This window comes from Thioalkalivibrio sp. ALE25, from assembly GCF_000377285.1.
GTDB lineage: Bacteria > Pseudomonadota > Gammaproteobacteria > Ectothiorhodospirales > Ectothiorhodospiraceae > Thioalkalivibrio.
Map to the genome: position 1 here is coordinate 1 of NZ_KB897932.1, position 56,737 is coordinate 56,737.

Consider the following 56,737-nt stretch of genomic DNA (forward strand, 5'->3'; position numbering starts at 1 on the left):
GGGCAGGGCTCCTCCAGGCGCCGCGACGCGAACTCCGCCAGGCGGCCGTCCAGCCCCCGGTTGATGGTCGAGATCGCCGAGGCCGAGAACCCGTGACCGCACAACTCCTCGGTGATGGCCTTGACCTTGCGCGTCGACACGCCCTGGACATACATCTCCATCAGGGCCGAGACCAGCGCCTTCTCCGAGCGCTGATAGCGCTCGAACAGGCTGGTGGAGAACTGGCCGTTGCGGTCCCGGGGGACCCTCAACTCCAGCTTGCCCACGCGCGTGATCAGGGTGCGCGGGTAGTACCCGGCCCGGTAACCCAGGCGGCCCTCGGTGCGCTCGCCCGGTGCCGCCTGGAGCTGGTCGCTCATCTCGGCTTCCAGAACCTGCTGGACCGCCTCGCGCACCAGCGTGCGCATCAGTTCCTCGTCTGTCCCCAATAACGCTCGCAGTGACGTGCGATCCGCAGTAGCCTGGCTCTTGTGAGTGGTCATGGTCTCGCCCTCCTTGAGGGGTTCCGGTGGTCGCTAACCAACCCGAATACCATGGCCGCTCACCTCCTGCCAGCTTCTGCACATAACTCAGCACACTACTCAATCTCCAGAATCTGGCACCCATCCACCACTCGAACCTGCAACGAGCTTCCCCCCTCCCTCATCCCGGCAACGGCGCAGCGGTTATCCGGGATCTCCACCGCCGAAGGTGGCACAGCCGTCGGGGGCATTCCGGCGCCGGAGATCCCGGCTCTCCACTTCGATACGGCCGGGATGACGCCAAAGGGGCCGCGGCACGAATGACAGCAAAGGTGCCAGCGGACCGTGGATCTGCGGCTGGCTGATGCGGGCACAACGAAAAAAGCCGGACCCGCTGCCGGGCCCGGCTTAACTCAACATCACGCTTGCAGGTCTACGAAGCCCTCAGGCCTTGTCCGCCAGCCCCGTCCCGCCGAGCTCCTGCTCGGTCTGGAACTGCTCCACCAGGGCCAGAACGGCCTCCGGCGGGATCTGGCGGATCACCTCTTCGCGTTCTCCGTCCATCACCGTGATCACCGTTCGGCCACTACTGTCGTCCACACTGAACTCCAGCGCCCGCTTGGTGGATTGCAGGTAGGAATTGATCGACTCGACCACCTGATTGACCTCGTCCATATCCATGGCCTCGATCGCCGGTCCGGTGGAGCCACGAGCCGAAGATTCCGTGCTAATGCCCGTACGCGCAACGGCCTCCGGCCGCCCCTCGCCACGAACAAAACCCGCACCGGGACCCGGGACCTTGGCCCCCTCCCCCCCGCGCGGGTTCACTGCAACCAACGGTGATGTGATATTGCCAATTCCATCACTCATATCGCTGTCCTCTTCAGAAGGGGTGGATGGCGCTCGCGCCATCCACCCTCAACCAGAAGCCCGAGTGATCGAGCTTACTGCAGCAGGGCCAGCACGTTCTGCGGAACGGCGTTGGCCTGCGACAGCACCGAGGTACCCGCCTGCTGCAGCACCTGGGCGCGGGTCAGCTCCGCCGTCTCGGATGCAAAGTCGGCATCCATAATGCGCGAACGGGCGGCCGAGAGGTTCTCCGAGGAGATCTCAAGGTTGGCGATGGTGTTCTCGAATCGGATTTGCACCGCACCCAGCTCCGAACGCAGACCGCTAATCTGCTGGAGGGCCGCGTCAATCGTACCGATCGTTTCGGTGGCATCTTCGCGGCTCGCCACGCTGACACCATCGAGGGTATTCACATTCACGTCGCCATCCAGAGCCAAGACTTCCGCATTAGTGCCACCAACATCGATACCGTCCGCCGGAGAAGCACTCAATTCAATTGCACGAAGATAAGTTTCCTCTCCGTCATTGCCGAGATCTCCAAAGCTGAAGTCAGTCCCACCGTCCACATCAACCGCGATATCATCACCACTCCCGGTAAGGACCAATTCGCCGTCGCCATCAAACGATGCCGTAACGTTGGTTTGTGCGCTTTCGGCATTAATCGCATCCAGTATTTCCTCGTCAGTAGCGCCATCAGCGATCGTAATATCAACTTCATTGATCGTTACAGTCGCGCCACCGGTGGAATCGATTGCGCCAATCGTCTGTACAACTTCCTCGGCGCGTGCTGCGGATACGCCAGTATCATCAGTCGCAGCATTGATCGCCGTAACGACATCATCAAGGTCTTCCGCTGAACCAAGATTGATGGTGCGTTCATTAATGACAATATCGGTTAGATCCAAGTCCCCGTCGTCGTCTGGCAGGTCAGACAGAAGGAGACTCTCCCCACCAAGGCTAGCAGTACCCAACTGGGAGCCGCGCGCATCTACACCGTCGACCGAAATGGTCTGGTTCTGGTTGGCGCCCACCTGGAAGACCAAGTCTTCCAGCTCGCCATTAAGGATGTTTTCCCCGTTGAACTCAGTGGAGTTCGCAACCCGGTTAATTTCCTCTACCAGTTGCTGAACCTCGTTATTCAGTGCCTGACGATCGGAAGAGGAATTGGTGTCGTTAGCGGCCTGCACAGCAAGCTCGCGGATTCGCTGCATTGCATCCCCAATCGTACCCAGCGCACCTTCTGCAGACTGGGCGAAGGAAATCCCGTCATTCGCGTTGCGCGCGGCCTGATTCAGGCCGCGGATCTGGGAGGTGAAACGCTCGGAAATGGCCAGGCCGGCCGCGTCGTCCTTGGCGCTGTTGATACGCAGGCCCGAGGACAGACGCTCCAGGCTCTGAGCCAGCGCGCCCTGGGAGTTGCCCAGATTGCGCTGCGCGTTCAGGGAAAGAACGTTGGTGTTGATTACTTGGGACATGATCGCTCTCCTGTAGAGTCGTTCGTCACCGCCTCGGGCGGTTCTGGTGAACGGGCCAATCCCCGCTCTCAGGACCCTTAACGACCTGCCCTACAGAACCTTTAGCCCATCGTTGAAATTTTTTTCACCGCGGGTGGCAAATCGTTGCCGCCCGCACCGCATGCGCCCTCCAACCCGCCACAGCCACGCCATCATCCACACCAAACACCCCGCCGTCACCCCGGCCACAGCGCAGCGGAGAGCCGGGACCTCCAGACGCCGGACCAGACTCCAACCGACGGGCAGCCCGCACTGCAGAGATCCCAGATAACCGCTGCGCGGTTTCCGGGGTGACGGTTCTGTGGAAGAAAGTTACGGAAACGGGGACCACGGGCCGGCCACCCCAGGGTAGCGACCACATCCCGTCATTGCGAGGAGCCGCAGGCGACGTGGCAATCGGCTGCATGTGGCAAGCCGTTTGATTCCCGCACACTTGCTCATTCCGAGCGATTGCTTCGTCGCTGCGCTCCTCGCAATGACAGGGGTGTGGTGGATTCGCGGCGGGTTCGCAGGATGACGGTGGTGGTTGGAGGCGAGACGGTTCGGGTATGTGACCCAGGGCCTTGATATACTTGAGCGATGCGCCTGAGCGACGAACAACAGACGGTTATCCGCGAGGAAGTGGCCCGTGCATTCGGGCCGGATGCAAACGTGAAGCTATTCGGCTCGCGCGTGGACGCTACCGCACGCGGTGGCGACATTGACCTCTACATCGAGGCGGACGGCACCCCGGATGAACTGCTGGACCGGCAACTTCGACTGTACGTCGCACTGCAACGCCGTCTGGGCGAACGCCGCGTGGACAACGTGGTGCATCCTCGAGGCACCGCGCGCCGCCCCATCGATACGCATGCCGACTGCACGGGTGTCGCCCTGTGACCGTCACGGCGCCACCGCAGCGGCTCGCGCGGCTGTTTGATCTGGTGGATCGTGAGGACGAGCACCTGCTCGGCGTTTCAGAGGCTTTGTACACAGGCCCCGGAACTCAACCTTGGCTCCGCACCACCCACGCAACGCGATAGCCCCCACCGCCGGTCCCGCTCCTGTAGGAGCCCAGCCCCCTGGGCGATTTCCTTAATCAATGCCAGATGTCCGACCCGATCGCCCAGAGGGCTGGCCTCCTACAAGTGTTGCCCCGACAACGGGGGCTCAGATCAGCCAGGTGGTGCCGATGCGGTGCTCGGGTGTGGCGCCGGGGATCAGGTCCATCAGGGCCCAGCCGAAGATGAGGGTGATGAAGGCGCCGCAGAAGACGGTGGCCACGAACAGGCCGATGCGGTTGCCGCGGCGCAGCCCGAGGATGCCACGCAGCGACCAGTACAGCAGCCACAGCGAATACAGGATCAGCAGCAGGCTGATGCCGTTGCCCCACGGCCAGGGAAAGGCGGCGGCGACCTTGGCGACCCAGGCCGGGAGCAGGCCGATACTGACCGCCAGCATGGCCCGGTCCGGGTCCCCGCGCCCCTGGAAGAGTTCGGCCAGGTAGTGCGCGGACCACGCCAGGCCCAGCACACCGATACTCATGGCAAGCACGCTGTAGACGCCAAACCCCCACACCCCGGGCATCGCCTCGGGCGGCAGACCGGTGGGAATGATCTGGTACAGGACCTGACTGATCACCACGCTGAGCAGCAGGACCGGTAAGACAAGTCGCAGGAAGGTCTGCCACCAGGGCGGCGCCTGCTCGATCGCCTGCGCGTCACGCACCGCGCCCAGAGGGTTGATGAGCGCACGCGACGTCCAGCGCAGTGGGTTGAATTGGCCGCTCACGGTCATTTCGAGAGTATGTGGCAAAAACATGACCATCACATGACACACCGACACACTCATCGCTGGTGGCATAAATGATACCATTTCGACATGAAGGTGGTCTTCGATACCAACGTCTTCGTCGGCGCCTGTATGGGCATCGGCCCGGCGAATCAAGCCATCCGTGCTTGTATCGAAGGGCGCGTGACGCCCGTTATGGGCACTGCCTTGTTCCGGGAGTACGAGGATGTGCTGGGTCGCTCGGAGCTTTTTGAAGGGAGCCTGCTGGAGACCGCCGAACGGGAACGGTTGCTGGATATTTTCGCCGCGCGGTGCATGTGGTCACGAATCTACTTTGGATGGCGACCCAACCTCCGTGATGAAGGCGATAATCACCTGATTGAACTCGCGGTAGCGGCCGGCTGCCAGATGATTGTGACGCGCAACCAACGCGATTTTGTCCAGATGGACCTGCAGTTTCCGGAGATTCGTATCCTCGATCCCGCCGAACTGCTGAAGGAGATCCGCACATGACGGCTTTAACCGTACGTTTGCCTGATGAGAAGTACGAACGGCTGAAGGCGCTGGCGCGCGAACGCGGGACCAGCGTGAACCGCCTTGTGGACGAGATGGCCACGTTGATGATTGCTGAACACGATGCGGAAACTCGTTTCCGAGTGCGCGCCCAGCGTGGTCAGGGCCGGGAACAGGAAGGTCTGGCACTGCTGGACAAGGCGATGGGAGGGCCCTCGCCGGATTGAGGGCTAGTAAAGCCCGAGCGCCAGCACGAGGATGACCAGCACGGAGGTCTCCACCAGCTCCAGCGTGGCACCGGCGGTGTCGCCGGTGAAGCCGCCCAGCCAGTGTTTCAGGAGGCGGGTGGCACCCCACATCAACGCTCCGGCGGCGAGGAGGGCCACGATCACGCCCCACAGTCCGGACACCAGCCCCAGCACCAGTACCAGCAGGGCCGCGACACCAACGGTGCCCTTCGCGGCCCGGTGTGGCAGGTGCTGCGCCATCTCCGCGCCCAGCCCCACCGGGTTCACGTAGGGAGTGGTCAGAAACAGCACCGGCGGCACCAGGCGCGCCAGCACGATGGCGAGCAGGACGGCAATCCACGCACCGGCTTCCACCACGGCCACCAGTGCCGTGCCCTTCAGCGCCAGTATCAGGATCAGCGCGGCGACAGCCATGGGACCGCAGGCCGGGTCCTTCATGATCCCGCGGGCGCGCTCCGGATGGCGTTGCCCCCCGACCCAGGCATCCACCGTGTCCGCCAGACCGTCCAGGTGCAGTGCGCCCGTCAGGGCCACCCAGAATGTCAGCACCAATGCCGCGACAAGGAGCGTCGGCGCGCCGGGAATGGCGGACAGCCCGATGCCGACGATCACCACGATCAACCCCAGGATGAGCCCGACCAGTGGATAGGTCAGTACCGAACGCCCCAGATCCTCGGGGCGCGGCTCCAGCGCGGGGGTCGGCAGGCGTGTGAGGAACTGGATGGCCAGCCAGAGGGGCGTCATCACGGGGTTCATGCAACCCCTCCGTCATTCCTGCCGGTAGGAGGCCAGCCCTCTGGCCGATGGGGCGGCATTTTCCCGATCGGCCAGAAGCGAGCCAATACCGAGTTCATACGGCCCCCTCCGTCACCCCTAGCTGTAGGAGGCCAGCCCCCTGGCCGATGGGGCGCTGGCATAGTTCCGATCGGCCAGGGGGCTGGCCTCCTACGGGGATCCTGCCCGTTCGCGCGGGCAGCGAAGCCCCTGCCAGAGTCGGGCGCGGGCCGGGGCTTCGCGTGCAAGCACGCTCCCACAGAACCGCACGCAAGTGCCCGGGCGCGGGTTGGCTCGGGCTCCTGTTGCAGTGCGGGATGGGTAATCATCAGTAGACCTGCCATGGCTCGACAATATGCAGGGACGCGAGCGGGACGTCGATAGTCAGGAGTTTTTCCAGCGGCCAGCCCTCGTGCAGGGCGCGGATCAGGCGGATGACACCCCCGTGGGCGATCACGAGGACCTGCTCCCCTTCGTTGGGCGCCAGATCATTCCAGCCGGCGACCACACGCTCGCGAAACGCTCGAAGCGACTCGCCATTGGGCGGCGCATGATTCAGCGGGTCTTCCCAGAAACGGCCCAGGGCATTGGCCTGCGTCTCCATCAGCGCTGCCGCCGTTCGGCCTTCCCAGTCGCCGAAGTCGAGTTCGGCCAGGCGTTCGTCCACGGCGAGTGGCACGCCTGCCTGCTCGGCGAACGCCTCGGCAGGCCCGAGGCATCGCATCAACGGCGAGCAGACGACGCGATCCCAGTCGGCGTCACGCGCGAGTGTCTCGCGCATTGCGTGCCAGCCTGCTGCCGTCAGCGGGACATCGCTGCCACGCCCACAAAACCCCTGGCCCGTCGTCTCGCCGTGCCGCAGCAGGCCGATACGTGTCGCGTCCGTGCTCAACTGCCCTCCCCGCTCACACCCGCCTCGGCGAAAGTCGCCATCCCCGAATGCAGCTCGCAGGCCAGGCGCAGCAGGGGCACGGCGGTGGCCGCCCCGCTCCCCTCGCCCAGGCGCATGCCGAGATCGAGCAGTGGCTCGGCCGCCAGCGCCTGCAGCAGTCGCTGGTGGCCCGGCTCCGCCGAACTGTGGGCGTAAAAGAACCACTCCGCGGTGCCCGGGCACAGGCGTTCCGCCACCAGCGCCGCCGAGGTGCTGATGAAGCCGTCCACCAGTACCGGCAACCCGATCTGTGCCGCGGCGATATAGGCGCCGGCCAGGCCCGCGATCTCGAAGCCACCCAGACAACGCAGGCTGCCCAGCGCATCGCCGCGCACATCGACGTGAGTGCTCAATGCCTGCTCGATCACCTCGGCCTTGTGGCGCACGCCATTGGCATCCAGACCCGTGCCGGGCCCGGCCAGATCGGCCGGCGGCAGGTCCAGCAATGAACAGGCAAGTGCGGCGGCCGCCGTGGTATTGCCGATGCCCATCTCGCCACCGATGAACAGTTGCGCCCCGCCCCTTCGGGCGCGCTCGGCGCACTGGCGGCCGGCGTTCAGCGCGCGCTCCAGCTGCGCCGGCATCATCGCCGGTTCGCGGGCCAGGTTGGCGGTGCCGGGACCCAGATTGAGTTGCTGCACGCCGCTGACGGCCGGTGGCTGAGCCACGGTACCCAGATTGATCACCTCGATGGACGCGCCCAGGTGCCGTGCCAGCACCGAGATTGCCGCGCCGCCGTTCGCGAAGTTCGCGACCATCTGCGCGGTCACCGCCTGGGGGAATCGCGAGATCCCTTCGGCGACCACGCCGTGGTCACCGGCGAACACCGCGATGTGCACCTGCTCCAGCGTCGGTTGGCCCACGCCCTGCATGGCGGCCAGGCGTTCGGCGATCGCCTCCAGCTGGCCCAGTGAGCCGGGCGGCTTGGTCAGCTGGGCCTGCCGCTCGGCCGCTGCGCGGCGCGCCTCGGCACTCAGGGGCGCCGGCGGCACCTGCAGCCAGTCACAGTCTTCGGTCACATGTTCTCCCTATTCGATCCGTCTTCGCGGGCAAGCCCGCTCCCACAAACAAACTCGCTCCCACAAAGGCATGTGCGACAGCCCTGTGGGAGCGGGCTTGCCCGCGAACCCTCGTCACCCTGGCTACAGCAAAGCCCGCCCTGGATCACAGCAGGTCACCCTTGAGCACATGCGGGAGACCGGCGACAGTGAGGACCACGCGGTCCATCTCGGGGGCCAGGCGCTGGTGCAGCCAGCCGGCCTCGTCAGCGAAGCGGCGGGACAGCGCATCCATGGGGGTAATGCCCATCCCCGTCTCGTTGGAGACGAACACCAGCGTGCCCGGCAAGCCCGGGATCGTCTCGATCAGGGCCTCGCGCTCGCGTTCGATCCGGGCCTCGTCATCGGTGCACAGGAGCTGGGTCAGCCACAGGGTGAGGCAATCGACCAGCAGGCACTGGCCCGGGCCAGCGGCCTGTTCCAGTGCCCGCGCCAGTCCCGTGTCCGCCTCGACCAGGCCCCAGTCGCCGGGGCGGTCGGCACGATGACGCTCGATCCGGCGCGCCATCTCGGCATCGTCGGCCCGTGCCGTGGCGACATAGGTGACCGGCCGGCCGGATTCCGCCGCCAGGCGTTCGGCCAGCCGGCTCTTCCCGGAACGCACGCCGCCCAGGACCAGGGTCTTCATGCCACCGGCTCTCCCGATTCCGCCCGCAGCAGGGTCAGTACACGCTTCATGTCCAGGTGTTCCTCCAGCGTATCCGCCAGGCGTGCAAGACCGCGTTCGCGCGCCGCGGCCAGGTCTTCTCCCTGTCCCAAACCGGCCCGCATACCCGCCCAGTGCAGCAAGGCATCGGCGGCCTCCGAACGGTCGAATACGCCATGCACGTAGGTACCGGCCACCGTACCGTCCTCGCTGCACGCGCCATCCGGCCCGTGCGCCAGATGCAGCAGCGGCTGCTCCAGTCCGGGCCCGGTCGTGATGCCCGCATGAATCTCGTAGCCTTCCACGCCTGCCTCCCGGCCCAGCACACGATCCCCGTGAACACGCTCCAGACGCTTCTCGGGGGCCAGGCGGGTCTCGATATCGAGCCAGCCAAGCCCCGGCGTGGAACCGGTCCGGCCCTCGACGCCGTCGGGGTCGTGCACGGCGCGCCCCAGCATCTGAAAGCCCCCACAGATGCCCAGCACCTTGCCACCGTAGCGCACATGCCGTTGCAGCGCGGCCTCCCAGCCCTGATCGCGCAGCCAGACGAGGTCGTCGGGCACCGACTTGGAGCCCGGCAGGATCACCAGATCCGCCGGCTGCAACGACTCGCCGGGCCCGACAAACCGCAGATCCACCGCCGGGTGCAGGCGCAGCGGGTCGAAATCGGTGTGGTTGGAGATGCGCGGCAGGGCCGGCACGACCACCTTCAGCGCATCCGTAGCCTTCTCCGGCACCGCCTCGCGCGGCAGGGCGTCCTCGGCATCCAGATAAAGCCCGTGCAGGTACGGAATCACGCCGAGCACCGGCTTGCCGGTCTCCTGTTCCAGCCAGTCCAGCCCCGGCTGCAGCAGGCTGATATCGCCGCGAAAACGATTAATGACGAAGCCCTGAACCCGCGCACGCTCGGTCTCGCTCAGAAGCGCCAACGTGCCCACCAGATGCGCGAAAACCCCGCCCCGGTCGATATCCGCGACCAGGATCACCGGGCAGTCCACCGCCTCGGCGAAGCCCATGTTGGCGATATCGCCCGCGCGCAGGTTGATTTCCGCCGGCGAGCCCGCGCCTTCCACCAGCACGTGGTCGTACTGATCGGTCAGGCGCCCGTGCGACGCCAGCACCGCCTCGCGGGCCACCGGCTTGTAGTCGTGATAGGCCCGCGCATCCAGTTCCGCCGCGGGCCGCCCGTGGATGATCACCTGCGCACCCTCGTCCGAGCTGGGCTTGAGCAGTACGGGATTCATGTCCGTATGCGGTTCCAGGCCGCAGGCGGCGGCCTGCAGGGCCTGGGCCCGGCCAATCTCGCCGCCATCGGCGGTGACGGCGCTGTTCAGCGCCATGTTCTGCGGCTTGAACGGCACCACCGACAGTCCGTGGCGATAAAGCACCCGCGCGAGCCCCGCCACCAGCACGCTCTTGCCAGCATCCGAGGTCGTCCCCTGCACCATCAGCGTCGTGCCCGTCATGCCCGCTGCAGCCCCGCTTCGAGACGCTGCCACTCGGCCGCGTCACCCGGCAGGCCAAACCGAAGACTCCCGGGCGCATCGAATCGACGCACCAGGATGCCCTGCCGGCCCAGATGGTCCTGCCAGCCCGCGGGATCCTCCACCCGGCACCACTGAAACAGCGCGGTGCCGCCGGTGGGCGCCAGCCCGTGCGCACGCAGCCGTTCCGCCAGGCGCTGGCCGCGCGCCTGCAGGAGGCTACGTGTCTCGGCCTGCCAGGCACGGTCGGTCAGCGCCCGAGTAGCAACCCAGCGCGAAGGTCCGGCGAGGCCCCATGGACCCAGTCGGGCGGCCAGCTGCGCGCGCATCGCGTCGTCGGCGATCACGAACCCGACCCGCGCGCCCGCCAGCCCGAAGAACTTGCCGAGAGAACGCAGCACCACCAGGCCTTCGCGCGGAGCGTCCTGCGCGAGACTGGCCCTCGGCGTCACATCCACGAAGGCCTCGTCCAGGATCAGCCAGCCACCACGCGCCGCCAGTTCCGCATGCCAGGCCAGCAGGTCCGCACGCTCGAAGCACTGCCCGGTCGGGTTATTCGGGTTGACCAGCACCAGCACGTCCAGCTCGGGCAGCGCGGCGGCGATCGCCTCGCCACTCAGCGGGCGTACCGTGTGTCCGGCCTCCCGCCAGGCCCGGGCGTGCTCGTTGTAGCTGGGTTCGAGGATGCCGACGCGCGCCGTATCCGGGCGCAGCGCCGGCAACAACTGGATCGCCGCCTGCGAGCCGGCGACGGGCAAAAGGGCCGCGGTGCCGTAATAGTCGGCGGCCGCGGCCTCGAGCCCGTCATCCGGTTCCGGCAGCCGCGCCCAGACCCGCTGCGGGACCTCGCCCACGGGATAGCCATGCGGGTTGATGCCGGTGGAGAGATCCAGCCACTCGGTTGCCGGAATGCCGTAGCGCGCAGCTGCCTGGCGCACGCCACCCCCGTGCACCTGCACGAGCGCCCGGGATTCGGGCATGGGAGCCTTCTGCGGATCAGAACAGGACAACGACAATCACCCCCACCACGATGAATGCCATCCAGATCGCCAGCGCCCGGTCCACCAGCGCCACCGCCTGGCGAATGCCCGCGGCATCGGCCAGACGGCCCATGCCCAGGCGCGGGCGCCACTCGCGCTGGCCGCCATAGGGCGCCGGGCCGCCCAGCACCACCCCGAGCGCACCGGCCCCAGCGGCCATCACCGGCCCGGCATTCGGGCTCTTCCATCCGGCGGCCTGTTCACGCCAGCACTGCAAGGCGTCCCGCCCGCGCCCCGCCAGGGCATAGGCCAGGGCCGTCAGACGCGCCGGGATCAGGTTCATGGCGTCATCCAGCCGCGCGGCCGCCCAGCCGAACGTGGAATACCGCTCGTTTCGGTACCCCCACATCGCATCCAGGGTGTTGACCAGCCGGTAGGCCACCACGCCCGGTGCCCCGGCGACCAGGAACCAGAAGATCGTGGCAAACAGCGCATCGTTGCCGTTCTCCAGGACCGACTCGATGGTCGCCCCGCTCACCCCGCGCACGTCCAGGGCCTCCGTGTCCCGACTGACCAGCATCCCCACGCCCGTGCGGGCACCGTGCAAATCATCCGTCTCCAGGGCCCGCGCGACCACCTCGGCGTGTTCGTCCAGGCTGCGCCAGCCGATCGCCAAGGTCAGGATCGCCAGCGACAGCAACCAGCCCCAGGCCAGCGACACCCCCAGAGCGGCCAGCGCCACCCATGGCAGGACCAGCGCCGCGAGCAGCAACGCCCCGCGCAGGCGACTGGGCGCATGCCAGCGGGACTCGGCCCAGGCCGCCAGCCGACCGAACCCGGCCAGCGGGTGGAACCGCCGCGGATCGCCGAACAAGCGATCCAGGATCAGGGCGCCCATCAGGATCAGGAAGGCGCTCATGCGCTGTCGGATCCGGTCCGTTCGTCCGCCCCGTGTCCGGTGCCTGCCGCATCCTGGTCGGCTGCCAGCTCGCCGCGCACGCCCCAGCGATCCTGAAAGACCAGTTCTTCCAGGGGCCGCCGGCGATCCCAGCCCGCGGTCTCCAGCATCGGCCGGTCGTAGAAACGCTCCACATGGCCGAGGCACAGCACCGCGATCGGATAGCCGCCCTCCGGCATGTCCAGCTGCCGCGCCAGCCAGTCCGGATCGAACAGCGAGACCCAGCCCATGCCCAGCCCCTCCGCGCGGGCGGCCAGCCACAGGTTCTGGATCGCGCAGGCCGCCGAGCACAGGTCCATCTCCGGTAGCGTACGGCGCCCCAGCACATAGCGTTCGCGGTCGTCGGTCAGGGCCACGACCAGCAACTCCCCCGCCTCGCGGATCCCTTCCAGCTTCAGGCGGTGCACCTCCGCCGCGCGCTCCCCGCAGGCCTCGGCGGTGCGGGCCTGCTCGTCCGCGGCGTGGGCATGCAGGGCCTCGCGCAGCGCCGGGTCGGTTACCCGCAGGAAGCGCCAGGGCTGCATGTACCCGACGCTGGGGGCGCGGTGGGCGGCCTCCAGCAGCCGGCGCAGCGTAGCGCGATCCACCGGATCCGGGCGGAAATGGCGCATGTCGCGGCGTTCCCCGATCACGCGATAAACCGCCTCGCGCTCGGCCGAGGCGAACGCGTTCGGATGCCCTTCTGTCGGTTTGGGATCTGGGTTCGTCATGCGTTTCCGTCGGGGCGACGGCACGGCGAAACCACGAAGGAACGGGCACCGCAGATAGTGCCCGTGCCCTCGATCGTTGCCCGCCGCACGATCGCAGGATGCGTCATCACCAGGCCGGTCTCCGGGCTTGCGAGCGTCGGCGGGTGCCGATGCCGCAGACGCCTTCCCGTGACCCGTGGGGACACAGTGGCCAAGCCTGCGGTGTGGTTCGCCGCTCACTTACCGTTGCGGGGGCAGCGCCGGATTGGCACCGGCTTCCCGTTTCACCTGCGCATTGCAGGCACCTGATACTAGCCGCCGTATGATACGCGTTCGGCGCGCCCCCGACCAATTTGGGCACCAAACCATCTTGTGCATGCTGCTATGATGAAACGCTTTTGCGGCTTGCGCGCACTACCGCAGACGTCCTCCATTCGACCTCGCAACAGCGCCACAACCACCGGATTTTTATGAATTTCAAGACCCTCGGACACTCCTCCGCCCTGCTCGTCGCGACGTTGCTTTGCACCGCGCCGGCACTGGCCGACCCGGTCTCGGTGACCGACGATGACGGTCACGAGATCCGGCTGGAACAACCCGCCGAGCGCATCGTCAGCCTCGCCCCGCATATCACCGAGGTGCTGTTCGCCGTCGGGGCCGGCGACAAGCTGGTGGGCGCGACCCAGCACAGTGACTTCCCGCCGGAGGCGGAGATGCTCCCCCGCGTGGGCGGCTACAGCCGCATCGACATGGAGCGCGTCGTGCAACTGGATCCGGACCTGGTCGTCGCCTGGCGCAGCGGAAACTCGCAATCCCAGATCGAACACCTGCGCGAGCTCGGCTTCCACGTCTACGTGTCGGAGCCCCGCAGCTTCGACGGTGTGTCCGCCAGCATGCGCCGCATGGCACAGCTCGCCGGCACCGAGACGCAGGGCGACGAGGCGGTGCGAAGCTTCGAGGAGGCGATCGACACCCTGCGCCAGGACTACGCCGAGCGCGACCCGGTACGCCTGTTCTATCAGGTGTGGGAACAACCCCTGATGACGGTGAACGACGACCACCTGATCAGCGAGGCGATCCGCCTGTGCGGCGGGGTGAACGTATTCGGCCACCTGGATCGCCTGGTCCCGCGCATGGATCGCGAGGCGGTCATCGAGGCCGACCCGGAGGTCATCATTGGCGGCGGCATGGGCGAGGATCGCCCCGACTGGGTCATCGCCTGGACGCAATGGGAGGACATGACCGCGGTCCAGCGCGACAACCTGTTCTTCATCCCGCCGTCCCTGCTGCAGCGCCATACCCCGCGCATCGCCGAGGGCACCCGCCTGATGTGCGAGGAGCTCGAGCGGGCCCGACTCCGCCGGGTGGACTGACCCCTCGTGACCCGCGCCTTCCTCCTTGCCGCCGCGGTCCTGCTGCCGGCGTCGCTGCTGGCGGTGCTGATCGCGCTGGCCTTCGGCAGTGTCGCGATCGCGCCCGGCGACCTGCTGGCGGTGATGCTCGGCGAGGGCAGCCGCCTGCACGACACGCTGGTGCTGGAGCTGCGCCTGCCGCGCGCCTTGGCGGCCTTCGCCGCAGGCGGGTTGCTGGGTCTGGCCGGCGCGCTGATGCAGGTGCTGCTGCGCAACCCGCTGGCCGACCCCTACGTGCTGGGCCTCTCCGGCGGCGCCTCCGTCGGCGCCCTGCTGGCGATGCTCGCGGGCCTGTCGATGTTCTCCGTCTCGCTGGCCGCGTTCGCCGGTGCCCTCCTGTCCACGGTGATCGTGTTCGGCCTGGCGCACGGTACCGGCAGCTGGACCCCCACGCGCCTGCTTCTGACGGGCGTGGTGGTCGCGGCGGGCTGGGGCGCCATGATCAGTTTCCTGCTCGCAGTCAGCCCGACGGCCGAGCTGCCCGGGATGCTCTACTGGCTGATGGGCGATGTGTCCCACGCGCGCAACCCCTATCCCGCCTGGATCCTGCTGGTGCTGGTCGTGTTCCTCGCCCTGCCGCTGGGCCGCACGCTGAACGTGCTCGCGCGCGGCCCGATGCAGGCCGCGGCACTCGGGGTGGCGGTGCGCCCGGTGGAATGGAGCATCTATGTCGCCGCCGCGCTGATCACCGCGACCGCAGTCATGCAGGTCGGCGCGGTCGGCTTTGTCGGGCTGATCGTGCCGCACATGCTGCGCCTGGTCTTCGGCAACGACCAGCGCGTGATCCTGCCGGCCTCCGCGCTGGGCGGCGGCATCCTGCTGACGCTGGCCGACACCCTCGCCCGCACCATGATCGCCCCGGAGCAGTTGCCGGTCGGCGTAATCACCGCGATGCTGGGGGTCCCCGTGTTCCTGTTCCTGCTGTACCGGAGCCGCTGATGGCACCCCGTCCACCCATCGCCCCCGCCCACAGCCGGCCGCATGAAGCCCCGGGCCTGGGCGCGCGCAGCGTCCACCAGAAGCCGGGCCCGGATACGCTGCTTGCCACCCACGACCTGGTGATCGACATCCCGGGGCGCGCACCCGGCGCCCCGCTGGAACTGACCGTCGACCCCGGGCAGTGCTGGGGCATCCTGGGCCCCAACGGCGCGGGCAAGAGCACGCTGCTGCAAACGCTCGCCGGCCTGCGGACCGCACGCGCCGGCACCATCGAGGTCCGTGGCCAGGCAATCACCCGCCTGCCCCGCGCGGAACTGGCGCGGCGCATCGGCCTGGTCTTCCAGACCCACCACGACGGCTTCCCCGCGACGGTGCTGGAGACCTCGCTGATCGGTCGGCACCCCTACCTGCGCCCCTGGGACATCGAGACCTCCGAGGATTACGCCCGCGCCCGGGCCGCCCTGGCGGAGATGGACCTCTCCGACCTGGAGCACCGCATGGTGGACACGCTCTCCGGGGGCGAGCGGCAGCGCCTGGCCATCGCCACCGTGCTGACCCAGGACCCCAGCCTGCTCCTGCTGGACGAGCCCACCAGTCAGCTGGACCTGCATCACCAGGTCGCCGTGCTGAACCGCGTGCAGGGCATCGTTGCCCAGGCGCACCGGGCCGCCGTACTGGTCCTGCACGACGTCAACCTGGCCGCGCGCTACTGCGACCATCTGCTCCTGCTGTTCCCCGACGGCCAGGCATGCTGGGGCCCGACCGCCACCATGCTCGTGCCCAGTGCCCTGGAACGCCTCTACAACCAGCGCCTGAGCGTAGGCGAGGTCGACGGCCTGCCCGTGTTCCTGCCGCGCAACGAGTGACCGCCATGGAATTCTTCCGCAATCTGCCCGCGACCCTGGATGCCGAAACCTTGCAGCGGCGGCTGAACGTCCCCGCCCTGCCCGCTCACAGTGATGCCATCGACACGCTGATCCAGGACAACGGTCCCGATGCCGGCGTGGTCTACTGCCTGTGGGGCGAGTTCCGGGTGCACCGCGAGGTCATCAACGGTGGCGTGCGCCTGTCCCTGCCCGACTGCCCCAACGGCCTGGCCTGGACGCTGACCACCGGGCACCCGCCCGACCCGCAGGCCGTCGTCCTGCACCTGACCATCAACCGTCAGGAACACGATCCCGATTTCATCGAGAGCCTGGAGGCGTTTGCCGATTCCTGGGATCTGTCCACCGCCTGACAAAAGGCCCCATGACGGGAAACGATGCAATTTTCTTTTCGTTTCATGGTCGGTATGGTGCAGACCTGTTGCGAAGGAGAACGCCATGAACCCGACACCGCCGGACAGCGTGAAGACCTCCCATCCCACCCAGGACGGGGCCGGGGTGAAGATTCGGCGCATCCATGACTTTCGTGGCGGGCTGGACCCCTTCCTGATGCTGGACGAGCTCAAGGCAAGCGCGCGCGAGGACTACATCGGCGGCTTTCCCGCCCACCCGCATCGCGGCTTCGAGACCCTGACCTACCTGGTCCATGGCGGCCTGACCCACGAGGACTCCATGGGCAACCAGGGCCGCGTGGAGGCCGGCGAGGCCCAGTGGATGAGCGCCGGCCGCGGTGTGATCCACTCCGAGATGCCCCTGCTCGACAGCGAGGGCCTGCACGGTTTCCAGTTGTGGGTGAACCTGCCCGCCCGGCGCAAGATGGACCCGCCGCGTTATCGCGACGTGCACGCCGACGCAATGCGCCACCTGCCGGAAGACGACGATCCGCTGCGCTTCAAGGCCATTGCCGGATCCTGGCAGACCAGTGCCGGGGATACCGAGGGCCCGCTGGCGCAGATTGGCGAAGGCGCCGCGATGGCCGACCTGACGCTGCCCGCCGGCTATCGCCTGTCACTCGCCGTGCAGCTCGAGGACCGCGTGCTGGCCTACGTGTTCGACGGCGAGCTCATCGGCCTGCAGACCGGCCAGATGGGTGTGTGGAGCGGCCAGACCCAGATCCACCTGATCGCCCAGCAGGATGCCCGCGTGCTGCTGTTCAAGGGGCGGCCGCTGGGCGAACCGATCGCGCATTACGGCCCCTTCGTGATGAACACCTCCGACGAGATCGAACAGGCCATCAGCGACTACCAGTCCGGCCAGCTCGCCGCCGAACCGGCCAGCATGGACTGAGCCCCGGGCCCAATCCGGGCCTGGCAGGGGCTTCGCGGGCAAGCCCGCTCCCACATTGATCTGGGCCGGGCTGCCTGTCGAAGCCATCGCTCTACCTGCAGCCCCCTGTGGGAGCCGACTTGGCGGCGAAGCCCCCGCCCGCGTCGGCAAGGCCCCAGACCATCACCCGCTACGGCGTCGAGTCGCTGTCGTCCTCGCGCGCCCAGCCCATCGTGCGCTTTACGGCCTTCTTCCAGCCGCGGTAGTACTGCTCCCGCGTGGCCGCGTCCATCTGCGGCTCGAACACCCGGTCCAGCCCACCCTTCTGCGCCAACTCGTCACGGGTCCAGAAGCCGACCCCCAGCCCCGCGAGCCAGGCGGCCCCCAGCGCGGTGGACTCGGTCACCGCCGGGCGCTCGACCCGCACCCCGAGCATGTCGGCCTGGAACTGCATCATCACGTTGTTGGCCACGGCCCCGCCGTCGACCCGCAGGGCCTTCAGCCCGATCCCGGCATCCTGCGCCATGGCATCGATCACATCGCGTGTCTGATAGGCCAGTGCATCCAGCGTGGCGCGGGTGATGTGCTCCTTGCGTGTTCCACGGGTCAGGCCGAAGATGGCGCCGCGCGCGTACATGTCCCAGTAGGGGGCCCCCAGCCCGGCGAACGCGGGCACCACGTAGACCCCGTCGGCGTCCGCCACCTTGCCCGCGTAGTACTCGGAATCCTCGGCCGCGTCGATCAGGTGGAGCTCGTCGCGCAGCCACTGGATCGCGGCCCCGGCGATAAAGATCGAACCCTCCAGCGCGTATTCCACCCGGCCGTCCAGCGACCACGCGAGGGTGGTGAGCAAGCCGGATCGGGACTCCACCGGCGTATCGCCCGTGTTCATCAGCAGAAAACAGCCAGTCCCGTAGGTGTTCTTGGCCATGCCGGGCTCGAAACAGCCCTGACCGAACAGGGCCGCATGCTGGTCCCCCGCCACGCCGGCGATCGGGACCTCCGCGCCGCCGAACATCTCGGCGCCGGTCACGCCCAGCACGCCACTGGAGTCCACCACCTCGGGCAGCATCGCGCGCGGGATCCCGAACCGCTCCAGCAGCTCGGAATCCCATTCCAGGGTGTGAATGTTGAACAGCTGGGTGCGCGCGGCGTTCGTCACATCGGTCACGTGACGTTCCCCGCGGGTGAGGTTCCAGATCAGCCAGCTGTCCACGGTGCCAAAGGCGAGTTCGCCCCGTTCCGCGCGCTCGCGCGCCCCGTCCACGTGATCCAGGAGCCAGCGCAGCTTGCTGGCCGAGAAATAGGCATCCACGACCAGACCGGTACGCTCGCGCAGCAGGCCCTCGAGGCCCTGCGCCTTCAGTCCGTCGCAGAACGCGGCGGTACGCCGGTCCTGCCACACGATCGCATTGGCGATCGGCTCCCCCGTGGCGCGGTCCCATACCACCGTGGTCTCGCGCTGATTGGTGATGCCGATCGCCGCCAGTCGGGAGGGCTTGATGCCGCGCGTCTCCAGTACTTCGCGCGCCACGCCGATCTGGGTACCCCAGATCTCCATCGGGTCGTGTTCCACCCAGCCGGGCTGCGGATAGATCTGGGCGAAATCCTTCTGCGCCACGCCGACGATCGTACCCGCGCGGTCGAACAGGATGGCCCGGCAACTGGTCGTGCCCTGGTCCAGGGCGAGGATGTAGCGCGCGTCGCTCATGAGGGGACTCTCTCTGGCCGATTCAGGCACCGTCCTCGATCAGCTCGATGGCGTTGCCGTCGGGATCCCGTACGAATGCCGCGGGGCGGCCGGAGCGACTGCGTTCCACCGCAAACCCCGCGGCCTCCAGCCGCGCGGCGAAGGTCTCCAGCTCATCCACGCGCAGCGCCAGGTGGCGGTCCTGCCCACACCGTACCGCACGCTCGGTCGGGTCCGGGTTCGGCACCCGCAGCAGGTGCAGGGCCTGGCCGTTGCCGAGGTCGTACCACAGCCCCGGAAATCCGAGTTCGGGCCGCTCCAGCGGCGCCAGCCCAAGGTGGTGCCCGTAGAACTCGCGCGCGGCCTGAACGTCCGCAATGACCAGGCTGGCGTGATGCAGGCCGAGGACTCCCGCATTCCCGCGCCCGGCCCCGGTCATACCCGCAGCATCCCCGAGGCCGGTTCCAGCAGCACGATTGCCTGCGCCGCCACGCCCTCCTTGCGCCCGGTGAACCCGAGATGTTCGGTCGTCGTGGCCTTCACGCTGACGGCCTCGGGCACCAGGCCGGTATCCGCGGCGATATGATCGCGCATGGCGGGGACGTGCGGCGCCAGCTTTGGCGCCTGCGCGATCACGGTGGAGTCGATGTTGACCGGGCGCCAGCCGGCCGCCGCAACACGCTGGAGGACCTCCCGCAGCAGGACGCGGCTGTCCGCGCCGCGAAATGCGGGATCGGTATCCGGAAAGTGTCGTCCAATGTCACCCAGGGCGGCGGCGCCGAGCAGGGCATCGCAGACCGCATGCAGCAGCACGTCGCCGTCCGAATGCGCGACGAAGCCACGCTCGAACGGGATATGCACGCCGCCGAGGACCAGATGATCCCCTTCACCGAAGGCGTGCACGTCGAAGCCCTGGCCGATGCGCAACCCGCTCATGCGCTGAACCGTCCTTCCAGCCGGCCCTGCTGCATCAGGTAGAGACGGGCCAGCTCCAGATCTTCCGCCCGCGTGATCTTGATATTCATCGCCGAACCCTCGATCAGCCGCGGGGCCTGCCCCAGAAACTCGATCGCGCTGGCCTCGTCAGTCACCGCATGACCCGCATCGCGTGCGCGCGCATTCGCTTCTCGCAGCATCCCCAGCCGGAACATCTGTGGGGTCAGGGCGCGCCAGACCCGCTCCCGGTCCAGCGTCCGCTCCACGCGGCCGCCGCCATCGCTCCACTTGATGGTGTCGGTACTGGGGCTGGCCAGCAACCCGCCCACCGCGTCATCCCGCAACTCACGCAGCAGGCGGTCCACATCCGCCTGCGGCAGACAGGGACGGGCTGCATCATGGACCAGCACCCAGTCGTCCTCGTGCGCCCGGTCGGCCAGGAAATCCAAGCCGTTCTGCACGGAATCCACCCGCTCCGCTCCGCCGGCGGCACGGAACAGCCGCCCGCCCGCCAGCGGCAGATCCAGGGCGTCGGGATCCACGTCGGGTCCCAGCACCAGCACCACGCCGCGAATGCGCGGATGCTCGAGGAAGATCGAGAGGGTATGCGACAGGATCGTCCGCGAACCCAGCGTCAGGTACTGCTTGGGACGGTCGGACCCCATGCGCCGGCCAATGCCGGCCGCCGGGATCAGTGCCCAGAAGGCCGGTTCGCGCGCCGCTGCGCCCCCGGTGTCAGCCATCAAAGGGATCCTCCGGTGGCAGGGTGTCGGTGGCCGGCTCGGCCTCCTCGGGCACCCGTGAGTCGGGACCGGGCTCGGTCTGCCCGGCCGATCCGGGGAGCGGCTCGATGTCCAGCGTGGCGGGTTCGTCCTCGCCCACCACGAAGAAGAAGACCTCGTCCTCGCGGATCATCCCCAGGTCGCGCCGGGCCCGTTCTTCCACCGCCTCGGTTCCGCCGCGCAGGTCCCGCACCTCCGCCTCCAGGGCCTGATTGCGCTGCTCGAGTTCGGCGTTCGAGGCCCGCTGGCGCTCGACCTGCTCGCGCAGGTCGCGCACGTCGCGCCAGCTCCCCTCGCCCAGCCACAGGGGCCATTGCAGTGCCAGCAGCACAAGCGCCAGCCCGATCAGCAGGCCGCGCATCACCCGCACTCCATCGACTTGAACCCAAAGAAAAGCCCTCGCCCGCGCACCGCGCCGAGCGCGGGTACAACGGAACGAGGGCTTTTACGAGTGGCCGGCATGCCCGGCATTCTACGAGGCCCGGACGCCCCGGGACAGGAACCGCGCCGCAGGCTGCGGACTGCATCCTCGACACGGCCGCCCCGCAACCGCCTCAGCGCCCGAAGGTGAACGCCGACATACCCGGGTAGCTGGCCCGGCTCCCCAGGTGTTCCTCGATCCGGATCAGCTGGTTGTACTTGGCCACCCGGTCGGAACGCGACAGCGAACCGGTCTTGATCTGGCCGGCTCGAGTGGCGACCGCCAGGTCCGCGATGGTGACGTCCTCGGTCTCGCCCGAGCGGTGCGAGATCACCGCTGTGTAGTTGGCCTTGCGCGCCAGTTCGATCGCTTCCAGCGTCTCGGTGACGGTGCCGATCTGGTTGAGCTTGATCAGGATGGAGTTCGCGATGTCCTTGTCGATGCCTTCCTGCAGGATGCGCGTATTGGTGACGAACAGGTCGTCGCCCACCAGCTGCACGCGCTTGCCCAGGCGCTCGGTCAGGGTCTTCCAGCCATCCCAGTCATCCTCGGCCATCCCGTCCTCGATGGTCAGGATCGGGTACTGGTCCACCCAGTGCGCGAGATAGTCGGAGAATTCGTCCGCCGAGAAGGCCTTGCCCTCGGAGTCCAGGTGGTAGCGGCCGTCGCGGTAGAACTCGGAGCTGGCGCAGTCGAGGCCGATCCAGATGTCCTCGCCCGCCTTGAAGCCGGCATTGTGGATGGCCTCCAGGATCACCTCGATCGCCGCGGAATTGGACGGCAGATCGGGGGCGAAGCCACCCTCGTCGCCCACCGCCGTGGCCAGGCCGCGCTTGGCCAGGACCTTCTTCAGCGCATGGAAGACCTCGGCGCCGTAGCGCACCGCCTCGCGCACCGAGTCCGCGCCCACCGGCAGGATCATGAACTCCTGCATATCCACGCTGTTGTCCGCGTGGGCCCCGCCATTGATGATGTTCATCATCGGCACCGGCAGCAGCGTGGCGTCTTCCCCGCCCAGCGTCTCGAACAGGGGCTGCTCGCGATCGGCCGCGAGGGCATGCGAGGTCGCCATGGAGACGGCCAGCAGGGCGTTCGCCCCCAGGCGCGACTTGTTCTCGGTGCCGTCCAGTTCCAGCATGCGGCGATCCACCGCGGTCTGGTCGAGCTCCATGCCGCGGAGTGCGTCGCGGATCTCGCCGTTCACGTGGCTCACCGCCTTCAGTACGCCCTTGCCCCCGTAGCGCTTCTCGTCATCGCGCAGCTCCAGGGCCTCGCGGGCCCCCGTGGAGGCACCGGACGGGACCGCCGCGCGCCCCATGGCGCCGGAATCCAGGACAACATCGGCCTCGACCGTCGGGTTGCCCCTGGAGTCGATGATCTCGCGGGCGTGAATCTCCGCAATCTGGGACATGCTCTCTCCTTGAAAAGTACCCGCCCGGACGGAGCCGCCCGGGACGCATTATCGAAAAATCGGGGGTTAGCCGAGGCCGTATTCCGCCTCCGCGAACGGCTGCGCCTTGGTCGCGGCGTCCAGCGCCTTCAGCGTCTGCAGCAGTTCGGCCATCTTTGGCAGCGGCCACGCATTGGGGCCATCCGACAGGGCCTTCTCGGGGTCCGGATGGGTCTCCATGAACAGCCCGGAGACCCCGGCCGCCACCGCGGCGCGCGCGAGCACCGGTACGAACTCGCGCTGGCCACCGGAGGACGCGCCCTGCCCACCCGGCTGCTGCACCGAATGGGTCGCGTCGAAGACTACCGGGCACCCGGTCTGGCGCATCTGGGCCAGGCCGCGCATGTCGGAGATCAGGGTGTTGTAGCCGAACGAAACCCCGCGCTCGCAGACCATGATCTGGTCATTGCCCGCCTCGCGCGCCTTGTCGACGACATTGCCCATGTCCCAGGGTGCGAGGAACTGGCCCTTCTTGATATTCACCGGACGCCCCTGGCGCGCCACATTCTGGATGAAGTTGGTCTGACGGCAGAGGAACGCCGGCGTCTGCAATACATCCACTACGCTGGCGACCTCGTCCAGCGCCGTGTCCTCGTGCACGTCAGTCAGTACCGGCACGCCGATCTCCGATTTCACCTTGTCGAGGATGCGCAGGCCCTCTGCCATGCCCAGGCCGCGGAAGCTCCGGGTGGACGACCGGTTGGCCTTGTCGAACGACGACTTGTAGATGAACGGGATGCCCAGGTCATCCGCCATCGCCTTCAGGGCCCCGGCCGTCTCCAGCGCCATGGCCTCGGACTCGATGACGCAGGGTCCGGCAATCAGGAAAAAGGGCCGGTCGAGGCCGACTTCAAAACCACAAAGCTGCATGTCCTGTCCTGTACGGCGGCCGCCACCCTCCGGGCGCGGCCGCGAAAAATCGTGTATCGGCGCCCTATTCCGTCAACGCCGTGGTGGTTTCGGGTTCGCGCGCTTCCTGGTAGTCCCGGGCGGCGCGCACGAAACCGGTGAACAGCGGGTGGCCGTCACGCGGCGTGGAGGTGAACTCCGGGTGGAACTGGCAGCCGACAAACCACGGGTGCCCCGGGAGTTCCACGGCCTCCACCAGTTCGCCGGACTCCGACACGCCCGAGATGCGCAGTCCGGCCGCCTCCAGCCGTTCGCGGTAGGCGTTGTTGAATTCGAAGCGATGGCGGTGGCGTTCTTCCACCTTTTCACGGCCGTAGGCCTCGGCAATGCGCGAACCGGGCGACAGCCGCGCACTCTGAGCCCCCAGGCGCATGGTGCCGCCCAGGTCGCTATCGGCATCGCGCCGCTCGATTCGGCCTTCCTGATCCTGCCACTCGGTAATGAGCGCGATCACTGGATGCGGGGTGTCCGGCGCGAATTCGGTGCTGTGCGCGCCTTCCAGGCCCGCAACATCGCGCGCGAACTCGATCACCGCGACCTGCATGCCGAGGCAGATCCCGAGATAGGGCACGTCGTGTTCGCGTGCGTAGCGCACCGCGGCGATCTTGCCCTCCACGCCGCGCTCGCCAAAGCCACCCGGAACCAGGATGGCATCCAGGCCCTCGAGTTCCCGTGCGGCCTCGTTCTCGGCGCCTTCCAGTTTCTCCGAGTCGAGATAGCGGATCCGGACCCGAGTCCCGACCTGTACCCCGGCGTGGGTCAGGGCCTCGTTCACGGACTTGTAGGATTCGGTCAGGTCCACGTACTTGCCGATCATGCCGACGGTGATCTCCGACTCCGGGAACTCCATGGCATTGACCACGTGTTTCCAGTCCGAGAGGTCCGCCTGCGGCGCGTCGATATGCAGCTTGCGCAGCACGATCTCGTCGAGCTTCTGCGAATGCAGCCAGAGCGGGATCTTGTAGATGTTGTCCACGTCCACCGCCGAGATGACCGCCTTCTCCTCGACGTTCGTGAACAGCGCGATCTTGCGCCGCTCGCCGTCCGGGATCGCCTGGGTCGAGCGGCACAGCAGGATATCCGGCTGGATCCCGATGGAACGCAGTTCCTTGACCGAGTGCTGGGTCGGCTTGGTCTTGATCTCGCCCGCGGCCTCGATATACGGGACCAGCGTCAGGTGCATGAACAGGGCGTTCTCGTGCCCGAGTTCCACGCCCATCTGACGAATGGCCTCGAGAAACGGCAGGGACTCGATGTCGCCCACGGTGCCGCCAATCTCGATCAGCGCGATGTCGGCATCGCCCGCCCCTTCGTGGATCGAGCGCTTGATCTCGTCGGTGATATGCGGGATCACCTGCACGGTGCCACCGAGGTAGTCCCCGCGGCGTTCCTTGCGGATCACGTTCTCGTAGATCTGGCCGGTGGTGAAGTTGTTGCGCCGCGAGGTACGGATACGCACGAAGCGCTCGTAATGCCCCAGGTCGAGGTCGGTCTCGGCGCCGTCGTCGGTGACGAATACCTCGCCGTGCTGAAACGGGCTCATCGTGCCCGGATCGACGTTGATGTACGGATCCAGCTTGAGCAGGGTCACCTTGAGCCCGCGGGCCTCGAGGATCGCCCCCAGCGAGGCGGATGCAATACCTTTGCCCAGAGACGAGACCACGCCTCCGGTGATGAAAACAAAACGCGTCATGCGGGAAACCTGGCTGGGAGCTGACAAGCGCCCCGTCCCGGCGCGAACCTGGCACGCGGGGTGGGCGGAAAACGCCTGAAAGAGTACCAGAGCACCCGCCCCTGCTCAATCGGAAGGCGGGGGCAACTCCTCGTTCCGGGAACCCCGTGCCAGCGGGCGGAAGGCCACCAGGGTCATGTCGTCACGCCGGGGTTCTCCGTCGCGATAATCCTCCAGCACCCGCACGACCGCGTCGATCTTGGCGGACAGATCGCGGTCACTCTTCTCGGCCAGGACCTGGCGCAGCCGACGGCGCCCGAACAAGCGTGGCGGCTCGCCCCCGACATGATCATGCGCACCGTCCGTGATCAGGAAGAATTCGGTTCCCGGCTCCACTGGCACCTCGTGGTCGACCGGCTGCGCGGGCTCCAGGCTGCGGTAGCCGAGCCCCCCGCGCACGCCGCGAATTTCCTCGATCTCGCCGCCGCGTTCGATCATCAGAGGCAGCCCGACCCCGGCGAAGGCCAGCATGCGGTCTTCCGGCCGATAGACGCATACCGCGGCCTCCAGCCCATCATCCGAATCCGAATCCTGGCCGTCCTGCCGCAGCCGCGAACGCACCAGACGGTCCATCTCGCGCAGGATCGCGGAGGGTTCCAGCAGACGGTGTTCGTGCAGGATGCGGTCCAGCGCCGACGCCACCACCAGCGTGATGAACGCCCCTGGGACGCCATGCCCGGTACAGTCCGCCACCACCAGGATGCTGTGGCCGTCGATGGCCTCGACCCAGAAATAGTCCCCGCCGACCAGGTGCAGCGGCTCCCAGTAGATCTGAACCTCGTCCAGATGTCCGTCCAGGGCGTGCTTGTCCGGCAGCATCGCGGTCTGGATGCGCCGGGCATAACGAATGCTCTCCACCACCAGACGGTTACTGCGTTCCAGTTCCCGGTTGGCCTCGTCCACCTGAGCCATCGCCCGTTCCGTCTCGGCCTTTTCGTCTTCCAGCTGCCGGGTGCGCTCCTCCACGCGGCGCTCCAGATCGGCGTTCAGCGCCTTCAGCTCTCCGCGGGCCCCGTCGCGCGCATCCAGCCCCTCCTGGAAGGCGCGCAGCAAACGGTCCAGCGAGCGCCCCAGGGCCCCCAGCTCGTCATTCTCGTGATGCCCCAGGCGGGGCATGGGCCAATGGGCTGGCTGGTCCGGGTCGGTATCCGCCACGGCGCGGGAGATCTTCAGCATCGGACGCAGCATGAGGAAGTAGAACAGCACCACGACCACCAGCGAGACGATCACCGCCTGGGTCACACTGGTCACGACCCCGGTCTGCAGGCGCGCCACGAAGATCCGCCCCAAGACACCGGGGTCCAGCTCCATGTGCAACTGCCCCACGCCCTGAACGTTGCCCCGGGTCCCCGGATGCGTGAGTTCAAGCTCGTGTGCCCGCAGGTCGCCAAAAAGCCACTGCGCCCAGTCCCCGGACGCGGCCTCCGCCGCCCGTTCGTCCTCGGCCAGGGTATTGCCAAAATCGTCGAGGATCTCCACCCGCCGGATCTCGTCGAAGACGAGCAGGCCCTGGACCAGCGAGTCGGCCTGATCGGCGCTCAGTTGGAAGGCGGCCTCCGCCGCGGGCGGCTCGACCAGGCGCTGCAGCCGATCGACCTGGGCCTGGGTCTCGGCCCGGAAGGCATTCCAGTCGGAGGCAATGACGTAGGCACTGCTGAGGAGGCTGAGCGCAAGCGCGGCCAGCAGCGTGGCGACCGCCAGCTTGGCAACGAGGCTCCGGTTGCGGCGCCGGGTCTCCGGCATCATCCGTGGTCGCCGTGCGTCTGCACGATGACACGGTTGCGCCCCTCGTTCTTGGCGCGATACAGCAGGTCGTCGGCGAGCGCGACCAGTTCGCCGGCATCCGGCCAGGGATTCGTGGTCACCACCAGACCGATCGACACCGCCAGGGACAGCGGCTCGTCCTTCCAGTGCAGGCGGGCGTTCTCCACCGCCGAGCGGATCCGTTCCGCCAGGGCCAGGGCGGCCTCGACGTCCAGGTCCGCGGCCACGACGAGGAATTCCTCCCCGCCCATGCGCCCGGCGTACTGTTCCGCCCCCAGTTCGCCGCGCAGGATCTCGGCGAAGCTTTCCAGCGCGAAGTCCCCGGCGGCATGGCCATGGGTATCGTTAAGGGTCTTGAAGTCGTCGAGATCCAGCATCATCACCGCGAGCGAGTGCGACGCGTCGCCCACGCTGTCGGCCATGCCCTCGACACAGTCGATCACCCGACGCCGCGAGAACAGGCCGGTCAGGGCGTCCTCCAGCGCCAGGCGCTCCAGCTCGGCCGTCAGGCGCTCGCGCTCGCGGACCTCGTCGGACAGGGCATTGTTGAGCTGGGCCAGGTGTTCGGCCTGTTCGCGCAGCTGGCGGTTGGCATCCTGGAGATCCGCCTGCATGCGATCGCTCATGCGCATCATGCGCCGCTGCGCGCGGTAGCTCTCGGAATAGGCCTTGGCGAGCACCTTCACCCCGTCGGCCACCGCGTCCAGCGCCTCCAGCATCTGCTCCGAGCGCTCCATGATCGCCTTTTCCTGCTCGAACAGGGAAAAGTCGGCCAGCCCGTCGTCCATCTCCTGCCCATCCCGGGGCCGGCTGGAGGGATTCATGGAGTCGTCACGAGAGGGGGCGGTCATGTCAGCGGACACATGCGGTAGTCGGCGTGCTGGAAGTCCTCGGAGAAATCCTCGCCGAACTCCTCCATGGTTTCGTCATCCTCGTGATAGCACCAGTTGATGCGGACCTTCAGCCCGGCCTCCGCCCCGTCTTCCAGGATCTGGAACATGTTCATCAGGGCCTTCGCGGTGGACGAATTGAAATAGATCATTTCCACCGTGAATTCCACCTCGTCGCTGGCGCGGTCCTCGATTGCCTGGCGCAGCCCCTGGGTCAGGGGGCCGTAGAAGTTCGCCGCATCCTCCGGATACGACTCCCCCGACAGTCGGTACTGCCCGGCCGCGAAATCGAACTGCACCGCGGGGGTCCGGTCGGTTGCCTCGTGCTCAATGGTCTCGACGACTGCCATCAGATGTAGGCCTTCAGGACAAAGTAGGATTGGGCATCGGAAATATGCTGAAAATCGAACTGGATCGGCTCGCTCGCCCTCCGTGCGATCTCGATCAGACCGATACTGCCGCCCTTGCTGCCCTCGTCCGGCGGCTCGCGCAGTTTTTCCTTGTAGAAGCGGCGCAACTCGTCGCTGTCCATCGCGGCCAGTTCACGCAGGCGCGCCGCCAGGGTGTCGGCATCCTTGCGCCCGATGACATTGCCGCAGATGACGAAGAAGCGCCCGTTCTCCGAACCGACCGTGATCATCCCGGAACTCAGCTCGACGGGGGGCTCGTCATCGTGCTCGATGCGTTCGGCCGAATACCGGATGATGTTCTGCACCTGCTCGACAAAGACCGAAAAGACCCGGTTCACGGTCTTCGTGTCGGTGGATTCGAGCCGGATCTTCTGGCGCAGCGCATCGCCCAGGGCCTTCAGGATGCCCTCGGAGATGTAACCGGTGAACGAAAAGATGATGCCACGCCGGGTCATGTTGCGCTGAAACCCCAGCACCTCTTCGGCAATCAGGGTCGATGACGCCGCCTGCGCCTCGGCTGCCTCACTCATCTCGCTCTCCATTGCTGTTCAGTACGGCCTCGACGATCGCCGCGTAGCGTCCGTCGGCGCGCATCGCATCCAGTTCTTCCTGCATGCGGTCCAGCGGTCCGCGCTCGGTCTCCGGGTGGCAGGCGAGCGACATCACCGTATCGTTGAACGCGAACAGGGATTCGAGTTCCCCGATCCCTTCCAGGCGCGCATACCATGGCGCCAGGTGCTCACCGCTTACCCAGACATCGATCCGGTTGGCCGCCAGCTTGCGCGCGTTCAGCCGATCGTTAGGCGCGGTATCCACCGGAATCCCCTGACGTTCGACATGCAGGGCCACGGCATCGTCGCGATAGCCGCCGACGCGGTAGTGTTCCAGGTCCTCCAGGGACGCCGCCTGCACCTCCGCACCCTTCAGCACGAACGCATGCCACTGGTTCTCGACCAGAGGCCCGACCCAGGTAAAAAGATCCTCGCGCTCCTGCGTGCGCGTCGTTGAAAAGACGCAGGTACCGGGGACCGACTGGGCCTCGGCATAGGCGCGGCTCCAGGGCAGCAGCCGGATCTCCGCGTCCACTCCCGCGGCCTCCAGGAGCTGATCCATCACGCGGATGGAGATCCCGTCCAGCTCCCCGGATTCGGTCTCGAAATTGAAGGGGGGGTAGCTCTCGGTGGTCAGCGTTAACGTATCCGCTGCCAGCGGCGCCGCCAGAAGCGCCGCGGCCGCCAGCAAGGCCGTGCCCGTACGTCGCCCGCACTGTGCCGCGAAACCTGTCACGTGCCGCTCACCCGAAACCCATGAAGACGGCCCAAGAATTGTCCGATTCGGACGGCTCCGTCAACTCCGCGCGTTAGCTCGGTCCGGCCAGAGGACTGCGACAATCACGCCATCCGCCTGACGCAACAACGGAATCCGCTGACGCGCCCAGGGCGGGATCCCGCGCTCCTGCATCAGCTTCTTCAGCGGCCGGTGGCCGGCCGGCGTCGCGACCCGCTCGCCCCCACGGCGATAGCTAACGGTCAGGGGGGCATCGGGCGCGACACCGAGTTCCCGCAGGTCCGAACGCGTCAGGCGCCGCCCGTCCGCGAGCCGCAGTTCCGGCTGGTCCGCGGGCCACTCCTGATCGGGCGGCGGCATCTGCCCTTCGCGCCCCTCCTGCCGCGGCCCGGCCCATAGCTGATCGCGGTAGCGGCGCATCCAGCCGTCTTCCCATTCCACCCGCGGGCTGGCGTCGGGGTTGTCCGCCACCACCTGGCGCAGGAATTCCCCCAGGCGCGCGTGACCCGGCGGCCGCAGCCCCTGCGCCTGCAGCCAGTGCCGCACCAGCCCGCGGGCGGCCGCGCGATCCAGCGTGCGCACGTGCGCGAGGTCCAGGCCACCGGACTCCGGGTCCCATGCCGCCTCCATGTGATCGGCGAAATGCGTGCGCAGCTGACCGGCGACCTCCCGCTGCCAGCCGGCGGCCCGCGCCAGGCCGGTCACACTCCCAAAGCGTTCGCGCAACAGCGGCAGGACCGACTGGCGCAGGAAGTTGCGATCAAAGCGCTCATCGCGATTGCTCGGATCGTCGTACCAGTCGAGTCCCTCGCGCCGGGCATACTCGACCAGCGCTGCCCGGGGAAGGTCCAGCAGCGGCCGACCCAGCCAGGTGGCCCCTTCCCGCCGCAGTGGGCGCATCCCCCGCAACCCGTCGGGTCCACTGCCGCGCAGGGCCGCCAGCAGGAAGGTCTCGGCCTGATCGTCCGCGTGCTGCGCGGCGAGGACGATATCCGTCTCCTCCAGCCCGTCGCGCAATGCCATGTAGCGCGCCGCGCGCGCGGCCGCCTCCAGCCCCCACGGGCGCGGATCAAGGGGTTCCAGCGTGCAGGTTCGGAACGGGCAGTTCAGCGCCCGGGCCACCGCATGGCAATGCGCGGCCTGGCGCCCGGAGTCGTCCCGCAGACCGTGGTCCACGTGCATGGCCTCGAGGCCGGGGATGCCCAGCCGCACCGCCGCGTGCAGCAGGACGGTGGAGTCCAGGCCGCCACTGAAGGCAATGCGCACCCGCCGGCGGGCAGGAGGGGGTTCGAGAAATGCCCGCAGCGCGGCGGCTACGGGATCGGGCGCCGGGGCGCCCCGCTCAGGAAGCGGCTTCCTGGAAGGCACCGTAGTCCATCAGGCGGCGATAGCGCCGCTCGAGACGCTTGCCCGGATCCAGTCCCTCGAGGCCGTCCAGGGTCTCCAGGAGCGCGGTACGCAGGCGCGTCGACATCGCCTCCGGGTCGCGATGGGCACCGCCCAGAGGTTCCGGCACGATCCGGTCCACCAGCCCCAGCTCCTTCAGGCGCTCGGAGGTGATTCCCAGCGCCTCGGCCGCTTCCGAGGCCTTCTCCGCGCTCTTCCAGAGGATGGAGGCACAGCCCTCGGGCGAGATGACCGAATACGTCGAATACTGCAGCATCAGCGTGGCGTCCCCGACGCCGATGGCCAGCGCCCCGCCGGATCCGCCCTCGCCGATCACCGTGGCGATGATGGGCGTATCCAGGCGCGCCATCACCCGCAGGTTGCGCGCGATGGCCTCGCTCTGCCCGCGCTCTTCCGCACCGACGCCCGGATAGGCGCCGGGGGTATCGATGAAGGTCAGCACCGGCATGCGGAAGCGCTCCGCCATCTCCATCAGACGCAGGGCCTTGCGATACCCCTCCGGCCGCGGCATGCCGAAGTTGCGGTACACCTTGTCCCGCGTCTGGCGCCCCTTCTGATGTCCGATGAGCATCACCGGGCGGCCATCCAGACGCGCCACCCCGCCCACGATCGCCGGGTCGTCGCCAAATGCGCGGTCCCCGTGCAGCTCCTCGAACTCGTCGAACAGATCGGGGATGTAGTCCAGCGTGTAGGGACGCCGCGGATGCCGCGACATCTGCGCGACCTGCCACGGCGTGAGCTTGGCGAAGATGCTCTCGGTCAGCGACCGGCACTTGTCCTCCAGGCGCTGGATCTCTTCCTGGATGTTGACCTCGGCGTCGTCGCCGACATAGCGCAAATCGCCGATCTTCGCCTCCAGTTCGGCAATGGGCTGTTCGAAGTCGAGAAAGTCCGGATTCATGCAGAGTCCCGAAGGCTTGTTGGTGGAGGCCAGCGAAAGACGCGAATTGTAACCAATCGCGGCGCGCGCCGCTCCCGTGCCGATGCGCAGCGGTCTATCGACCGTACAGCACCTGCGCCTCGCAGTCCGGCCCCAGCGACTGCTGGATGCCGCGCAACAGGCGTTCGTCCGGCCGGATCGTCCAGCCCTCCGGCAGGCTGATATCGGCCTCCAGCCCATCCCGGCGGTAGCACATGTGCACACGGCAGGGCCCCTCGCGATGCGCCTCCATCAGCCCTCGCAGGTGGGCGACCTGTTCCGGCACCACGCCCTCCAGGCACAGGTGCAGCGCCCGCGCCCACTGCGCGCGCGCCTCGTCCAGGCTGTAGACGGCCCGCGCCCGCATGCGGGTACCCCCAGCATAGTCGTCCAGCGTGACGGTACCCTCCGCCACCAGCAGCGCGTCCGGTTCCAGGCGGTCCTTGTACTGGGTGAAGTCGTCGTTGAACAGCACTACCTCGGCGCGCCCGCTGCGGTCGTCCAGGGTAACGATCCCCATGCGCCCGCTCTGCGTGTTGCGCACGCGCACGCCGACAATCAGGCCCGCAATGCGCACGGTCTCCTGCTTGCCGCGCCATTTCTGGCCCTGCGTCTCGTCGGGGCGATCCTCCAGTTTGGCCTCCAGGGCCTGCAGGGTGGTCCCGGTCAGGCGCAGCAATTCGGCCCGATAGCGCTCCACCGGGTGACCGGTCAGATAGAGCCCCAGGGTGTCCTTCTCGCCCCGCAGGCGTTCGTCATCGTCCATCTCCTCGAGGGTGGCGCTCTCCGGGATGACAGCCGCGGCCGGGTCGCCGAACAGGTCGACTACCCCCAGGCTGGCGTTGCGCTCCGTTTGCTCCGCGGCCGCCACGGCCATGGGGATGTCATTCAGCAGCGTCGCGCGATTCGCGCCCAGTCCATCCATGGCCCCGGCGCGCACCAGCGTCTCCAGCACGCGCTTGTTCAGCTTGCCCAGATCCACCCGCTGACACAGGTCCACCAGCCCGTGGAAGTCGCCGCCCTGCCCGCGCGCCTTCAGCAGCGTGTCGATCGCGGACTCGCCCACACCCTTGATCGCCCCCAGGCCGTAGACGACGGTCTGCGCGTCGCGGCAGGTAAAGCGGTAATCGGACTGGTTCACGTCCGGCGGCAGGACTTCCAGCCCCATGTTGCGGCATTCCTCGATCAGCCCGACGACCTTGTCGGTGTTGTCCATGTCCGCGGACAGCACCGCCGCCATGAAGGGCGCCGGATAATGCGCCTTGAGCCACGCCGTCTGGTAGGCGACCAGGGCATACGCCGCCGAGTGCGACTTGTTGAAGCCGTAGCCCGCGAACTTCTCCATCAGATCGAAGATGTAGGTCGCGACCCCTTCGTCGACCCCGCGTCCGAGTGCGCCCTCGAGGAAGATCTCGCGCTGCTTGGCCATCTCCTCGGGCTTTTTCTTGCCCATCGCGCGCCGCAGCAGGTCCGCGCCGCCCAGGGTGTAGTTGCCCAGCACCTGGGCAATCTGCATCACCTGCTCCTGGTACAGGATAACGCCGTAGGTCGGCTTCAGGATCGGTTCCAGATCGGGATGCGGGTACTCGACCTGGGCACGACCGTGCTTGCGGTCGATGAAGTCGTCCACCATGCCCGACTGCAGCGGCCCCGGCCGGTAGAGCGCCACCAGCGCGATGATCTCCTCGAAGCTGTCGGGCTGCAGACGCTTGATCAGATCCTTCATCCCGCCGGATTCCAGCTGGAACACCGCGGTGGTCTGGTAATCCTTCAGCAGGCGGAAGGTGTCCGGATCATCCAGCGGGATCGCGTCCAGGTCGACCCGCTCCTCGGCATCCATCTTGCGGACGTTCTCGACCGCCCAGTCGATGATGGTGAGCGTGCGCAGGCCGAGGAAGTCGAACTTGACCAGGCCGACCGCCTCGACGTCATCCTTGTCGAAGTGGGTCACCAGCGACCCGCCGTCGTCTTCGCAGTACAGCGGCGAGAAATCGGTGAGCGCGGAGGGTGCGATCACCACCCCGCCCGCATGCTTGCCGGCGTTGCGGGTCAGGCCCTCGAGCTTCTGCGCGAGGTCGATGATCGCGCGGACCTCCTCGTCCTCGTCGTACAGCGCCTTCAGGTCCTCGCTCTCGGTCAGGGCCTTTTGCAGGGTCATGCCCAGTTCGAACGGGATCAGCTTGGCGATCCGGTCGACGAAGCCATAGCCATGGCCCAGCACGCGCCCGACATCGCGCACCACGGCCTTCGCGGCCATGGTCCCGTGGGTGATGATCTGCGACACCTTGTCGCGACCGTAGCGTTCGGCGACGTAGTCGATCACGTCGTCGCGCTTCTCCATGCAGAAATCGACATCGAAGTCGGGCATGGAGACGCGCTCGGGATTCAGAAACCGCTCGAAGAGAAGCTCGTAACGCAATGGATCCAGGTCGGTAATGCCCAGCGCATACGCCACCAGCGAGCCGGCGCCCGAGCCACGGCCCGGGCCCACGGGGATGCCGTTGTCCTTGGCCCACTGGATGAAGTCCGCCACGATCAGGAAGTACCCAGGGAACCCCATCTGGCAGATCACGTCCAGTTCCCGCTGCAGCCGCGCCTCGTAGTCCTCCTGCGGCGCGAAGCAGAAGCGCTCCAGGCGGGCGGCCAGACCCTTCGCCGAGGTCTCGCGCAGGTGATCCTCCACCGTGTACCCCTCGGGCACCGGGAAGTCCGGCAGGACCGATTCGCCCAGGGTCAGACTGACCGAACAGCGCCGTGCGATCGCGACGCTGTTGGCCAGGGCCTCGGGAATATCCGCGAACCGCTCCGCCATCTCCTCCGGCGAACGCAGGTACTGCGCCTCCGAATAGCGCCGCGGTCGCCGCGGATCATCGAGGGTCACGCCGTCGTGAATGCAGACCCGGGCCTCGTGGGCCTCGAAATCTTCCGGACGCAGGAAGCGGACATCGTTGGTCGCCACCACCGGCAGGTCGAAGGTCTCGGCCGCGGCCAGCGCCTGCTCGATCCAGGCCTCCTCGCCCGGCCGGTCCGAGCGCACCAGCTCGAAATAGAAGCGCCCCGGGAAGCGCCGCATCCAGGGTTCCAGATCCTCGGCCAGCAGGGCGCGGGCGGTCCCCGAACCGTTCACGAACAGCCCGTCGATGCCCCCCGACAGCGCGATCAGACCCTCGGCGGCCGCGTCCAGCCAGGCGCAGTCCACCCGCGGGATCCCCTTCTCCTGGCCTTCCTGCCAGGCCCGCGAGATCAGCCGCGTCAGGTTGCGGTAGCCGGGATCGTTCTGCGCCAGCAGCGTCATCCGTGCCAGGCTGCCGTCGGCGCGCGCATCGCGTACCAGCACGTCGGCCCCGATGATCGGCTGCACGCCCTGTGCGATCGCGGCGCGGTAGAACTTCACCAGCCCGAACAGGTTGCAATGATCGGTGACCGCGACGGCCGGCATGCCGCCATCGACGACGGCCTTCACCAGCGGCTTCAGCCGCACCAGGCCGTCGATGAGGGAATACTCCGAATGCACCCGCAGGTGCACGAAGCCGGGATGGGCTTCGCTCATGCCCCGGCCTCCTGCTCCCGCGCGGCGATGGCACGCGCTACGGGCCCGAAGCTGCGCCGGTGCTGGGGACACGGACCCAGGCGCTCCAGGGCCTCGCGATGGGCCACCGTCGGATAGCCCGAGTGCCGGTCAAAGCCGTACTCGGGGTAGTCGCCGTGGAGTTCACGCAACCAGCCGTCGCGGGCCACCTTCGCGATGATCGAGGCTGCACTGATGGCCGCCACCGAACCGTCCCCGCCGACGATGGCCTCGGCCGTCCAGGGCCCCTCGGGGGTAAAGCGCCCGTCGACCAGCAGGTGCGCGGGTGCCAGGGCCAGACCGGCCACGGCTCGCTGCATCGCCAGCAGAGTGGCGCGGTGGATATTCAGTGTGTCGATCTCCGCGGCCTCGGCCCGCCCCAGCGACCACGCCAGCGCGTCCGCGCGGATCTGTACGTCCAGCGCCTCCCGGCGCCGGGCACTCAGCTTTTTGGAGTCGGTCAGGCCGGGACAGGCGTAGTCCTGCGGCAGAATCACGGCCGCCGCGACCACCGGCCCGGCCAGCGGCCCGCGCCCGACCTCGTCCACGCCGGCGACGTGGCGCTGCGCTGCCTCTGTCATGGAGTCTCCACCACGGTGAACTGCGGGCAATCATCCGAACACGACCATGCGCCGCGCCGGGGATCCGTTACAATAGCGCCGAAAATCCTAGCACACCCCCTCCGGATCCGAGCCTACCCATGTCCCAATCCCCGTTACGCTGCGCCGCCATCGGCGTGGGCCACCTCGGCAGATGGCATGCCGCCAAGTACGCTGCGCTGCCGGATACCGAGCTGGTGGCCGTGGTCGACGCCGACCCCGAAACCGCCCAACGCGTGGCGGCCGACAACGACTGCCGCGCGGAGACCGATCATCGCGCCCTGATCGGGCAGGTCGATGCGGTCTCCATCGCCGCCCCCACCACCCTTCACTACGACATCGCCCGCGATTTCCTCGAGGCCGGCTGCCACGTGCTCGTGGAGAAGCCCATCACCGCGACCCTGGAGCAGGCCGAGGCCCTGAACCGGATCGCCGAGAAGCAGGGCGTGGTACTCCAGGTCGGGCATCTGGAACGCTTCAATGCCGCCCTGCGCCGACTGACCGAGAGCCCGCTGCATCCCCGATTCATCGAGTCCCATCGCCTGGCGCCCTACAAGCCTCGCGCCACCGATGTCTCGGTCGTCCTGGACCTGATGATCCACGACATCGACATCATCCTGTCGCTGGTGGACGCGCCGCTGACCGAGATCCGCGCCTCCGGTGCCCGGGTGCTGACCGGCGACATCGACATCGCCAACGCCCGCCTGGAGTTCGCGAACGGCTGCGTCGCCAATGTCACCTCCAGCCGCATCAGCACCAAGTCCGAGCGCCGCATGCGCATCTTCCAGTCGCATGCCTACGCATCCGTCGACTTCCAGAATCGCATCCTGTCGCTGAACCATATCGGTGACCCCGATCCGGAGACCGGCGCCCCGGCCATCCATCGCGAGGAGAGTGTGTTCGACGAGGCCGATGCCCTGCTCGCCGAGATCCAGGCTTTCGTGGCCGCGGTCCGCGGCCAGGGTCCGGTCGTCGTCAGCGGCCGCGACGGCCAGCGCGCGCTGGAGACGGCCAGCCGCATCACCGACCTGGTCTATGAAAACCTGAACATCATGAGCCGGGCCGACGGCCCGCACAGCCACCTCGATGCGAACCCCACAGGAGTCAAGCCGTGATCCCGATGGTCGACCTGCAGCGCCAGTACCAGAGCCTGCGCCCCGAAATCGATGCCGCCCTTCAGGACGTGCTGGCCGGCGCCCGTTTCATCCTGGGCCCCAATGTGCAGACCCTGGAACAGGAACTGGCCGACTACCTCGGCGTCGAGCACGCGATCACCTGCGCGTCGGGCACCGATGCCCTGCATCTGGCCCTGGCCGCGGCCGGGATCGGCCCGGGTGACGAGGTCATCACCACCCCGTTCACCTTCATCGCCACGGCCGAGGCCATCCGCTACGTCGGGGCCGACCCGATCTTTGTGGACATCGACCCGCGCACCTTCAACATCGATCCGGATCAGGTAGAGGCTGCGATCACCGAACGCACCCGGGCGATCCTGCCGGTGCACCTGTTCGGCCAGCCAGCCGACATGCCACGCCTGCAGGCCATCGCCGAGAAGCACAAGGTGATGATCGTGGAGGACTGTGCGCAGTCCTTTGGCGCGACGGTCGACGGCGTGCAGACCGGTGCGGGCAATGCCTTCGGCTGCTTCTCGTTCTTCCCCAGCAAGAACCTCGGGGCCTTCGGCGACGGCGGCCTGGTCACCACCAGCTGCCCGTCGTCCGCCGAGGCCCTGCGCCGTCTGCGCAATCACGGTTCCAGCGAGCGCTACTACCACGACGAGATCGGCTACAACAGCCGGCTGGACGAGATGCAGGCCGCGATCCTTCGGGTGAAGCTGCCGCACATCGATACCTACAACGCGGAGCGCCGCCGGGTCGCCGCGCGCTACCGCGACGGCCTGGCCGGCCTGCCCGTGGAGGTGCCCTTCGAGGACGGTATCGGGACCCACGTCTACCATCAGTACACGCTGCTGACCGATCACCGCGATACCATCATGGAGGCCCTCAAGGCCGCCGAGGTCGCCTGCGCGATCTACTACCCAGTGCCCCTGCACCAGCAGAAGGCCTTCGCCGACCTGAAGAATCGCCCGGAATCGCTGCCCGTCACCGAAGACATCGCCGCGCGCTGCCTGTCGCTGCCCGTGTTCCCGGAACTCGAGGACGCGACCATCGACATGATCTGCGGGAAGATCCGCGAAGCCCTCGCATGACGCCACCCCGCCCCGCGCCGACTGGAGCCCCGCTCCGGCAATGACGCAGCATGTGGTGATCTGCGCCGGCGAAAGCTCGGGAGACGCCCTCGGGGCGGGGCTGGTCCACGAGCTCTCCGCGCTCGAGCCCGGACTGCGCTACTCGGGCATGGGCGGGACACAGATGCGGGCCGCCGGCGTCGACACGCTGATCGACGTCTCCGAGCTCGCGGTGGTCGGCCTGGTCGATGTGCTGGTGAACTACCCGCGCCTGCGCCGGCTGTTCCGGCGCATGAGCCGCCATCTCGAAACCGAGCGTCCGGACCTGCTGGTCCTGGTCGACTACGTGGAGTTCAACCTGCGCCTCGCGGCACATGCCCGCCGCCTCGGGATTCGTGTGCTGTTCTACGTCAGCCCGCAGCTTTGGGCCTGGCGCTCCGGGCGCATCAAGCGCATTCGCCGCTGCGTCGACGCCATGGCGGTCCTGTTCCCGTTCGAGACCGAGGTCTACGAGACCGCCGGCGTACCGGTGCGCTATGTCGGCAACCCGTTGGTGGACCGGGTGCAACCGCCGCAAACACCGATTCGGGAAACGCTGGACCTGCTGCCCGAGACGCGACTGGTCGGCCTGTTGCCCGGCAGCCGGAGCGGCGAACTGAAGCGCCACTGGCCCATGCTCGTAGACACGGTCCGGCGCATCCATGCCGCGCATCCGGATGTACGGTTCGTGGTTTCGATGGCACCCGGGGTAACGACCGATCGCTTGACCGAGCTCGCGGCCTGGGACGACCTGCCCCTGCAGTTCGTGGGAGGTGATACGCAAACCCATTCCCTGATGGCCGGGGCGGATCTCCTGCTGATTGCCTCCGGCACAGCCACGCTCGAGGCCGGACTGCTCCAGGCCCCGATGCTGGTCTTCTACCGGATGGGGGCCGTGAGCCATGCTGTGTTCTCGCGCCTCGTTCGCCTCGAGAACATCGCCCTGGTCAATATCGTCGGGGGCGAGCGCCTGGTACCCGAGTACCTGCAAGAAGATGCCAGCCCCGAGCGCCTCGCGCGGGATGCCATGAGCCTGCTCACACACCCCGAGGAACGGTTGGCCATGCGTGAACGGCTGGCCCGCGTGCGAGAACGCCTGGGGGATGGTGGGGCCGACCGCCGCGTCGCCGAAATGGCGCAGGAACTCCTCCAGCACGGCCATCTGTTGACTAGGGAGACGCTGATTTAATCACAGAGGACACGGAGTGCACGGAGAAGGGAAAGGTCAAAGGCGGTATACAGGAAGCTGGGAAGGCAGGAAGGGGTTACAGGGGTGAGGCGCCGGTGGGCTCGGGGGCATCTGGGAGCTCCTGAGGGAGCGTGGCTGCGAACGTAGCGCGACTATGTTCCGTGAGACGGGGCGCCCTCGCCGTTCGCCACGTCGCTTTGTGACCCAAAATGACGAATGGGTCGCCCCCGGATCACATACCGGTGATGGCCCATTCACTTTGCGGTTACAGCAACGGTCCGCCAGAAAGGCCCGTTTACTGAAACCATCTGAATCGGAATTTCTTCGCCCCTTCCGACCTTCCTGTGAATCGCCTTTGCCCTTCTCCGTGCACTCCGTGTCCTCTGTGGTTCAATGACCGAGGGAGTTGGAGCGCAAAGGTCAGTGGGGGCGGCCGCCGCGCAGGATGCCGCGCCGGCTGCCACGGACAAACCCGATCAGGTTGCGCACCTCGGGGACGTCGGTCTCCTCGAACATCGTGTCGAGGTGGCTCTCGCGGCCGGCCCGGCCGCGCATGCCCTGAATGAATACCCGATGGAGCGCCTGGATGGCCTCGTTGGAAAAGCCATTGCGCTTGAGCCCCACCTTGTTGATCCCGATCAGACGCGCGTAGTTTCCGCTCGCCAGGCAGTACGGCGGCAGGTCGCGGTTCAGGGCGGCCCCCATGCTGGTAAAGGCATAGGTCCCCACCCGGCAGAACTGATGCACCAGGGTGAACCCCCCCAGTGTTGCGTGATCCTGGATCTCCACATGCCCGGCCAGCGAAGTGGCGTTGGAGAAGATGATGCTGTTGCCAATGGTGCAGTCGTGGGCGATGTGCACGTACGCCATGATCAGGTTGTCGTGCCCGATCACCGTTTCGCCCAGCCCCTTCTCGGTGCCCCGGTGCAGCGTCACCGATTCGCGGATCACGTTGCGGTCACCGATCACCAGCCGGGTCGGCTCGCCGCGATAGCTGGTGTCCTGCGGCTCCTCCCCGAGCGAGGAGAACTGGAAGATCCGGTTGTCGCGCCCGATCTCCGTGGGCCCGTTAATCACCACGTGCGGCCCGACCCGGGTCCCGGCGCCGATCTTCACGTTGGCACCGATCACCGAGAACGGTCCGATCTCCACCGAGGAGTCGATCTCGGCACTGGGGTGGACGTCGGCCCGCGGATCAATCACGCCGGAATTTCCTGGCCAGAACACATCAGTTGTGCGGTGGCGCAGACATCCTCGCCGACCTTCGCTACTGCATCGAAGCGCCAGATCCCGCGCACCGTCCGCTTGAGATCGACCCGCAGGTGAAGCTGATCGCCGGGCACCACCTGACGTCGAAAACGCGCCTCGTCGATGCCGACGAACAGGTAGAGCTGCTGCTTGTCCTGATTCTCGTTGCGCGCCTCTTCCGTCTTGAATGCAAGGAGCCCGGTCGCCTGGGCCAGGGCCTCGAGGATCAGGACCCCCGGCATCACCGGCTTGATCGGGAAATGGCCCTGAAAATACGGCTCGTTGATGCTGACATTCTTGATCCCCGTGAGATAGCTGCCCGCCTCCCACTCCAGCACCCGATCCACCATGAGGAACGGGTAGCGATGCGGCAGGTAGCGCATGATCTCCTGGACGTTAAAGTCATCCACGCCGGTGTCCTTTTTCTGATTCTTGAGATGCCGCATACGGACCGCTGCGCGGACGTGCGATACGACGTTCGATCGGTTCTTCGCCCGTACATGGGCCAGAACCGGCTGTTCCCGGGACGGGATCGTCCCCCCTAACGTGCCAGGCGTCGCAGCCGTGCCAGCATGCGATTCCACAGCCGCGCCTCCTGATGCGGCACCCCGGACGCGTAGTGACCCGCCCGGTCGATGGAGCGCGTAACCAGCGTCATCGCGTGGATCGTCACGTGATCCGCAATGGAAAGATGCCCCAGGATCCCGGCGCCGCCCCCGATCGCGCAATGGGCCCCGATACGGGCACTCCCCGCAATGCCCACACAGCCGGCAATGGCAGTATGGTCGCCAATCTCGACGTTATGGGCAACATGAACGAGGTTGTCGATCTTCACACCGGTGCCGATGCGCGTCGCCTGCAGCGCCCCGCGATCAATGGTGGTATTACCCCCGATTTCCACATTCGAGCCGATCACGACGCGGCCCAGCTGCTCGATCTTCTCCCAGCCGTTGCCGCCGGCCGATGCGAAGCCGAAGCCGTCGGCGCCGATCACGCAGCCGCTGTGCAGGATGCACCGTTCCCCGACCTCCACCCCATCGAGCAGCGTCACGCGCGGGTGCAGGAAGGTGCCGGCCCCGATGGTGACGCCCTCACCGACCACACAATGCGCGGACACCACGGCCCCCGCGCCGATCACCGTCCCGGCACCAATCACGGCGCCAACCGCGACGCTTGCATCGGCCGCCACCGAAGCACCGGGATCGACAAACGCACCCGGATGTACGCCCGCGGGCCGCAAGCGGCGGCGAGCGCCGAGGCACTGACTCGCACGCGCATAGCCCAGGTAGACATCCTGCAGCACAATCAGGGACCGCCCGGGAAACACAGGCAGGTCCGCGGTTGCGGGCACCAGGATCACGCCCGCGGCACAGTTCTCGATTTCTTCGGCATGCCGGTCGGGGTCGGTGACGAAACTCAGATCCCCGGGTCCGGCTGCGGCCAACGGGGCCAGCCCCGCAACCCGCCGCTCACCCTCGCCGACAAGCCGCCCGCCCAGGGTTTCCGCCAGCTCCCGGGCGGTATACCCGCCGTCAGTCGCGCTGCATTGCGGCAAGGATGTCGTCCGTGATGTCGATGCGATCACTGGCGTAGAGCACGTTACGCTCGGTGAGGATCAGGTCGATGTCGCGTTCGCGGGCGAGGTCGACGATGGCATCGTTGATACGCCGCTGGAGCTTGGCCAGCTCCTCGTTGCGACGCACGTTCAGGTCCTCGCTGAAGCTTTCCTGGGCCCGCCGGAACTCGCGCGAGCGCTGCGAGAACTCGCGCTCCAGATCTGCCCGTTCCGACGGATTCATCAGGTCCCCGTCGCGCTCCAGCCGGTCCCGCAGGCGCTGCAGCTCCTCGCGCTCCGCCACCAGCTCGGAATCGCGCGGCGAGAATTCGCGCTCCAGTTCGCGCATCGCCTCCTCGGCCTGCGGCGAATCCTCGAGGATCCGGTTCATGGTGACGAAAGCCACGTTCTGCGCGCCCGCCGCCGCCGGCAGCACCAGCCACCCGCTGACGACCATCATCACGATCACCCACCAGGCGAGCCCGGATCTCATACCGCCTCCCGATGCCCTGGCATCGTTTGCATCGACCATCTTCAGAAACTGGCCCCCAGCAGGAACTGGAAGCGCTGCAGATCATCACCCGGCTGGTCGTTGAACGGCTCGGCCACACTGAAGCTCAACGGCCCCACCGGGGAGAACCAGGTGACCGCGACCCCGGCCGACGCGCGCAACTCGCTACTATCGAAATCCGACACCTGATCGAACACGTTCCCGGCATCCACGAAAGTACTCATGCGCACCGCGTCGTTGTCGGCGGCAAACGGCATCGGGAAGAACAGCTCCGCGGACAGCGTGGTCCGGAAGCGACCCCCGTAGGGGTCGTCGTTCGAATCACGCGTCGCGGGCTGGCCATCCCGCAGCGGGCGCAGGTCGCCCAGGCGGTTGTCCTCATACCCGCGCACGGAGCGAATGCCGCCGGCGAACAGCCGTTCGTAGAACGGCACCTCGTCGCCCCCGTAGCCATCCGCATAGGCCAGCCCGGCCGACAGACTGAAGGAATAGCGATCGGACAGCCGGAAGATCTCCTGGCCCGAGTACGTCAGCTTGTAGAACTCGCGGTCACTGCCCGGAATCGCCACTTCCAGTCCGACCCGGTGCCGCCGACCTTCCGAGGCGAAGGTCGTGCTGTCCCGCGTGTCATGGACGTAGCTGGTCTCCAGCTTGTAGAGATTCGCCGAGTCACCGAACTCGTCCAGCTCGTCAATGATCTCGTCCGGCGTCCCGATGCGCGTCTCCGACGCCTCGACCGTCTCGATTTCGATGTTCTCGAAACCGGGCCGGACCTGGATGCGGTCGAATTCCGACAGCGGGATGCCGTAGGTCACGTCGAAGCCAAAGCGATTCGACGAGTACCGCGAGATGTTCGCCTCCTCGGCATCGATCTTCCGGTAGAACACGGAGAATCCGCGGCTCGCGCCGGACGGCGTGAAGTGCGGATTGGTCACGCTCATCCGGAACAGCTGGTTGACCTTGCTGGTACTGACCTCGGTCGAGAAGCGGTTCCCGGTCCCGAGAAAGTTGTCCTGGGTCAGACTGGCGGTCAGCAACAGGCCCTGGTTCTGCGAGAACCCGGCCCCCAGGGACAGGGCCCCGGACTGCTGCTCGGTCACGGTGATGTTCAGGTCCACCTCGTCATCCGTACCGGCGACCCGCTCGGTCTCCACGTTCACGCTCTGCACGAACGGCAAGCGCTGGATGCGCACCCGCGAGCGCTCGATCAGCGCGCCGTTGTACCAGGCGCTCTCCATCTGGCGCAGCTCGCGGCGATAGACCCGCTCCTCGGTGTTCTGGTTGCCGGTAATGCGGATGTTACGCACATACACGCGCGGCCCCGGGTCAACGAAGAAGGTAATCGCGACCTCACGGTTGTCCTCGTCCACATCGGGGACCGGGTTCACGTTGGCGAAGGCATAGCCCTCGCGTGTCAGCCGCTCGCTGATGCGCTCCGCCGACTCGGTGATCTGGCTGCGCGAGAACGGCGCGTCGATATCCACCTCGATCAGGTCTTCCAGCTCCTCGCGCGGGATGACGAATTCGCCGGCCAGATCCACGCCAGTCACCGTGTAGCGCTCGCCCTCGTCCACGTTGATGGTGATGAACAGGTCCTTGCGATCGGGCGTCAGGGTGACCTGCGTGGAGTCGATGTCGAACTCCAGGAACCCCTGGTCGAGGTAATGCGAACGCAACTGCTCCAGGTCTCCGGAGAGCTTTTCGCGGGAGTAATTGTCGCGGCGACTGAAGAATGCCCACCAGCGGGGCACCCCGGATTCAAAACCGCGGGTCAGCTCGCGCGTGCTGTAGCTCTCGTTGCCGACCACGTTGACCTGGCGGATCTTCGCCACCGGCCCCTCCGCGATGTCGATCTCCACGTCCACGCGGTTGCGCGGCAGCTCGACGATCTCGACGTCGATCTGGACGTTGTAGCGGCCACGGGCGAAGTACTGCTGGCGCAGTTCGCTCTCGATACGGTCCAGCATGGTCCGGTTGAACACTCGCCCCGAGCGCAGGCCCGCGGAGTTCAGGGCCTCGCGCAGCCCGTCGTCCGGGATGTCGCGGTTGCCGGAGAAGTTGATCTCGTTGATGGCGGGGCGTTCCGAGACGATCACCACCAGCACGTCACCGCGTCGCGCGATCTCGACGTCGTCAAAGAAACCGGTCTGGAACAGCTCGCGGATCACCTCCGGACTGCGACTGTCGTCGAAGGTATCGCCCACCTGCACGGGCAGATAGCTGAGCGCGGTGCCGGCGGTGATCCGCTCGAGCCCCTCGATCTCGATGTCCTCGATCTCGTACGCCTGCCCCCAGGCCGTCCCCGCCAGGCCCAGCAAGCCGATCAGGGCCATTCCTCTCAAGCTGTTTCGCGCCATGCTCTCCGCCAGAAAAAGGCCGCTCGGCAGACCCGTCGAAGACCCCCGATCCGGAGGGGCCCGTCGCCACGCCTAGCCGAACAGTCGTGTCAAATCATTGTACAGGGCCAGTGTCATCAGGCCCGCGATCGCCAGGAGCCCCACCTGCTGTCCGATGATCTGGGTACGCTCCGACACCGGGCTGCCCTTGACCGCCTCGGCGGCGTAATACAGCAGATGTCCGCCATCCAGCATCGGGATCGGCAGCAGGTTGATGATCCCGAGGGAAACACTGACCAGCCCCAGGAAACCCAGGAACGCCGAGACCCCGATCAGCGCCGAGACCCCCGCGAACTCGGCTATGGTAACCGGTCCGCTGATATTTTTAACCGACGCATCCCCGGTGATCATTCGCCACAGGATGCCGAGCGTCAGGACCGAGACATCCCACGTGCGCTGGACACCGGAAACAAAGGCCGACACCGGGCCCTGACGCACCAGGACCGCCATCTCCCGCGCCGCCGGCTGATCCGGGTCCACCCCGGCACCGATCCGGCCGATGCGCGTGCCCTCATGATCCACAGCCTCCGGCGTCATGCGCAGCTCCAGGGTTCGGCCATCCCGCTCGACCGTCACCTGCAAGTCCGTCTCCGGACGGGCACGCACGCGCTCGACCCAGTCGCTCCAGTCGGTCACCGCGTCGCCATCCACGGCCAGCACGCGATCACCCGGCTCCAGCCCCGCCGCCGCGGCGGGGCTCCCGGCCTCGACCGCGCCGATACGCGGTTCCAGCGCGGGGCGATACGGCCGCAAGCCCAGCTTGTCGAGGAACTGCCCCTCGCCCAGCAGCGCCTGGCGATCGCGCAGATCCACCTCGCGCTCGAACTCGCGACCCTCCACATCCCGCACCAGCAGGGTCACGGCCTCGCCGCGCACGGCATGATCCAGCAGCCGCAGGTTGGCCTGCTCCCAGTCCACGACCGCGCGATCCCCCACCCGCAGGATCTCCTGCCCGCGCTCGAGCCCGGCCTCGGCGGCCGGCGTCTCCGGCGCCACCTCGCCCAGAATCGGCTTGACCCCTCCCACGCCCACCATGAACATCACGGCGTACACCACGATGGCCAGGAGGAAATTCGCCGCGGGTCCCGCCGACACCACAAAGGTACGGGCCCCGAGACCCTTCTGGTTGAAGGCGCGCGGGACCTCCTCCGGCGCGACGGCCCCCTCGCGCTCATCCAGCATCTTCACGTAGCCGCCCAGGGGCAGCGCGGCGATCACGAACTCCGTCCGATCCCGTCCGAAGTAGCGCTTGTACAACGGGCGCCCGAAACCGACCGAAAACCGCAGCACCTTGACACCCATCAGGCGCGCGGCCAGGTAATGTCCATACTCGTGCACGGTCACGAGCACGCCGATCGCCACCGCAAATGCCAGCAGGCTCGTCAGAAAGGTCATGACACCACTTGCCGTGCGTTCGCCACCTGCTCCCCGGCGATCGCGCGTGCCTTCCGGTCAGCGCTCAACACCCGCTCCAGCGAGTCCACCGGCTCGGCCTCGATGGCATCGAGAGTGGCGGCGATCACCACTGGGATCTCGCTGAACGCCAGGCGTTCGGCGAGAAACGCCTCCACCGCCACCTCATTCGCCGCGTTCAGCACCGCCGTCGCCGTCCCCCCGCGCTCCAGGGCCTGATAGGCCAGCCCCAGCGCAGGGAAGCGCGCCGCTTCCGGTTCGGAGAACTCCAGCCGGCCCATGGTCAGAAGGTCCAGGGGCTCGACCCCGGATTCCATGCGCTCGGGCCAGGCCAGGGCATGGGCAATCGGTGTTCGCATATCGGGATTCCCGAGTTGCGCGAGCACAGAGCCGTCGTCATAGGCCACCATCGAGTGCACGATACTCTGCGGATGCAGCACGACCTGGATCGTCGACGGCGGTACCGCAAACAGCCAGCAGGCCTCGATCACCTCCAGGCCCTTGTTCATCATCGTCGCGGAGTCCACCGAGATCTTGCGCCCCATCTCCCAGTTGGGATGAGCACAGGCCTCGTCCGGGGTGATGCCGGCAAAGCTGTCCAGCGGACGATCGCGAAACGGCCCGCCCGACGCGGTCAGCCAGATCCGGCGGGCGCCGTGCGGTGTCACCGGCTCCGCACAGACATACCCGTTCGGCAGGCACTGGAAGATCGCGTTGTGCTCGGAATCGATGGGCAGCAGGCACGCCCCGGAGCGCCGCACGGCATCCATCAGCAAGGCGCCGGACATCACCAGCGCCTCCTTGTTCGCCAGCAACACCCGCTTGCCCGCCTCCGCCGCGGCCAGCGTGGGCAACAGTCCGGCGCCCCCCACGATCGCGGCCATTACCGCATCCACCTGCGGCGCGCGAGCCACCTCGGCCAGGGCCTCCGCGCCCGCGCGCACCTGCGTGCGCGAACCGGACGCCGCCAGGGCCGTGCGCAGGGCATCCGCAGCATCCGCATCGACCATCACCGCGATTTCCGGCGCGTGCCGGAGGCACTGCTCGCGCATGCGTTCCACATTGCGATGAGCCGTCAGGGCATGGACGCGGAACCGTGCCGGCTGACGCGCCACCACGTCCAGCGTGCTCAGCCCGATACTGCCGGTCGATCCGAGAATGGTGAGCTGCGTCGTCTTCATGAGTACCTGCGCCTGCGCGCGCTATCCCGTCACCGGCGAGGCCGGTATCAGCGCCAGCCACAACAGCCCGGCCAGGAACACCGGGGCGGCTGCAACCATACTGTCGAACCGGTCCAGAATACCCCCGTGACCCGGCAGCAAGGAACCACTGTCCTTGGACCCGGCCTCGCGCTTCAGGATGCTCTCGAACAGGTCCCCGACCACCGACACCAGACCGATCAGTACCGACAGCAGAAGGAAGACCAGCGCGTCCATCGGGGCAAGCCCCCACCCGATCGCCACCACGGTCGCGAAGGCCAGTACCGTGAGCAGGCCGCCGAATAACCCCTCGCGGGTCTTTCCGGGGCTGATATGGGGCGCCAGCGGGTTGCGGCCGAAGGCCTTGCCGGCGAAGTAGGCGCCCGTATCCGCGAGCCCCACCAGCACCACCAGATACACCACCAGCAACGGGGCCAGTGCGTGCAGCCAGACGAGGCCCATTCCGGCCGGCACCAGCGTGAGGATCGCCGCAACCGCAAACAGCGGTCCATGTCGGCCGCGCGCGCCCTCCTCGTGTTCCCGGTAGAACGGCAGCACCAGCAGGATCACCAGCCACCACAGCAGGGCCAGGCCCAGAATCAGGTAGTGCAGCGCCCCTGCAGGGGCAGTTCCAAGCGCCAGCACGGGGGCGCCCACGGCCGCGACCAGCGCGGCGCGGGCACCGTGGCCCACCAGTCCCGCCAGGCCGCCCCATTCCCAGGTGGCCAGCCCGAGCACCAGCACCACCAGGAGCAGCACGGCCCAGTTGGGGCCCCAGGCCACCAGGGCCAGGGCCGGCAGGCCCAGGGCCGACGCCGTCAGGATCCGTTGCCTAAGCACCCGTCGCCTCCCCCGGCGCGGCCGCGTCGCCCGCGGCCGGCACGCGCCCGAAGCGGCGCTGGCGGCTTGCGTACCAGGTCAGCCCTTCCTCCAGCTCCGTATTCGTCACATCCGGCCAGAAGGTCTCGATGAACAGCAGTTCGGCGTAGGCCGCCTGCCACAAGAGGAAATTGCTGACCCGGTGTTCACCCCCGGTGCGGATCAGCAGATCCACGTCCGGCAGGCCGGCCGTACTCAGATATCCGGAGAAGGCGGCTTCGGGGTCCGCTCCGCGGTCGCTGTCGGCCACCCAGCGCCGGGCCGCCTGCAGGATGTCCCAGCGCCCGCCATAGCCCAGCGCCACCACCAGGCACATGCGGTCGTTCCCGGCGGTGGCCTCCTCGGCCTCGGTCATGCGTGCCTGAAGATCGGACGGGAACGTGGCGCGATCCCCGATAAAGCGCAGCACGATACCGCGCTCGACCAGTTCCGGAAGCTCCGCCTCGATGGCGGAGACAAACAGGTCGAACAGGGCCTCGACCTCTTCCCGGGGGCGGCCCCAGTTCTCGCTGCTAAAGGCAAACAGGGTGAGGGTGCCAACGCCCTGTTCGGCAAAGAAGCGCACGGCGTTGCGCGTCGCCTCCAGCCCGGCGCGGTGGCCTTCGGATCGGCTCAGACCGCGCGCCTCGGCCCAGCGGCCGTTGCCATCCATGATGATGGCCACATGCGCGGGAAGCCCATCGCGGGGTTTGGGGATAACCGGCATCGTGCGCGCCGGTCAGACTTCCATCAACTCGGCTTCCTTGTCCGCCAGCATCGCGTCGATCTTGGCGATGTGGTCGTCGGTCAGCTTCTGGACCTGCTCCTGGGCCTTGTGCTCGTCGTCCTCGGACATCTCCTTGTCCTTGACCAGCTGCTTGAAGGCATTGTTGGCGTCACGCCGGATATTGCGCACGGCGACCCGTGCGTGCTCGGCCTCCGCCTTCACCACCTTCACCAGCTCGCGGCGGCGCTCTTCCGTCAGCGCCGGCAGCGGCACCCGGATCACGGTCCCCATGCTCGCCGGGTTCAGCCCCAGATCGGAGGTCATGATGGCCTTCTCGACCTTACCCACCATGTCCTTCTCGTACGGCACCACGGCCAGGGTGCGCGCATCCTCGGCCGTGATGTTCGCGACCTGGTTGATCGGCACTTCCATGCCGTAGTACTCCACGTGCACGTGCTCGAGCAGCGTGGGGTGCGCCCGCCCCGTGCGGATCTTCGACAGTTCGTTGCGCAGCGCTTCCAGGCTCTTGTCCATGCGCTCGCGCGCGTCCTTGATGGTGGCGTCACTCATTGCGGGATCCCTCGACCAGGGTACCCACCGCCTCGCCCATCACGAGCCGCTGCAGGTCGCCCCTGGCAAACATGTTCATTACACGAATCGGCAGGCCGTTGTCGCGGCACATCACCAGGGCCGTGGTATCCATCACGCCCAGGCGCCTTTCCAGCGCATCATCGAACGTCAGGCGTTCAAAGCGTCGGGCATCCTTGCTCTTGACCGGGTCGGCATCGTAGACACCGTCGACCTTGGTCGCCTTGATCATGATATCGGCGTTGATCTCGATCGCCCGCAGGCTGGCCGCGGAGTCCGTCGTAAAGAACGGATTACCGGTCCCGGCCGCGAACACCACGATCCGCCCCTTCTCGAGATGGCGCACCGCACGGCGCCGGATGTAGTCCTCGCAGACCTGGTTGATCCGGATCGCCGACATTACGCGGGAGAAACGCCCGGCCCGCTCGATCGCATCCTGCAGCGCCAGCGCGTTGATCACCGTCGCCAGCATGCCCATGTGATCACCGGTCACCCGGTCCATGCCGCCCTGCGCCAGACCCGCACCGCGGAAGATATTACCGCCACCGATCACGATGCCGACCTCTACCCCCATGCGGGAGAGCTCCGAGACCTCTTCGGCCACCTGCGCCAGGACATCCGGGTCCACCCCGTAGGATTGCTGGCCCATCAGGGCCTCCCCGCTCAACTTCAGAAGGATGCGCCGGTACGCGGGCTGGCTGTCCTGACTCATGGAGTTCCTTATCTCGGGCTCGTTATTCTCGCTTGCCAGTTTTTTCTGGCCATCTTATCCGGAAACGGCCGCTTCAAGCGGCCGCCCCGGGATCCTGCTGGATCAGGCGCCGCGCGCCTGAGCCATGACCTCTTCGGCGAAGTTCTCGGTCTTCTTCTCGATGCCCTCGCCCACTTCATAGCGGATGAATCCGGACACCGACGCACCCTTGCTCTCCAGCAACTGGCCGACGGTCTGATCGGGGTCCTTCACGAACGGCTGGCCGACCAGGGTAATCTCGCCCAGGTACTTGCGGATCCGGCCCTCGATCATCTTCTCGATGATGTTCTCGGGCTTGCCGGACTCCTCGGCCTGCGCCTTGAAGATCGCGCGCTCCTTGTCGAGCATCTCGGTCGGCACCTGGCTTTCGTCCACGCACACCGGGTGGCTGGCCGCGATATGCATGGCAATGTCCTTAGCCAGCGCCTCGTCTCCGCCGCTCAGGCCGACCAGCACACCGATGCGGGCGCCATGCTGGTAGAAGCCCAGGGCCCCTTCCGCGCTCATTCGTTCGAAGCGACGCACCTGGACGTTCTCGCCCACCTTGGCGATCAGCTGGGTGCGCTGCTCTTCCAGGGTCTGGCCATCCACGGTCTCGGCCATCAGACCCTCGACGGAATCGGCTGCGGTGTTCAGCGCCACCTTGGCGCAGGTGCCGGTGAAGGCACGGAAGTTGTCGTCATTGCCAACGAAGTCGGTTTCGCAGTTGATCTCGACGATCACGGCCTGCGAACCCTCGCAGGCGATCTCGACCCGGCCCTCGGCCGCAACCCGATCCGCCTTCTTGTCGGCCTTGGCCATGCCGGACTTGCGCATGGCTTCCACGGCCGCTTCCAGGTCTCCCCCGGTCTCGGTCAGGGCCTTCTTGCATTCCATCATGCCGGCGCCAGTGCGCTCGCGCAGTTCTTTCACTTGTGCAGCAGTAATCTGCATCGTTGGTGCTCCTGAATCATGCTCGGACCGGCCGCCTCGGGCGGCCGGTCCCGGTTATCAAGCGGGGTTGGCGGGCGACGCGGTGTCGTCGGAACCTTCGGCGGCGGCCGGCTCGGCGAACTCTTCTTCGCTCACGCCACCGGTGCTCACGGCGCCCTTGGCCTCGATGATCGTGTCGGCGATCGCGGCCACGTAGAGCTGGATGGCACGCATCGCGTCATCATTGCCCGGGATCACGTAGTCCACGCCTTCCGGGGAATGGTTGGAATCGACCACGGCCACCACCGGGATGCCGCGCTTCTTCGCCTCGGCCACGGCAATCTTTTCGTAACCCACGTCGATCACGAACATGGCGTCGGGCATGCGGTTCATGTCCTTGATACCGCCCAGGCTGCGATCCAGCTTTTCCTTCTCGCGGCGACGGCTCAGGGCCTCGCGCTTGTTCAGGACCTGGAAGCTGCCGTCGGCGTCCATCGTCTCGAGATCCTTCAGGCGCTTGATCGACTGCTTGACCGTGTTGAAGTTGGTCAGCATCCCGCCCAGCCAGCGGTGGCTCACGTGCGGCATGCCGCAGCGACGTGCCTCTTCCGCGACCACGTCGCGCGCCGAGCGCTTGGTGCCGACAAACAGGATCTGGCCGCCGTCGGCGGCGAGCTTGCCGAGGAAGTTCAACGCGTCGTTGAACATCGGCAGGGACTTCTCGAGGTTGATGATATGAATCTTGTTGCGTTCCCCGAAGATGTACGGGGCCATCTTGGGATGCCAGTAACGCGTCTGGTGGCCGAAGTGCACGCCGGCCTCCAGCATCTGTCGCATAGTCACGAGGGACATGAGGTTTCTCCTGTAACGGGTTGAGCCTCCACGTATCCCGATCTGAAACCCGAACCGAATCTTCTTCGCGAGCGGGCACCCGACAGACCGTGCCGATACGTGTGTGGATTAAGGTTTCGAACACCGGCCCCGCAAAGGGCGGCATCCGGCCCCGCCGAATTGCCAGCGAGGCGCGCGCTTTATAGCATAGGACGCTTACCCGAACCAAACGCCGAGCCCCTCCGGGCGCCGCGGCGGGAGCCCCCATGTCCGTTTCCATCAAGACCCCCGAAGAGATCGAACACATGCGCGTCGCCGGCCGCCTGGCCGCCGAAGTCCTCGAGATGATCGAGCCCCATGTGCAGGCCGGCGTGACCACCGGGGAGCTGGACCGGATCTGTCACGATTACATCGTGAACACCCAGGACGCGATCCCGGCCCCGCTCAACTACCGGGGCTTTCCCAAGTCGATCTGCACCTCGGTGAACCACCAAGTCTGCCACGGCATCCCGGGCGACCGGAAGCTGAAGAACGGCGACATCCTCAACATTGACATCACCGTCATCAAGAACGGCTTTCACGGCGATACCAGCCGCATGTTCGTGATCGGCAAGGCCGGCATCCAGGCCCAGCGGGTGATCGACGTGGCGCGCACCAGCATGTACCTCGGCATCCAGCAGGTCCGCCCCGGGGCGACGCTGGGCGACATCGGACACGCCATCCAGGAATACGCCGAGGCCCGGCGCTGCTCCGTGGTGCGCGAATTCTGCGGTCACGGGATCGGGCGCGGCTTTCACGAGGACCCACAGGTCCTGCACTACGGCAAGCCCGGCACCGGCATGACGCTGGAGGAAGGCATGTGCTTCACCATCGAACCCATGATCAATGCCGGACGCCGGCATACGCGCATCCTCGCCGACGGCTGGACCGCCGTGACCAAGGATCACAGCCCCTCGGCCCAGTGGGAGCACACCATCCTGGTGACCGCGGATGGCTACGAGATCCTGACCCTGCGCAAGGACGAAACCCCGCCCCAGGAGATCGCGGCCTGATCCGGGCTTTTCGCCTCCCTTACCCGCCGATTCGCACCAACAACACCACGGAGTTGCAATGAATCCTGCGGGCAGCACCCCCGGCGAACTCGATACCCCGGCCTTCACCGCCGACTGGGGCGAGGACTACCAGCGCCTGAGCCGCAACCCGGGGAACATCGCCCTGTTCCGGGACCGCCGCCGCGCCATCCTGGAGCAGCAGTACCAGGGCTTTCGCGACGGCATGCCCATCGCCGAACTGATCCATGGCCATGCCCGGCGCATCGATGAGCTGCTCAAGCTGATCTGGGCGCAGAAGGGTCTGGCCGATGACGACCGGCTGTGCCTGATTGCGGTCGGGGGCTACGGGCGCGGCGAACTGCATCCCGCCTCCGACATCGACATCCAGATCATCCTCGAGGGCGAGCACGACCGCGCGCGCTTCGACCGCATCAGCGATTTCGTCACCTTCCTCTGGGATATCGGCATCGAGGTCGGGCACAGCGTGCGCAGCATCGAAGACTGCACCCGCGAGGCGCGCGACGACATCACCGTCGCGACCAACCTGATCGAGGCCCGCTACCTGGCCGGCCATCTGGGTCTGTTCAACGACTTCCGCCAGGCCATCGAACCCGATCGCATCTGGGACTCGCGCAGTTTCTACGCCGCCAAGCTGGCGGAACAGCAGGCCCGGCATCGCCGCTTCGGCGAGACCGCCTACCGCCTGGAGCCAAACGTCAAGGAAGGCCCTGGCGGACTGCGCGACATCCAGATGATCGGATGGGTCACCAAGCGCCACTACGGCGCCGAGCGCATCGAGGAACTGGTCTCGCTGGGCTTCCTGCGCGAGGGCGAATTCCGCGAGATGATGGAGGGCCAGAACTTCCTCTGGCGCGTGCGCTTCGCCCTGCACATGCTGGCCGGCCGCCGCGAGGACCGCCTGCTGTTCGACCTGCAGCGCCAGCTGGCCAACACCTTCGGCTTCGTCGACCAGAACCACAACCGGGCGGTCGAGCAGTTCATGCAGCGCTACTTCCGCACCATCAACGACCTCGAGCGCCTGAACGAGCTGCTGCTGCAGCACTTCAACGAGGCCATCCTGGACGACCCCGAAAACCTGCAGGAACCGGTGCGCATCCATCAGCGCTTCCAGCTCCGGGGCGGCTATCTCGAGGCCGCGCACGACCAGGTCTTCATGATCTACCCGCCGGCCCTGCTGGAGGTCTTCCGCCTGTTGCAGGAACACCCCGAGATCCAGGGCATACGGGCCTCCACCATCCGCCTGATCCGGGCCCACCGCCACCTGATCGACGGTCACTTCCGGCGCAACCCGGTCTGCCGCGAGCTGTTCATGGACATCCTGCGCGCGCCGCGCGGCATCACCAGCCAGCTCCGCCGGATGAACCGCTATGGCGTGCTGGGCAACTATCTGCCGGCCTTCGGCCGCATCATCGGGCGCATGCAGTACGACCTGTTTCACGCCTACACCGTGGACGAACACACCCTGAACGTGGTGCGCAACGCGCGCCGCCTCGCGCTGCCCGAGTTCGCCCACGAACAACCCCTGGCGCACCGCATCCACGCGAGCCTGGAGCGGCCGGAACGCCTGGTCCTGGCCGCGCTGTTTCACGACATCGCCAAGGGTCGCGGCGGCGACCACTCCGAGCTGGGCGCCCACGACGCCCTGCACTTCTGCCAGCAACACGGGCTCTCGGACGCCGATGCCGGGCTGGTCGCCTGGCTGGTGCGCTCGCACCTGCTGATGTCCCTCACGGCCCAGCGCAAGGACATCTCGGACCCCGAGGTGGTCCTCGGCTTCGCACGGGAGGTCGCCACCGGCGAACGCCTGGACTTTCTCTATCTGCTCACGATTGCCGATATCCGCGGCACCAACCCGGAGCTATGGAACAGCTGGAAGGATGCCCTGCTCCAGACCCTCTACCACGCCACGCGCAACGTCCTCGATCGTGGCCTGGACACCCCGCCGGACATGGACGAGCAGATCCGCCAGACGCGCGCCGAGGCGCTCGAGCGGCTACAGCAGCAGGGCTTCGATCCGGAACAGGCACGTCGGCTGTGGGATGAACTCGACGACGAGTATTTCCTCCGCCATTCCGCCGACGAGATCGCCTGGCATGCCCAGGCCCTGCTCCCGCTGGAACCGGACGCGCTTCCGCTGATCCTGGTACGCCCCAAGACCTCGCGCGGCAGCACCGAGATCTTCGTCTATGCCGAGGATCACCCGCAGATCTTCGCCCGCATCACCAGCGCATTGACCCAGCTCGGGCTCGACATCGTGGACGCCCGCATCATCACCACGGCGGGTGGCCGCACCCTGGATACCTTCCTGGTCCTGGAGAGCGGCGGCGGCCAGACCGTCGATGCCGGCTATCGCGCCGACGAGATCCGCCACGCCCTGGAGCAGGAACTCGCCCGCCAGGGCCGCACCCCCAACCCCGCCACGCGTCAGCTTCCGCGACGCCTCAAGCACTTCGACGTGGACACCCGCATCGAATTCGAGCCGGCGCCCGGGGGCCACGCCACGCGCATGCGCCTGCGGGCCCTGGATCGACCGGGCCTGCTGTCCACCATCGGGCATATCCTTGGCGAGCAGGGTATCGACGTCCGCACCGCCCGCATCGCCACGGCCGGCGAACAGGTCGAAGACAGCTTCCTGCTGAGCCGACCCGGGCGCACCCCGCTGGACGCCGAGGCACAGACCCGACTGCGCGAGGCCCTGCTTCAGGCCCTCTGACGCCGAGGGAAACACTGATTAAGTGTTCCCCTTACGATCAGCGCCCGCGCGCCTCCAGCGGCAAGGGTTCCGGCGCCGCCGGCGAGGCCTCGCCCAGCAGGCGCGTTTCAAAGTCCGTCAGCACGCTGAATTCGACCCGTCGGGAGGCGCGGCGGTCCTCCTCGCCCTGTGCATCCAGCACCCGCCGCGAAGATGACAGGCCCACGGCGGCGACCCGCGAGCGAAACCAGTCCGCCTCCTGCAGGGGTTCCAGCTGGTAGGCATATTCCAGCACCGCCCGCGTGCGCCGCTGGCTGAGGTCCATGTTGCCGAAATAAGCCTCCAGGGGATCGTCGCTCCCGGCCCACTCACTCGACGTGTGGCCTTCGATCCGCACCTCCCGGATCACCTCGGCGAACGGGCGCAG

At 67.2% G+C, this 56,737-nt stretch carries 56 protein-coding genes and 1 riboswitch (1 of these 57 cut by a window edge); of the genes, 13 read left to right on the forward strand and 43 right to left on the reverse strand.

All coding sequences use genetic code 11. The features are described from left to right. From C996_RS0108055 to C996_RS14835, 3 genes are all read right to left on the reverse strand, one after another. Positions 1-482: IS256 family transposase (locus C996_RS0108055; RefSeq protein ID WP_026279265.1), on the reverse strand; the 482-nt coding region annotated here is incomplete at its 3' end. Positions 483-905: 423 nt separating this feature from the next. Further along, positions 906-1,142 carry a flagellar protein FlaG gene (locus C996_RS0108060; RefSeq protein WP_018866945.1) on the reverse strand — a complete coding sequence of 79 codons (237 nt, stop codon included), beginning with the start codon at positions 1,140-1,142 and terminating at the stop codon, positions 906-908. Positions 1,143-1,405: 263 nt separating this feature from the next. Beyond that, positions 1,406-2,785 carry a flagellin gene (locus tag C996_RS14835; RefSeq protein ID WP_018866946.1) on the reverse strand — a complete coding sequence of 460 codons (1,380 nt, stop codon included), beginning with the start codon at positions 2,783-2,785 and terminating at the stop codon, positions 1,406-1,408. 618 nt (positions 2,786-3,403) lie between these two features. Here C996_RS14835 and C996_RS0108070 point away from each other — a divergent pair. Continuing rightward, positions 3,404-3,703, forward strand: a complete 300-nt coding sequence (locus tag C996_RS0108070; RefSeq protein ID WP_018866947.1) for a hypothetical protein — start codon at positions 3,404-3,406, stop codon at positions 3,701-3,703. A 270-nt stretch (positions 3,704-3,973) separates the two neighbouring features. Here C996_RS0108070 and C996_RS0108075 read toward each other — a convergent pair whose 3' ends face one another. Further along, entirely contained in the window at positions 3,974-4,600 is a 627-nt protein-coding gene (locus C996_RS0108075) for a YIP1 family protein (protein WP_018866948.1), read from the reverse strand. Positions 4,601-4,684: 84 nt separating this feature from the next. Between C996_RS0108075 and C996_RS0108080 the strand changes: the two genes are divergently transcribed. Further along, the gene (locus tag C996_RS0108080) at positions 4,685-5,107 is read left to right on the forward strand and encodes a putative toxin-antitoxin system toxin component, PIN family (protein ID WP_018866949.1); all 423 of its coding nucleotides are present in this window, start codon (positions 4,685-4,687) and stop codon (positions 5,105-5,107) included. Between the two features lie 17 nt (positions 5,108-5,124). Next, a complete protein-coding gene (locus C996_RS0108085) occupies positions 5,125-5,334 on the forward strand; it encodes a hypothetical protein (protein WP_018866950.1) in 210 nt (69 codons plus the stop codon). Positions 5,335-5,337: 3 nt separating this feature from the next. Here the strand turns inward: C996_RS0108085 and cobS are convergent, their stop codons facing one another. The 8 genes from cobS to bluB all read right to left on the reverse strand — a co-directional run bounded on the left by cobS (position 5,338) and on the right by bluB (position 12,896). Next, entirely contained in the window at positions 5,338-6,111 is a 774-nt protein-coding gene (gene cobS / locus C996_RS0108090) for an adenosylcobinamide-GDP ribazoletransferase (protein ID WP_018866951.1), read from the reverse strand. 346 nt (positions 6,112-6,457) lie between these two features. After that, the gene (locus tag C996_RS0108095) at positions 6,458-7,021 is read right to left on the reverse strand and encodes a histidine phosphatase family protein (RefSeq protein WP_026279250.1); all 564 of its coding nucleotides are present in this window, start codon (positions 7,019-7,021) and stop codon (positions 6,458-6,460) included. Next, complete coding sequence (gene cobT, locus C996_RS0108100) at positions 7,018-8,079, reverse strand: nicotinate-nucleotide--dimethylbenzimidazole phosphoribosyltransferase (RefSeq protein ID WP_018866953.1); 1,062 nt, start codon at positions 8,077-8,079, stop codon at positions 7,018-7,020. The genes C996_RS0108095 and cobT overlap by 4 nt, the downstream gene beginning before the upstream one ends. Positions 8,080-8,224: 145 nt before the next feature. Next, entirely contained in the window at positions 8,225-8,746 is a 522-nt protein-coding gene (gene cobU, locus C996_RS0108105) for a bifunctional adenosylcobinamide kinase/adenosylcobinamide-phosphate guanylyltransferase (RefSeq protein WP_018866954.1), read from the reverse strand. After that, positions 8,743-10,230, reverse strand: a complete 1,488-nt coding sequence (locus C996_RS0108110) for a cobyric acid synthase (protein WP_018866955.1) — start codon at positions 10,228-10,230, stop codon at positions 8,743-8,745. The genes cobU and C996_RS0108110 overlap by 4 nt, the downstream gene beginning before the upstream one ends. Beyond that, the gene (cobD, locus tag C996_RS0108115) at positions 10,227-11,228 is read right to left on the reverse strand and encodes a threonine-phosphate decarboxylase CobD (protein ID WP_018866956.1); all 1,002 of its coding nucleotides are present in this window, start codon (positions 11,226-11,228) and stop codon (positions 10,227-10,229) included. Before cobD ends, C996_RS0108110 begins: the two co-directional genes overlap by 4 nt. Positions 11,229-11,244: 16 nt before the next feature. Further along, a complete protein-coding gene (gene cbiB, locus C996_RS0108120; RefSeq protein ID WP_018866957.1) occupies positions 11,245-12,147 on the reverse strand; it encodes an adenosylcobinamide-phosphate synthase CbiB in 903 nt (300 codons plus the stop codon). Then, positions 12,144-12,896, reverse strand: coding sequence for a 5,6-dimethylbenzimidazole synthase (gene bluB, locus C996_RS0108125; protein WP_018866958.1), 753 nt, complete (start codon positions 12,894-12,896; stop codon positions 12,144-12,146). The genes cbiB and bluB overlap by 4 nt, the downstream gene beginning before the upstream one ends. A 94-nt stretch (positions 12,897-12,990) precedes the next feature. Beyond that, positions 12,991-13,199, reverse strand: a riboswitch (cobalamin riboswitch). A 146-nt stretch (positions 13,200-13,345) separates the two neighbouring features. Here bluB and C996_RS0108130 point away from each other — a divergent pair. The 5 genes from C996_RS0108130 to C996_RS0108150 all read left to right on the forward strand — a co-directional run bounded on the left by C996_RS0108130 (position 13,346) and on the right by C996_RS0108150 (position 17,397). After that, entirely contained in the window at positions 13,346-14,248 is a 903-nt protein-coding gene (locus C996_RS0108130; protein WP_018866959.1) for a cobalamin-binding protein, read from the forward strand. 6 nt (positions 14,249-14,254) lie between these two features. Continuing rightward, positions 14,255-15,226 carry an iron ABC transporter permease gene (locus C996_RS0108135; RefSeq protein ID WP_018866960.1) on the forward strand — a complete coding sequence of 324 codons (972 nt, stop codon included), beginning with the start codon at positions 14,255-14,257 and terminating at the stop codon, positions 15,224-15,226. Next, positions 15,226-16,092 carry an ABC transporter ATP-binding protein gene (locus C996_RS0108140; protein WP_018866961.1) on the forward strand — a complete coding sequence of 289 codons (867 nt, stop codon included), beginning with the start codon at positions 15,226-15,228 and terminating at the stop codon, positions 16,090-16,092. The genes C996_RS0108135 and C996_RS0108140 overlap by 1 nt, the downstream gene beginning before the upstream one ends. A gap of 5 nt (positions 16,093-16,097) precedes the next feature. After that, positions 16,098-16,463: a hypothetical protein gene (locus C996_RS0108145; RefSeq protein WP_018866962.1), complete on the forward strand. Its 366-nt coding sequence runs from the start codon at positions 16,098-16,100 to the stop codon at positions 16,461-16,463. A gap of 85 nt (positions 16,464-16,548) precedes the next feature. Next, complete coding sequence (locus C996_RS0108150) at positions 16,549-17,397, forward strand: pirin family protein (RefSeq protein WP_018866963.1); 849 nt, start codon at positions 16,549-16,551, stop codon at positions 17,395-17,397. 169 nt (positions 17,398-17,566) lie between these two features. Here the strand turns inward: C996_RS0108150 and glpK are convergent, their stop codons facing one another. From glpK to rnhB, 17 genes are all read right to left on the reverse strand, one after another. Continuing rightward, on the reverse strand, positions 17,567-19,087 hold the full coding sequence (gene glpK, locus C996_RS0108155; RefSeq protein ID WP_018866964.1) for a glycerol kinase GlpK: 1,521 nt from the start codon (positions 19,085-19,087) through the stop codon (positions 17,567-17,569). Positions 19,088-19,109: 22 nt separating this feature from the next. Then, positions 19,110-19,505, reverse strand: coding sequence for a VOC family protein (locus C996_RS0108160; RefSeq protein ID WP_018866965.1), 396 nt, complete (start codon positions 19,503-19,505; stop codon positions 19,110-19,112). After that, on the reverse strand, positions 19,502-20,002 hold the full coding sequence (gene ispF, locus C996_RS0108165; protein ID WP_018866966.1) for a 2-C-methyl-D-erythritol 2,4-cyclodiphosphate synthase: 501 nt from the start codon (positions 20,000-20,002) through the stop codon (positions 19,502-19,504). Before ispF ends, C996_RS0108160 begins: the two co-directional genes overlap by 4 nt. Beyond that, complete coding sequence (ispD, locus tag C996_RS0108170) at positions 19,999-20,745, reverse strand: 2-C-methyl-D-erythritol 4-phosphate cytidylyltransferase (protein ID WP_018866967.1); 747 nt, start codon at positions 20,743-20,745, stop codon at positions 19,999-20,001. The genes ispF and ispD overlap by 4 nt, the downstream gene beginning before the upstream one ends. After that, positions 20,738-21,145: a cell division protein FtsB gene (gene ftsB, locus C996_RS0108175; protein ID WP_018866968.1), complete on the reverse strand. Its 408-nt coding sequence runs from the start codon at positions 21,143-21,145 to the stop codon at positions 20,738-20,740. Before ftsB ends, ispD begins: the two co-directional genes overlap by 8 nt. Before the next feature lie 193 nt (positions 21,146-21,338). Further along, complete coding sequence (gene eno / locus C996_RS0108180; RefSeq protein ID WP_018866969.1) at positions 21,339-22,616, reverse strand: phosphopyruvate hydratase; 1,278 nt, start codon at positions 22,614-22,616, stop codon at positions 21,339-21,341. A 66-nt stretch (positions 22,617-22,682) separates the two neighbouring features. Further along, on the reverse strand, positions 22,683-23,525 hold the full coding sequence (gene kdsA, locus C996_RS0108185) for a 3-deoxy-8-phosphooctulonate synthase (protein ID WP_018866970.1): 843 nt from the start codon (positions 23,523-23,525) through the stop codon (positions 22,683-22,685). Between the two features lie 64 nt (positions 23,526-23,589). Continuing rightward, positions 23,590-25,257: a CTP synthase gene (locus C996_RS0108190; RefSeq protein WP_018866971.1), complete on the reverse strand. Its 1,668-nt coding sequence runs from the start codon at positions 25,255-25,257 to the stop codon at positions 23,590-23,592. Positions 25,258-25,362: 105 nt separating this feature from the next. After that, complete coding sequence (locus C996_RS0108195) at positions 25,363-27,039, reverse strand: SpoIIE family protein phosphatase (RefSeq protein ID WP_018866972.1); 1,677 nt, start codon at positions 27,037-27,039, stop codon at positions 25,363-25,365. Then, positions 27,039-27,848: a GGDEF domain-containing protein gene (locus C996_RS0108200; RefSeq protein WP_018866973.1), complete on the reverse strand. Its 810-nt coding sequence runs from the start codon at positions 27,846-27,848 to the stop codon at positions 27,039-27,041. Before C996_RS0108200 ends, C996_RS0108195 begins: the two co-directional genes overlap by 1 nt. Positions 27,849-27,907: 59 nt before the next feature. After that, positions 27,908-28,300, reverse strand: coding sequence for a DUF1987 domain-containing protein (locus C996_RS0108205; RefSeq protein WP_018866974.1), 393 nt, complete (start codon positions 28,298-28,300; stop codon positions 27,908-27,910). Further along, positions 28,300-28,890 carry a SiaB family protein kinase gene (locus C996_RS0108210; protein ID WP_019583900.1) on the reverse strand — a complete coding sequence of 197 codons (591 nt, stop codon included), beginning with the start codon at positions 28,888-28,890 and terminating at the stop codon, positions 28,300-28,302. Before C996_RS0108210 ends, C996_RS0108205 begins: the two co-directional genes overlap by 1 nt. Further along, positions 28,883-29,602 (reverse strand): ABC transporter substrate-binding protein, encoded by a 720-nt coding sequence (locus tag C996_RS0108215; RefSeq protein WP_018866976.1) that lies wholly within the window; start codon positions 29,600-29,602, stop codon positions 28,883-28,885. Before C996_RS0108215 ends, C996_RS0108210 begins: the two co-directional genes overlap by 8 nt. A 105-nt stretch (positions 29,603-29,707) precedes the next feature. Further along, entirely contained in the window at positions 29,708-30,913 is a 1,206-nt protein-coding gene (gene tilS / locus C996_RS0108220) for a tRNA lysidine(34) synthetase TilS (protein ID WP_018866977.1), read from the reverse strand. A gap of 76 nt (positions 30,914-30,989) precedes the next feature. After that, complete coding sequence (locus C996_RS0108225; protein ID WP_018866978.1) at positions 30,990-31,955, reverse strand: acetyl-CoA carboxylase carboxyltransferase subunit alpha; 966 nt, start codon at positions 31,953-31,955, stop codon at positions 30,990-30,992. A gap of 94 nt (positions 31,956-32,049) precedes the next feature. After that, entirely contained in the window at positions 32,050-35,523 is a 3,474-nt protein-coding gene (gene dnaE, locus C996_RS0108230; RefSeq protein ID WP_018866979.1) for a DNA polymerase III subunit alpha, read from the reverse strand. Then, a complete protein-coding gene (rnhB, locus tag C996_RS0108235; protein WP_018866980.1) occupies positions 35,520-36,122 on the reverse strand; it encodes a ribonuclease HII in 603 nt (200 codons plus the stop codon). The genes dnaE and rnhB overlap by 4 nt, the downstream gene beginning before the upstream one ends. A 119-nt stretch (positions 36,123-36,241) precedes the next feature. Here rnhB and C996_RS0108240 point away from each other — a divergent pair, with 119 nt between their 5' ends. From C996_RS0108240 to lpxB, 3 genes are read left to right on the forward strand one after another with little or no spacing between them, the layout of a single operon-like run. Beyond that, entirely contained in the window at positions 36,242-37,255 is a 1,014-nt protein-coding gene (locus tag C996_RS0108240) for a Gfo/Idh/MocA family protein (protein ID WP_018866981.1), read from the forward strand. Then, positions 37,252-38,349, forward strand: a complete 1,098-nt coding sequence (locus tag C996_RS0108245; protein ID WP_018866982.1) for a DegT/DnrJ/EryC1/StrS aminotransferase family protein — start codon at positions 37,252-37,254, stop codon at positions 38,347-38,349. Before C996_RS0108240 ends, C996_RS0108245 begins: the two co-directional genes overlap by 4 nt. Positions 38,350-38,389: 40 nt before the next feature. Beyond that, positions 38,390-39,556 carry a lipid-A-disaccharide synthase gene (gene lpxB, locus C996_RS0108250; protein WP_018866983.1) on the forward strand — a complete coding sequence of 389 codons (1,167 nt, stop codon included), beginning with the start codon at positions 38,390-38,392 and terminating at the stop codon, positions 39,554-39,556. A gap of 420 nt (positions 39,557-39,976) precedes the next feature. On the opposite strand, the gene lpxA is transcribed toward lpxB, so the two are convergent. The 13 genes from lpxA to rpsB all read right to left on the reverse strand — a co-directional run bounded on the left by lpxA (position 39,977) and on the right by rpsB (position 52,566). Then, positions 39,977-40,759, reverse strand: a complete 783-nt coding sequence (gene lpxA / locus C996_RS0108255; protein WP_018866984.1) for an acyl-ACP--UDP-N-acetylglucosamine O-acyltransferase — start codon at positions 40,757-40,759, stop codon at positions 39,977-39,979. Beyond that, positions 40,756-41,250 (reverse strand): 3-hydroxyacyl-ACP dehydratase FabZ, encoded by a 495-nt coding sequence (gene fabZ / locus C996_RS0108260; RefSeq protein WP_018866985.1) that lies wholly within the window; start codon positions 41,248-41,250, stop codon positions 40,756-40,758. The genes lpxA and fabZ overlap by 4 nt, the downstream gene beginning before the upstream one ends. A 95-nt stretch (positions 41,251-41,345) precedes the next feature. Next, positions 41,346-42,359, reverse strand: coding sequence for a UDP-3-O-(3-hydroxymyristoyl)glucosamine N-acyltransferase (lpxD, locus tag C996_RS0108265; protein ID WP_018866986.1), 1,014 nt, complete (start codon positions 42,357-42,359; stop codon positions 41,346-41,348). Further along, on the reverse strand, positions 42,337-42,852 hold the full coding sequence (locus C996_RS0108270) for an OmpH family outer membrane protein (RefSeq protein ID WP_018866987.1): 516 nt from the start codon (positions 42,850-42,852) through the stop codon (positions 42,337-42,339). Before C996_RS0108270 ends, lpxD begins: the two co-directional genes overlap by 23 nt. A 41-nt stretch (positions 42,853-42,893) precedes the next feature. Next, a complete protein-coding gene (gene bamA / locus C996_RS0108275) occupies positions 42,894-45,227 on the reverse strand; it encodes an outer membrane protein assembly factor BamA (RefSeq protein WP_369772453.1) in 2,334 nt (777 codons plus the stop codon). A gap of 72 nt (positions 45,228-45,299) precedes the next feature. After that, entirely contained in the window at positions 45,300-46,661 is a 1,362-nt protein-coding gene (rseP, locus tag C996_RS0108280; RefSeq protein ID WP_018866989.1) for an RIP metalloprotease RseP, read from the reverse strand. Then, positions 46,658-47,860 carry a 1-deoxy-D-xylulose-5-phosphate reductoisomerase gene (ispC, locus tag C996_RS0108285; RefSeq protein WP_018866990.1) on the reverse strand — a complete coding sequence of 401 codons (1,203 nt, stop codon included), beginning with the start codon at positions 47,858-47,860 and terminating at the stop codon, positions 46,658-46,660. The genes rseP and ispC overlap by 4 nt, the downstream gene beginning before the upstream one ends. A gap of 21 nt (positions 47,861-47,881) precedes the next feature. After that, positions 47,882-48,718, reverse strand: coding sequence for a phosphatidate cytidylyltransferase (locus tag C996_RS0108290; RefSeq protein WP_018866991.1), 837 nt, complete (start codon positions 48,716-48,718; stop codon positions 47,882-47,884). Then, a complete protein-coding gene (gene uppS / locus C996_RS0108295) occupies positions 48,711-49,463 on the reverse strand; it encodes a polyprenyl diphosphate synthase (protein WP_018866992.1) in 753 nt (250 codons plus the stop codon). The genes C996_RS0108290 and uppS overlap by 8 nt, the downstream gene beginning before the upstream one ends. A gap of 12 nt (positions 49,464-49,475) precedes the next feature. After that, positions 49,476-50,033 (reverse strand): ribosome recycling factor, encoded by a 558-nt coding sequence (frr, locus tag C996_RS0108300; RefSeq protein ID WP_018866993.1) that lies wholly within the window; start codon positions 50,031-50,033, stop codon positions 49,476-49,478. Further along, on the reverse strand, positions 50,026-50,763 hold the full coding sequence (gene pyrH, locus C996_RS0108305; RefSeq protein ID WP_018866994.1) for a UMP kinase: 738 nt from the start codon (positions 50,761-50,763) through the stop codon (positions 50,026-50,028). Before pyrH ends, frr begins: the two co-directional genes overlap by 8 nt. Positions 50,764-50,865: 102 nt before the next feature. Then, positions 50,866-51,735: a translation elongation factor Ts gene (gene tsf / locus C996_RS0108315; protein WP_026279252.1), complete on the reverse strand. Its 870-nt coding sequence runs from the start codon at positions 51,733-51,735 to the stop codon at positions 50,866-50,868. A 57-nt stretch (positions 51,736-51,792) separates the two neighbouring features. Next, positions 51,793-52,566, reverse strand: a complete 774-nt coding sequence (rpsB, locus tag C996_RS0108320; protein ID WP_018866996.1) for a 30S ribosomal protein S2 — start codon at positions 52,564-52,566, stop codon at positions 51,793-51,795. A 245-nt stretch (positions 52,567-52,811) separates the two neighbouring features. Between rpsB and map the strand changes: the two genes are divergently transcribed. Both map and glnD read left to right on the forward strand, forming a co-directional pair. Next, positions 52,812-53,597, forward strand: coding sequence for a type I methionyl aminopeptidase (map, locus tag C996_RS0108325; protein WP_018866997.1), 786 nt, complete (start codon positions 52,812-52,814; stop codon positions 53,595-53,597). A gap of 58 nt (positions 53,598-53,655) precedes the next feature. Next, the gene (glnD, locus tag C996_RS0108330) at positions 53,656-56,331 is read left to right on the forward strand and encodes a [protein-PII] uridylyltransferase (RefSeq protein WP_018866998.1); all 2,676 of its coding nucleotides are present in this window, start codon (positions 53,656-53,658) and stop codon (positions 56,329-56,331) included. Positions 56,332-56,368: 37 nt separating this feature from the next. On the opposite strand, the gene C996_RS0108335 is transcribed toward glnD, so the two are convergent. Then, positions 56,369-56,737 carry the 3' end of an OmpA family protein gene (locus tag C996_RS0108335; RefSeq protein WP_018866999.1) on the reverse strand. It continues 393 nt past the right edge of the window, so 369 of the gene's 762 nt are visible here — the last part of the coding sequence; its start codon lies beyond the right edge, outside the window — the gene reads right to left on this strand; its stop codon occupies positions 56,369-56,371.

Excerpts from the sequence above, each read along its gene's own strand:
- C996_RS0108060 (WP_018866945.1), bottom strand. The coding sequence starts at position 1,142 with ATGGATATGGACGAGGTCAATCAGGTGGTCGAGTCGATCAATTCCTAC.
- C996_RS14835 (WP_018866946.1), bottom strand. The coding sequence starts at position 2,785 with ATGTCCCAAGTAATCAACACCAACGTTCTTTCCCTGAACGCGCAGCGC.
- C996_RS0108070 (WP_018866947.1), top strand. The coding sequence starts at position 3,404 with ATGCGCCTGAGCGACGAACAACAGACGGTTATCCGCGAGGAAGTGGCC.
- C996_RS0108075 (WP_018866948.1), bottom strand. The coding sequence starts at position 4,600 with ATGACCGTGAGCGGCCAATTCAACCCACTGCGCTGGACGTCGCGTGCG.
- C996_RS0108080 (WP_018866949.1), top strand. The coding sequence starts at position 4,685 with ATGAAGGTGGTCTTCGATACCAACGTCTTCGTCGGCGCCTGTATGGGC.
- cobS (WP_018866951.1), bottom strand. The coding sequence starts at position 6,111 with ATGAACCCCGTGATGACGCCCCTCTGGCTGGCCATCCAGTTCCTCACA.
- cobU (WP_018866954.1), bottom strand. The coding sequence starts at position 8,746 with ATGAAGACCCTGGTCCTGGGCGGCGTGCGTTCCGGGAAGAGCCGGCTG.
- C996_RS0108110 (WP_018866955.1), bottom strand. The coding sequence starts at position 10,230 with ATGACGGGCACGACGCTGATGGTGCAGGGGACGACCTCGGATGCTGGC.
- cobD (WP_018866956.1), bottom strand. The coding sequence starts at position 11,228 with ATGCCCGAATCCCGGGCGCTCGTGCAGGTGCACGGGGGTGGCGTGCGC.
- cbiB (WP_018866957.1), bottom strand. The coding sequence starts at position 12,147 with ATGAGCGCCTTCCTGATCCTGATGGGCGCCCTGATCCTGGATCGCTTG.
- bluB (WP_018866958.1), bottom strand. The coding sequence starts at position 12,896 with ATGACGAACCCAGATCCCAAACCGACAGAAGGGCATCCGAACGCGTTC.
- C996_RS0108130 (WP_018866959.1), top strand. The coding sequence starts at position 13,346 with ATGAATTTCAAGACCCTCGGACACTCCTCCGCCCTGCTCGTCGCGACG.
- C996_RS0108140 (WP_018866961.1), top strand. The coding sequence starts at position 15,226 with ATGGCACCCCGTCCACCCATCGCCCCCGCCCACAGCCGGCCGCATGAA.
- C996_RS0108145 (WP_018866962.1), top strand. The coding sequence starts at position 16,098 with ATGGAATTCTTCCGCAATCTGCCCGCGACCCTGGATGCCGAAACCTTG.
- C996_RS0108150 (WP_018866963.1), top strand. The coding sequence starts at position 16,549 with ATGAACCCGACACCGCCGGACAGCGTGAAGACCTCCCATCCCACCCAG.
- glpK (WP_018866964.1), bottom strand. The coding sequence starts at position 19,087 with ATGAGCGACGCGCGCTACATCCTCGCCCTGGACCAGGGCACGACCAGT.
- C996_RS0108160 (WP_018866965.1), bottom strand. The coding sequence starts at position 19,505 with ATGACCGGGGCCGGGCGCGGGAATGCGGGAGTCCTCGGCCTGCATCAC.
- ispF (WP_018866966.1), bottom strand. The coding sequence starts at position 20,002 with ATGAGCGGGTTGCGCATCGGCCAGGGCTTCGACGTGCACGCCTTCGGT.
- ispD (WP_018866967.1), bottom strand. The coding sequence starts at position 20,745 with ATGGCTGACACCGGGGGCGCAGCGGCGCGCGAACCGGCCTTCTGGGCA.
- ftsB (WP_018866968.1), bottom strand. The coding sequence starts at position 21,145 with ATGCGCGGCCTGCTGATCGGGCTGGCGCTTGTGCTGCTGGCACTGCAA.
- eno (WP_018866969.1), bottom strand. The coding sequence starts at position 22,616 with ATGTCCCAGATTGCGGAGATTCACGCCCGCGAGATCATCGACTCCAGG.
- kdsA (WP_018866970.1), bottom strand. The coding sequence starts at position 23,525 with ATGCAGCTTTGTGGTTTTGAAGTCGGCCTCGACCGGCCCTTTTTCCTG.
- C996_RS0108190 (WP_018866971.1), bottom strand. The coding sequence starts at position 25,257 with ATGACGCGTTTTGTTTTCATCACCGGAGGCGTGGTCTCGTCTCTGGGC.
- C996_RS0108195 (WP_018866972.1), bottom strand. The coding sequence starts at position 27,039 with ATGCCGGAGACCCGGCGCCGCAACCGGAGCCTCGTTGCCAAGCTGGCG.
- C996_RS0108200 (WP_018866973.1), bottom strand. The coding sequence starts at position 27,848 with ATGGACGACGGGCTGGCCGACTTTTCCCTGTTCGAGCAGGAAAAGGCG.
- C996_RS0108205 (WP_018866974.1), bottom strand. The coding sequence starts at position 28,300 with ATGGCAGTCGTCGAGACCATTGAGCACGAGGCAACCGACCGGACCCCC.
- C996_RS0108210 (WP_019583900.1), bottom strand. The coding sequence starts at position 28,890 with ATGAGTGAGGCAGCCGAGGCGCAGGCGGCGTCATCGACCCTGATTGCC.
- C996_RS0108225 (WP_018866978.1), bottom strand. The coding sequence starts at position 31,955 with ATGAATCCGGACTTTCTCGACTTCGAACAGCCCATTGCCGAACTGGAG.
- dnaE (WP_018866979.1), bottom strand. The coding sequence starts at position 35,523 with ATGAGCGAAGCCCATCCCGGCTTCGTGCACCTGCGGGTGCATTCGGAG.
- rnhB (WP_018866980.1), bottom strand. The coding sequence starts at position 36,122 with ATGACAGAGGCAGCGCAGCGCCACGTCGCCGGCGTGGACGAGGTCGGG.
- C996_RS0108240 (WP_018866981.1), top strand. The coding sequence starts at position 36,242 with ATGTCCCAATCCCCGTTACGCTGCGCCGCCATCGGCGTGGGCCACCTC.
- lpxB (WP_018866983.1), top strand. The coding sequence starts at position 38,390 with ATGACGCAGCATGTGGTGATCTGCGCCGGCGAAAGCTCGGGAGACGCC.
- fabZ (WP_018866985.1), bottom strand. The coding sequence starts at position 41,250 with ATGCGGCATCTCAAGAATCAGAAAAAGGACACCGGCGTGGATGACTTT.
- C996_RS0108270 (WP_018866987.1), bottom strand. The coding sequence starts at position 42,852 with ATGAGATCCGGGCTCGCCTGGTGGGTGATCGTGATGATGGTCGTCAGC.
- bamA (WP_369772453.1), bottom strand. The coding sequence starts at position 45,227 with ATGGCGCGAAACAGCTTGAGAGGAATGGCCCTGATCGGCTTGCTGGGC.
- rseP (WP_018866989.1), bottom strand. The coding sequence starts at position 46,661 with ATGACCTTTCTGACGAGCCTGCTGGCATTTGCGGTGGCGATCGGCGTG.
- ispC (WP_018866990.1), bottom strand. The coding sequence starts at position 47,860 with ATGAAGACGACGCAGCTCACCATTCTCGGATCGACCGGCAGTATCGGG.
- uppS (WP_018866992.1), bottom strand. The coding sequence starts at position 49,463 with ATGCCGGTTATCCCCAAACCCCGCGATGGGCTTCCCGCGCATGTGGCC.
- frr (WP_018866993.1), bottom strand. The coding sequence starts at position 50,033 with ATGAGTGACGCCACCATCAAGGACGCGCGCGAGCGCATGGACAAGAGC.
- pyrH (WP_018866994.1), bottom strand. The coding sequence starts at position 50,763 with ATGAGTCAGGACAGCCAGCCCGCGTACCGGCGCATCCTTCTGAAGTTG.
- tsf (WP_026279252.1), bottom strand. The coding sequence starts at position 51,735 with ATGCAGATTACTGCTGCACAAGTGAAAGAACTGCGCGAGCGCACTGGC.
- rpsB (WP_018866996.1), bottom strand. The coding sequence starts at position 52,566 with ATGTCCCTCGTGACTATGCGACAGATGCTGGAGGCCGGCGTGCACTTC.
- map (WP_018866997.1), top strand. The coding sequence starts at position 52,812 with ATGTCCGTTTCCATCAAGACCCCCGAAGAGATCGAACACATGCGCGTC.
- glnD (WP_018866998.1), top strand. The coding sequence starts at position 53,656 with ATGAATCCTGCGGGCAGCACCCCCGGCGAACTCGATACCCCGGCCTTC.